Here is a 57671-nt window from a genome sequence, read left to right on the forward strand (position 1 = left end):
CCGCCGCGGTCGCGCACGACGCGATGAACAAATTTTTTCGCTTTAACGTCCCGGTTATCTATTCCGACGACATCGTGCTGCAACGCATGAGCTGTATGAATTGTAACGAAGATGACGTGGTGGTCTTGATATCGCATACTGGCCGCACCAAAAGTCTGGTTGAACTGGCGCAGCTGGCGCGTGAAAACGATGCCATGGTGATTGCGCTCACCACCACCGGTACGCCGCTGGCGCGTGAAGCGACCCTGGCAATCACCCTCGACGTGCCCGAAGACACCGATATCTATATGCCGATGGTGTCGCGTCTGGCGCAGCTTACCGTGATCGATGTGCTCGCCACCGGCTTTACCCTGCGCCGCGGGGCGAAATTCAGAGATAACTTGAAGCGCGTCAAGGAAGCGCTTAAGGAATCGCGTTTTGATAAAGAATTGTTCATTAAGGGCGATGTTCCCTGATCGTCAATAACTTAGTTGTTTCTTTTTTCGGCATTCGGTAAGTTTCCAGTTTCAATAAAGACGGACAACGTGCCGAATCATCGTTCACGCAACACCAGGTTGTTTCAGACAACGGAGTATTACATGTCCAGAAGGCTTCGCAGAACCAAGATCGTTACTACCTTAGGCCCGGCAACTGACCGCGATAATAACCTCGAGAAAATCATCGCCGCAGGCGCCAACGTAGTGCGTATGAACTTCTCTCACGGTACGCCGGAAGATCATAAATTACGTGCAGACAAGGTCCGTGAGATCGCGGCAAAACTGGGACGTCATGTTGCTATCCTCGGTGATCTGCAGGGTCCAAAGATTCGTGTTTCCACCTTTAAAGAGGGCAAAGTTTTCCTCAACATCGGTGATAAGTTCCTGCTCGACGCCAACCTGAGCAAAGGCGAAGGCGATAAAGAGAAAGTCGGGATCGACTATAAAGGACTGCCTGCTGACGTGGTGCCGGGCGATATCCTGCTGCTCGACGACGGCCGCGTTCAGCTGAAAGTGCTGGAAGTGAATGGCATGAAGGTCTTCACCGAAGTGACCGTTGGCGGCCCGCTCTCCAACAATAAAGGCATTAACAAGCTGGGCGGCGGCCTCTCTGCCGAAGCCCTGACCGAAAAAGACAAAGCTGACATCATCACCGCCGCTGAAATCGGCGTGGATTACCTGGCCGTCTCCTTCCCGCGCTGCGGCGAAGATCTGAACTATGCCCGCCGCCTGGCGCGCGATGCAGGCTGCGATGCCAAAATCGTGGCAAAAGTAGAGCGTGCTGAAGCGGTATGCAGTCAGGATGCGATGGATGACATCATCCTGGCCTCCGACGTGGTGATGGTAGCCCGTGGTGACCTGGGCGTTGAAATTGGCGACCCGGAACTGGTCGGGATCCAGAAGGCGCTGATCCGCCGCGCGCGTCAGCTTAACCGCTCCGTGATCACCGCGACCCAGATGATGGAGTCGATGATCACTAACCCAATGCCGACCCGTGCGGAAGTTATGGACGTGGCGAACGCCGTGCTCGACGGCACCGATGCCGTGATGCTGTCAGCCGAAACCGCTGCAGGTCAGTATCCGGCAGAGACCGTGGCCGCGATGGCGCGTGTCTGCCTGGGTGCAGAGAAGATCCCAAGCATCAACGTCTCCAAGCACCGTCTGGACATTCAGTTCGACAACGTGGAAGAAGCGATTGCGATGTCCGCCATGTATGCGGCAAACCACCTGAAGGGCGTTACCGCCATCATCACCATGACCGAATCCGGCCGCACCGCGCTAATGACCTCCCGTATCAGCTCCGGCCTGCCGATCTTCGCTATGTCCCGTCATGAGCGCACCCTGAACCTGACCGCCCTGTACCGTGGCGTGACGCCGGTGTTCTTCGACAGCAACAGCGACGGCGTGGCTGCGGCCAACGACGCCGTGAACCTGCTGCGCGATAAAGGCTACCTGGTCTCCGGGGATATCGTTATCGTGACTCAGGGCGATGTGATGAGCACCATCGGTTCGACCAACACCACCCGCGTGATGACCGTCGAGTAATTCGACGGTTTTGCCGGGTGGCGCTGCGCTTACCCGGCCAGGTGACTCTTCCCTCTCCCCTATGGGGAGAGGGTCAGGGTGAGGGGTATTTTTATTTCTTCATTTCTTTATTTCTTCGGATACAGCTCTTTGCGCTTGTACGGCTCTTTCTCGCCGGGCTTACGCGTCTTCAACAGCTTCAGGATCCAGGTGTACTGCTCCGCATGCGGCCCCACCAGAATCTCCACCTCTTCGTTCATCCGGCGCGCAATCGTATTGTCGTCAGCGGTGAGCAGGTCATCCATCGGCGGGCGCACTTCAATCGTCAGGCGATGGGTTTTACCATCGTAAATCGGGAATAACGGGATCACCCGCGCCTGGCATACTTTCATTAACCGGCCAATGGCGGGCAGGGTCGCCTTATAGGTGGCAAAGAAATCGACAAACTCGCTGTGTTCAGGGCCGTGATCCTGGTCCGGCAGATAATAGCCCCAGTAGCCCTGGCGAACGGACTTAATAAAGGGTTTGATGCCGTCGTTACGGGCATGCAGGCGGCCGCCAAAGCGACGGCGCACCGTGTTCCACACGTAATCGAAGACCTTGTTCCCCTGATTGTGAAACATCGCCGCCATTTTCTGCCCCTGGGAGGCCATCAGCATCGCCGGGATATCCACGCCCCAGCCGTGCGGCACCAGGAAAATCACCTTTTCGTCGTTGCGACGCATCTCCTCAATGATCTCCAGCCCTTTCCAGTCGACACGGCTGGCCACTTTTTCCGGCCCGCGAATAGCCAGCTCGCCCATCATCGCCATCGCCTGCGGTGCGGTGGTGAACATCTCATCGATGATCGCTTCACGCTCCGCTTCGCTCTTTTCCGGGAAGCAGTAAAAGAGGTTGATCTGCGCGCGACGGCGGGCGCTTTTACCCAGCCTGCCCGCCAGGCGCCCTACTTTACCGAGGAGCGGATCGCGCACGGACGCCGGGAGCATCGCAATACCCGCAAAGGCATAGACACCCAGCCAGGCGCCCCATAAGCGCGGGTGGCGAAAGGATTTCTCAAATTCCGGAATGTATTCACTGTTGTTTTTTTGGGTTTCCATGCTTTTTCCAGGGCGGGTGATGCTTAAAAGAGTAATGCGTTAGTTTAGCGAGGCCATGCGCAAGGCACAAAAGAAAAAGCCGGTGCAGTCATGCACCGGCTTTGATTGCTGCAGAATTAATCCAGCGTCAGCTGCGGAATAACCTCTTTGACCTGCGCCAGATAATCGCTGCGGTCTTTACCAGTCAGCCCTTCCGTACGCGGCAGCTTGGCCGTTAACGGGTTGACCGCCTGCTGGTTGATCCATACTTCATAATGCAGGTGCGGACCGGTTGAACGGCCGGTATTACCGGAGAGCGCAATGCGGTCGCCACGTTTAACCTTCTGGCCCGGCTTCACCAGCAGCTTACGCAGGTGCATATAGCGGGTGGTATAGGTACGCCCGTGACGGACGGCGACATAATAGCCTGCCGCGCCGCTGCGTTTTGCCATTACCACTTCGCCGTCACCGACTGCCAGAACCGGCGTGCCCTGCGGCATGGCGAAGTCCACGCCACGGTGCGGTGCAACGCGACCGGTGACCGGGTTCAGACGACGCGGGTTAAAGTTCGAAGAGACACGGAACTGTTTTGAGGTCGGGAAGCGTAAGAAGCCTTTCGCCAGACCGGTACCGTTACGATCGTAGAATTTGCCGTCTTCGGCACGGATGGCGTAATAATCTTTACCGTCCGAGCGTAAACGAACCCCCAGCAGCTGGCTCTGCTCGCGCTTGCCGTCCAGCATTTCGCGGGACATCAGCACCGAGTATGAATCGCCTTTTTTCAGCTTACGGAAGTCCATCTGCCACTGCATGGCTTTGATCACGGAACTGATTTCACCGCTGGTGAGCCCTGCGTCACGGGCGCTGGCAACAAAGCTGCCGTTGCCTAAGGTGCCTTTGATGGCGCTGTTAACCCAGTCGCCCTGCTGCATTTCGCTGCTCATCTTGAAACCGTTTTCAACGCGATCGTAGGTACGGGTTTCACGACGGGAGACTTCCCAGGTCAGGCGCTGTAAATCACCGCTGTCGGTGAGGGTCCAGGAGAGCTGCTGGCCAATTTTCAGGTTTCGCAGATCTTTATCAGAGGCAGCAAGACGGCTGATTTCGCCCATATCGATACCGTACTGATTCAGCACGCTGCTTAAGGTATCGCCCGTTGACACGACATATTCGTGCACGCCGACTTCGGCTTCGGTTTTTTCATCCAGCTCATCCTGAGGGATGGCTTCTTCTTCCTGTGGCGCCTGATCGATAGGTTCACTGGCTTCCGGCAGCAGCGAGCGGATTTCGTTCTTTTCCAGCTCGATGGTCCTGATAACCGGTGCGGAATTAGGATGATAGACAAAGGGTCGCCAGACGGCGACCGCTAAGGTGAGAACTGTAAGCGACCCCAGCATGACGCGGTGGGGCCGGGGCAGATTGTTAAATGCCAGGGCGACAGAGCGGGCTATCTGTTGCACGTAATCACTTCCTCGTTAATCTCCTTTCAGGCAGCTCGCATACTGGTTCGCCAGTTGGCTGAGGAACTGCGAATAGCTCGCTTTGCTCAACTGGATAGAGGTTCCCAGTGGGTCAAGGGTGCCCATACGCACGGACGTACCCCTTGCCACGGCTTCAACGACCGCTGGCCTGAACTGTGGCTCAGCAAAAACGCAGGTCGCTTTTTGCTCAACCAACTGTGTTCTGATTTCATGTAAACGCTGCGCACCAGGTTGAATTTCTGGATTCACGGTGAAGTGGCCAAGCGGCGTAAGACCGTAGTGTTTTTCGTAGTAGCCGTAGGCATCATGAAAAACGAAATATCCTTTACCTTTCAATGGTGCGAGCTCGGTACCCACCTGCTTGTCGGTTGCGGCAAGTTGTGCCTCAAAATCCTTCAGGTTGGCGTCTAGTTTGGCTCGACTTTGCGGCATAAGTTCCACTAATTTTTCGTGGATTGCAACCGCCGAAAGCCGCGCTATTTCTGGTGAGAGCCAGAGGTGCATATTGTACTCACCATGATGGTGATGCTCGTCACCTTTTTCCGCGCTACCATGGTCATGATCGTGGTCGTGATCGTCGTCGTCGTCCCCTTTCATGAGAAGCGGTTTCACGCCTGCCAGATTAGAAATATTAACCTGTTTAGCCTCAGGCAACTGATTCGCTGACTTCTGCATGAAGGCTTCCATGTCGGGACCAATCCAAACAACTAAGTCCGCGTTTTGTAAGCGTTTTACATCGGAAGGACGCAGGGAATAGTCGTGTTCTGAGGCGCCATCAGGCAGTAAAACCTGCGTTTCAGTGACCCCATCAGCGATAGCTGAGGCGATAAAACCGAGCGGTTTAAGCGAAGCGACGACGGCGGCGTTAACATCTTGTGCTGTTGAACCCCAAAGTGCAGCGGATAGTGCTGCGAAAAGAAGCGTATTTTTCTGTAACATAATGCGACTTATCATCGTAATGAACGTGTGGAATGTGATATTATAACATTCGATGACTTCTGCAAGCATAAATTGACATGACGAATCTGGTATCTCTCGAAAATATTTCGGTTTCATTTGGTCAGCGCCGCGTCCTCTCTGACGTTTCGCTGGATCTGAAACCCAGTAAAATTCTGACGCTTCTCGGTCCAAACGGTGCGGGTAAGTCCACGCTGGTGCGGGTTGTACTCGGCCTGGTAGCACCGGACTCAGGCCTGATCAAGCGTGACCGGCAGCTGCGTATTGGCTATGTGCCTCAGAAGCTGCAACTTGACGCCACGCTGCCGCTGACGGTCAGCCGCTTCCTGCGACTGCGCCCCGATACGCGCAAAGAGGATATTCTTCCGGCGCTTAAGCGTGTGCAGGCCGGGCATCTGATCGAAGCCCCCCTGCAAAAGCTCTCCGGCGGCGAGACCCAGCGCGTGCTGCTTGCCCGTGCGCTGTTGAACAAACCGCAGCTGCTGGTGCTCGACGAGCCGACTCAGGGTGTGGATGTTAACGGACAGGTTGCGCTGTATGACCTGATCGATCAGCTGCGTAAAGAGCTGGACTGCGCCGTGCTGATGGTATCCCACGACCTGCATCTGGTGATGGCGAAAACCGACGAAGTGCTCTGCCTGAACCACCACATCTGCTGCTCCGGCACGCCGGAAGTGGTCTCCATGCATCCTGAGTTTATCTCGATGTTTGGCCCACGCGGCGCTGAACAGCTGGGCATTTATCGCCACCATCACAACCACCGCCATGATTTGCAGGGACGCATTGTCCTTCGCCGGGGAAACGGTAACTCATGATTGAACTATTACTGCCCGGCTGGCTGGCCGGGATAATGCTCGCCTGCGCGGCGGGTCCACTGGGCTCGTTTGTCGTCTGGCGCCGGATGTCCTACTTTGGCGATACGCTGGCCCATGCTTCTCTGCTGGGGGTGGCGTTTGGTTTACTGCTGGATGTGAATCCTTTTTACGCGGTGATTGCGGTGACGCTGCTGCTGGCGGCGGGTCTGGTGTGGCTTGAAAAACGCCCGCACCTTGCGGTGGATACGCTGCTTGGGATCATGGCCCACAGCGCCCTGTCGTTGGGTCTGGTGGTGGTGAGCCTGATGTCCAACATCCGCGTGGATCTGATGGCCTATCTGTTTGGCGATCTGCTGGCGGTCACGCCGGACGACCTGATTGCCATCGCCATTGGGGTGGTGATTGTTCTGGCTATCCTGCTGTGGCAGTGGCGCAACCTGCTGGCGATGACCATCAGCCCGGATTTAGCCTTTGTTGATGGCGTGAAACTGCAGCGCGTAAAACTGCTGCTGATGCTGGTGACCGCGTTGACCATTGGCGTGGCGATGAAGTTTGTCGGGGCGCTGATCATCACCTCCCTGCTGATTATCCCTGCCGCCACCGCACGTCGTTTCGCCCGTACGCCGGAGCAGATGGCCGGTGTGGCCGTGGGTGTGGGGATGATCGCGGTGACCGGCGGATTAACCTTCTCGGCGTTTTATGACACCCCTGCCGGGCCGTCCGTGGTGCTGTGTGCGGCTACGCTGTTTATCTTCAGCATGATGAAGAAGCCTGCCAGCTGAGGTATTGCCCGGTGGCGCTACGTTTACCGGGCCTACGGAATTGCGCTTTTGTAGGCCGGGTAAGGCGCAGCCGCCACCCGGCAATGCCCAAAGTGATTAAGGCATCTGCGGCGGCGTAATGCCAAAGTGGTCCCAGGCTCTTACCGTCGCCATGCGCCCGCGCGGCGTACGCTGCAAAAAGCCCTGCTGGATCAGATACGGCTCCAGCACATCCTCGATGGTTTCCCGCTCTTCACCAATCGCCGCCGCCAGGTTATCCAGCCCCACCGGCCCGCCGAAGAACTTGTCCAGCACCGCCAGCAGCAGCTTACGGTCCATATAGTCAAACCCTTCGGCATCGACGTTCAGCATATCCAGCGCCTGGGCAGCGATATCCAGCGAGATGGTGCCGTCGTGCTTCACTTCGGCAAAATCGCGCACCCTGCGCAGCAGGCGGTTGGCGATACGCGGCGTGCCGCGGGAGCGCTTCGCCACTTCGAAAGCCCCCTCTTCGCTCATATCCAGCCCCATGTAGCGCGCGCTTCGGCTCACAATATGCTGGAGATCGGGCACCTGGTAAAACTCAAGGCGCTGCACGATGCCGAAACGATCGCGCAGCGGCGAGGTTAAGGAACCCGCGCGGGTGGTGGCGCCAATCAGGGTGAAAGGCGGGAGGTCGATTTTAATCGAACGCGCGGCCGGGCCTTCGCCAATCATGATATCCAGCTGGTAGTCTTCCATCGCCGGATAGAGCACCTCTTCCACCACCGGTGACAGGCGGTGGATCTCATCGATAAACAGCACATCGTGGGGTTCGAGGTTGGTCAGCATCGCCGCCAGATCGCCCGCCTTTTCCAGCACCGGGCCGGAGGTGGTGCGCAGATTGACGCCCATCTCGTTGGCGACGATATTGGCGAGGGTGGTTTTCCCGAGCCCTGGCGGGCCGAAAATCAGCAGGTGATCGAGGGCATCGCCGCGAAGTTTCGCCGCCTGGATGAAGATCTCCATCTGCGAGCGCACCTGCGGCTGGCCAATATACTCATCAAGCAGCTTCGGGCGGATCGCCCTGTCCACCAGATCTTCTGTCTGAACGCTGCCTGCTGAGACCAGACGGTCTGCTTCAATCATCCTTTACCTCACAATGCGGCGCGCAGCGCTTCACGAATCAGGGTTTCACTGGTAGCGTCCGGTTTAGCCACTTTACTGACCATTCGGCTCGCTTCCTGAGGTTTATAGCCCAGCGCCACCAGCGCGGCAACCGCTTCCTGTTCCGCATCATCTGTTGCCGGGCCCGCCGGCGAAGTCAGCACGAGGTCGGCAGCAGGGGTAAACAGATCGCCATGCAGACCTTTGAAGCGATCTTTCATCTCGACAATCAGGCGCTCGGCCGTTTTCTTACCGATGCCCGGAAGTTTAATCAGGGCGGCGGGATCTTCACGCTCAACGGCGTTAACGAACTGCGCAGCCGACATCCCGGAGAGGATCGCCAGCGCCAGTTTTGGCCCCACGCCGTTGGTTTTGATCAGCTCTTTAAACAGGGTGCGTTCCTGCTTGTTGTTAAAGCCAAACAGCAGCTGGGCATCTTCACGCACCACGAAGTGAGTAAAGATAATCGCCTCTTTGCCCGCGTCCGGCAACTCATAGAAGCAGGTCATCGGCATGTGCACTTCATAGCCCACGCCTGCGGCCTCAAGCAGCACTATCGGGGGTTGTTTTTCTAAGATGATGCCTCTGAGTCTGCCTATCACGTGACGCTCCTGCGTTAAGGGCTAAAAGTTACCGCTGCCATAATAAAAAAAGGCTGGATAAACATCCAGCCTGATTTCACACATTTAGCGTAATCGACCGCGCGCCAGGTTGAGCCGCGACTCGCTAATCTGCATCGCGTTCTGGCTAACGTGGCAATGGGTAATGGCAATTGCCAGCGCATCAGCGGCATCCGCCTGTGGATTGGCGGGCAGTTTTAGCAGGGTACGCACCATGTGCTGCACCTGGCTTTTATCTGCCCCACCGTTCCCCACCACGGTCTGCTTGACCTGCCGCGCGGCGTATTCAAACACCGGCAGATCCTGGTTCACCGCGGCGACAATCGCCACGCCGCGCGCCTGACCCAGCTTCAGCGCCGAGTCGGCGTTCTTCGCCATAAACACCTGTTCGATGGCGAAATAGTCCGGCTGGAACTGAGTGATAATCTCCGTCACGCCCGCGTAAATGAGCTTCAGGCGCGACGGCAGATCGTCCACTTTTGTACGGATACAGCCGCTGCCCAGGTAGGTTAACTGACGCCCGACCTGGCGGATAACGCCATAACCGGTGATGCGTGAGCCCGGGTCAATACCGAGAATAATCGCCATCACGCCGCTCCGGTTATCGGTTTACGTTGGGCCATTACAGCGTAGCCGCAACCTCGTCGGAGATTTCACCGTTGTGATAAACTTCCTGCACATCGTCGCAATCTTCAAGCATGTCGATCAGACGCAGCAGTTTAGGTGCGGTTTCCGCATCCATATCCGCTTTGGTGGATGGGATCATGGTGACTTCGGCTGCGTCGGCTTTCAGGCCAGCGGCTTCCAGCGCATCACGCACGGCACCCATCTCTTCCCATGCGGTATAGACGTCAATCGCGCCATCGTCATAGGTCACAACGTCTTCAGCACCGGCTTCCAGCGCCGCTTCCATGATCGCGTCTTCGTCGCCTTTCTCGAAGGAGATCACGCCTTTCTTGCTGAACAGGTACGCAACGGAACCGTCGGTGCCCAGGTTACCACCGGTTTTGGTGAAGGCATGACGCACTTCGGCCACGGTACGGTTACGGTTGTCGGACAGGCATTCAATCATCACCGCCGTGCCGCCAGGACCGTAACCTTCATAAATGATGGTTTCCATGTTCGCGTCTTCATCGCCGCCTACGCCACGGGCAATAGCACGGTTCAGGGTGTCACGGGTCATGTTGTTGCTCAGCGCTTTATCGATCGCTGCGCGCAGACGCGGGTTAGAGCCGGCATCGCCGCCGCCCAGACGAGCTGCGGTAACCAGCTCACGAATGATTTTGGTGAAGATCTTACCGCGTTTGGCATCCTGTGCCGCTTTGCGGTGTTTGGTGTTGGCCCACTTACTATGACCTGCCATAAAAAACTCTCCAAAAAGCGCGCCCTTTCAGGCGGCGTTAATTACAAATTCTTCAATCGCCTGCCGGTTGCTCCACGACTTGGTTAACGCTGCGGCTTCGGCTGCATTAACCCAGCGGTAGGTCAAATGTTCGGTGAACACGATCTCCCGCTCGTGGGGAAGCGCAAGGCAGAACCAGGATTCTGTATTGCGTTCGGTCCCCGGCGCATAGCGATGACGTAAATGGCTAAAGATTTCAAAATCCACCGTGCGCTGACAGTCCTTCAGGGTCAGTTGCTCGCGAGCAACATCAATGGCGACCTCTTCCTTTACTTCACGCGCGGCGGCCTGCAACGCGGTTTCACCCTCCTCCAGGCTGCCGGTAACCGACTGCCAGAAGGCGGGATCGTCGCGTCGCTGCAACATCAGCACCCGCTTCGTGTCTTCTGCATAAATGATCACTAACACGGAAACGGGAAGCTTATATGCCATATCAGTTTTTCTCTTCCTTTTTCACCACTTCGATACCCAGTTCGCTCAGGGAAGCCGGGTTAGCGAAGCTTGGCGCTTCGGTCATCAGACACGCAGCGGCGGTGGTTTTCGGGAAGGCGATAACATCACGAATGTTGTCGGTGCCGGTCAGCAGCATGGTCAGACGATCCAGACCAAACGCCAGACCTGCGTGCGGCGGTGTACCGTACTTCAGGGCATCCAGCAGGAAGCCAAACTTCTCGCGCTGTTCCTGTTCGTTAATGCCCAGAATACCAAATACGGTCTGCTGCATGTCGCCGCTGTGGATACGCACGGAACCGCCGCCCACTTCGTAGCCGTTGATCACCATGTCGTAGGCGTTAGCGACGGCCTCTTCCGGTGCCGCTTGCAGCTCTGCCGCGCTCATCTCTTTCGGGGAGGTGAACGGATGGTGCATCGCGGTCAGACCGCCTTCGCCGTCGTCTTCGAACATCGGGAAGTCGATAACCCACAGCGGCGCCCATTTGGCTTCGTCAGTGAGGTTCAGATCTTTGCCCAGCTTCAGACGCAGTGCGCCCAGCGCGTCGGCAACCACTTTCTTGTTGTCCGCGCCGAAGAAGATCATGTCGCCGTCCTGGGCTTCAGTACGCGCCAGAATGGATTCAACGATCTCAGCATTCAGGAATTTCGCCACCGGGCTGGTGATGCCTTCGATGCCTTTCGCGCGCTCGGTAACTTTGATGTAAGCCAGGCCTTTCGCGCCATAAATTTTGATGAAGTTGCCGTAGTCGTCAATCTGCTTACGGCTTAAGGCAGCACCGCCTGGTACGCGCAGCGCGGCGACGCGGCCTTTCGGATCGTTAGCCGGGCCAGAGAAGACCGCGAACTCCACGCCTTTCAGCAGGTCGGCAACGTCGACCAGCTCCATCGGGTTACGCAGGTCTGGTTTGTCAGAGCCGTAGCGACGTTCCGCTTCAGCGAAGGTCATGATTGGGAAGTCGCCCAGATCCACGCCCTTCACGTCCAGCCACAGGCTGCGTACCAGCGCTTCCATCACTTCACGCACCTGCTCAGCGGTCATGAAGGAGGTCTCGACGTCGATCTGGGTAAATTCTGGCTGACGGTCAGCACGCAGGTCTTCGTCACGGAAGCATTTCACGATCTGATAGTAGCGGTCGAAACCGGACATCATCAGCAGCTGTTTGAACAGCTGAGGGGACTGTGGCAGCGCGTAGAATTTGCCTTTATGAACGCGGGATGGCACGAGGTAGTCACGCGCGCCTTCCGGGGTCGCTTTGGTCAGCATCGGGGTTTCGATATCGAGGAAACCGTGATCGTCCATAAAGCGGCGCACCAGGCTGGTGATTTTCGCGCGGGTTTTCAGGCGATCGGCCATTTCCGGGCGACGCAGGTCAAGATAGCGGAATTTCAGACGCGCTTCTTCGGTGTTGACGTGGTTGAAATCCAGCGGCAGTGAGTCTGAACGGTTAATAATGGTCAGATCGGTCGCCAGCACTTCGATTTCGCCGGTCGCCATGTCGCTGTTGATGTTCTTTTCGTCACGCGCACGCACGGTACCGGTCACCTGGATGCAGAACTCATTACGCAGTTCAGCTGCCAGCTTTAACGCATCGGCGCGGTCTGGATCGAAAAACACCTGCACGATGCCTTCGCGGTCGCGCATATCGATAAAGATAAGGCTGCCAAGATCACGACGACGGTTGACCCAACCACACAGGGTCACCTGCTGTCCGACGTGGGACTGACGCAGCTGCCCGCAATATTCTGTACGCATGAGATATCCCTTAACTTAGCCGCAGGCTACAAGGTCGCAGCTTTCTGTATATCAAACTGGATGAAAAAAGGCGGCTATTATACTGGAAATTCCGCCAGACGATAAGAGAGAAGCGCGCCAGACGCGCGTTTGCTGCTCGCATCTTGCATATTCTCACAAAATTTAACAAAAATATCAGACCTGGAACATGCTGGCTCAGCGTAAGGTATTAGCAAGGCTAACTATTTAACAGGAATAACCATGTTCACACTCGACGCCGCCCGTACCGCCCTAGTGGTGATTGATTTACAGGAAGGGATCCTGCCCTTTGCCGGTGGTCCGCATACCGCCCAGGATGTGGTCAGCCGCAGCGCACGTCTGGCCGAAAAATGCCGCGCCAGCGGTGCGCCCGTGGTGATGGTGCGCGTGGGCTGGTCCGCCGATTTCGCCGAGGCGCTGAAACAGCCGGTGGATGCCCAGGCGCCCGCCCATGCCCTGCCGGAAAACTGGTGGCACTACCCGCTGTCTCTCGGCAAACGCGACAGCGATATCGAAGTAACTAAACGCCAGTGGGGCGCGTTCTACGGCACCGATCTGGAGTTACAGCTGCGTCGTCGCGGTATCGACACTATTATTCTGTGTGGGATCTCCACCAACATTGGCGTTGAGTCCACCGCGCGTAACGCCTGGGAGCTGGGCTTTAATCTGGTGATCGCCGAAGACGCCTGCAGCGCGGCCTCGGCCGACCAGCATCTCGGCAGCATGACCAATATCTTCCCGCGCATTGGCCGGGTACGCAGCACCGACGAGATTATCAGCGCACTATGATCTATCTGGGGTTACCCCAATGGTCGCATCCGAAATGGGTGCGGCTGGGGATTACCGGTCTTGAAGAGTATGCCCGCCACTTTAACTGTGTGGAGGGCAATACCACGCTGTACGCCCTGCCTAAACCTGAGGTAGTGGCGCGCTGGCGGGAGCAGACCGGCGATGACTTCCGCTTCTGCTTTAAATTCCCGGCCACCATCTCCCATCAGGCCGCGCTGCGTAACTGCGATGATTTAACCGCCGAGTTTTTCACCCGACTGTCGCCGCTGGCCGACCGCATCGGCCAGTACTGGGTGCAGCTGCCTGCCACCTTTGGGCCGCGCGATCTGCCCGCGCTCTGGCAGTTTCTCGACGCCCTGCCCCGGGAATTTACCTACGGCGTAGAGGTCCGTCATCCTGAGTTCTTTATGAAAGGCGAAGCGGAGCAAGCGCTAAACCGCGGCCTGCACGAGCGCGGCGTCAACCGGACGATCCTCGACAGCCGTCCCGTTCATGCCGCCGTTGCGCATAACGAAGCCATCATCGAGGCGCAGCGCAAAAAACCGAAGGTGCCGGTGCATGCGGTGATGACCGCCAGTAATCCGATGGTGCGGTTTATCGGCAGCGACAATATGCCGCAAAACCAGGCGCTGTTTGCCGTCTGGCTGCAGACCCTGGCGAAGTGGGAACAGACCGCCACCCCCTATCTTTTTTTACATACTCCCGATATCGCCCAGGCGCCGGAACTGGTCGATGCTCTCTGGCAGGCCTTGCAGGCCGTGGCGCCGTCCATTGGCGATGCCCCCACTATTCCGCAGCAATCTTCTCTTTTCTGATCTCAGCCCCTATCATATGAAATGCCATCTGCCAAAAAACAGGGAGTTTGTATGGTTTGCGCGCTGTATGCGGTGCTGGGTGCGTTACTGTTAATCAAGTTTTCGTTCGATGTTGCGCGCCTGCGGATGTTGTACCGCGTCTCTTATGGCGACGGGGGTTTCTCTGAGCTGCAAACCGCGATCCGCATTCACGGCAATGCGGTGGAGTACATTCCGGCGGCGCTGATTTTGCTGTTGTTTATGGAAATGAACGGCGCGGAGACCTGGATGGTGCATGTCTGCGGCCTGCTGCTGATCCTTGGACGCCTGATGCACTACTATGGCCTCCATCAGCGCCTGTTCCGCTGGCGTCGTTCCGGCATGAGCGCCACCTGGTGTTCGCTTGTGCTAATGGTGCTGGCTAACCTGTGGTATATGCCGTGGGAGTTGGTTTTCTCCCTGCATTAGCGCACAATACGCCCCTTTATTTTTCCCGGATTTTTACGTTATGTCAGATCGCGACACGCTTTTTTCTGCGCCTATCGCCAGTCTGGGCGACTGGACCTTCGATGAACGGGTGGCTGAAGTCTTCCCGGATATGATCCAGCGCTCGGTCCCCGGCTACTCCAATATCATCTCCATGATCGGCATGCTGGCGGAACGTTTTGTTCAGCCAGACACGCAGGTCTACGATCTGGGATGCTCGCTGGGCGCAGCCACGCTGTCGGTTCGTCGTAACATCAAGCACGACGGGTGCAACATTATCGCCGTGGACAACTCTCCGGCGATGGTCGAACGCTGCCGCCGTCATATCGACGCCTGGAAAGCGCCGACCCCGGTAGAGGTGGTCGAGGGCGATATTCGCCATATCGAAATTAAAAACGCCTCCATGGTAGTGCTGAATTTTACCCTGCAATTCCTGGTGCCCGAAGATCGTCAGCTGTTGCTGGACAAAATTTATCAGGGGCTGAACCCCGGCGGCGCGCTGGTGCTGTCGGAAAAATTCAGCTTTGAAGATGCCACCGTCGGCGAACTGCTGTTCAACATGCATCACGATTTCAAACGCGCCAACGGCTACAGCGAACTGGAGATCAGCCAGAAGCGCAGCATGCTGGAGAACGTGATGCTGACCGACTCGGTTGAGGCCCATAAGGCCCGCCTGCACAAGGCCGGCTTCGAGCACAGCGAGCTGTGGTTCCAGTGCTTCAACTTTGGCTCGCTGGTGGCGCTGAAAGGCGGTGACGCATGATTGATTTCGGTAACTTTTATCAGCTGATTGCCAAAAACCACCTCTCCCACTGGCTGGAAACCCTGCCCGCGCAGATCGCCGCCTGGCAGCGTGAGTCGCTGCACGGTCAGTTTAAGCAGTGGAAGAATGCGGTTGAATTTCTGCCGGAGATGACGCCGTATAAACTCGACCTGCTGCACAGCGTGACCGCCGAGAGCGAAGAGCCGCTGAGCGAAGGCCATAAGCTGCGTCTTGAAAATCTGATGCGTAACCTGATGCCGTGGCGCAAAGGGCCGTTTTCGCTGTACGGCATGCAGATCGACACCGAATGGCGTTCAGACTGGAAGTGGGATCGCGTCCTGCCGCACCTCTCCGATTTAACCGGGCGCACCATTCTGGATGTCGGCTGCGGCAGCGGCTATCACATGTGGCGCATGATTGGCGCGGGCGCGCATCTGGCGGTGGGCATCGACCCAACCCAGCTGTTCCTCTGCCAGTTCGAAGCCGTGCGCAAGCTACTTGGCAACGACCAGCGCGCGCACCTGCTGCCGCTGGGCATTGAGCAACTCCCTGCCCTGGCGGCGTTCGACACCGTCTTCTCAATGGGCGTGCTCTATCATCGCCGCTCCCCGCTGGAGCACCTCTGGCAGCTGAAAGATCAGCTGGTCAGCGGCGGCGAGCTGGTGCTGGAGACGCTGGTGGTTGAAGGGGATGAGAACACCGTTCTGGTGCCGGGGGATCGTTATGCCCAGATGCGTAACGTCTACTTTATTCCGTCGGCGCTGGCGCTGAAAAACTGGCTGGCGAAGTGCGGTTTTGTGGATATTCGCATCGCGGACGTTTGCGTCACCACCACCGAAGAGCAGCGCCGTACAGAGTGGATGACCACCGAATCACTGGCCGAGTTCCTCGATCCGAACGACAGCAGCAAAACGATCGAGGGTTATCCGGCCCCGGTCCGTGCGGTGTTGATTGCCACCAGGCCGTGATTTTTGCCGGGTGGCGGCTTCGCCTTACCCGGCCTACAAAATAATATCTGCCATTTTATCCAAAATATTTCGAGTTGCAGCAAGGCGGCAACGCAGCGAATCCCCGGGAGCTTACATCAGTAAGTGACCGGGGTGAGCGAGGCAGCCAACGCCGCTGCGGCTTGAAATATGAAGGATAAAGGATAAAAAAAGGCCCCTGTTGAAATTGCAGGGGCCTGGTACAAACAAGCATCACATTGGGCGACATGATGCGCGGTAAAAACTGGTTTTAGCGGCGATACTGCTCGATTATCGCCTTCATTCGGGCTACCGACTCTCCCTCTACGCCATAGCGGGAATATTCATCCGCTTCAGCATCCGTCGACATCGACAACCCTGTATTGCGATAGCGCATGGGTGATGGCCACCATTTCCCGGCCGAGCTGTGAAGCTCTTCAACCCCTGCCTGTAAAAACGTCTCCAGGTTGGCGGCGCGAACGCCAGCACCCGCCATTATTATTGGAACACCTGATTGCGCTTTTAGTTCCTTAATTAATGAAATACCTTTTTCAGCAGACGACTGCTGGCCGGATGTCAGCACACGCGCCACCCCCAGTTCCGCCAGCTTTTCAAAGCCTTGCTGCGGATTGATGCACATATCGAAGGCACGATGAAAAGTTACCGCCATCCCCTGTGCGGCGGCCATAATCTGGCGCATACGCGGCATATCGATGTCGCCGTCCTCATTCAGCAGGCCGGTCACCAGCCCCGGATAACCCAGGTCTTTCACGAGGGCGATATCCTCGAGCATGGCGTTAAACTCGCCGCTGCTGTAGCAAAAATCCCCGCCGCGGGGCCGGATAATCGGGTGAACAGGGATACGCACCGCCTGACGCACCGATTTCAGTACGCCATAAGACGGGGTCAGCCCGCCCTCTTTCGGAGCGGCACAGAGCTCAATACGATCGGCACCCTGCTCCTGCGCGGTCAGGGCACACTCCATGCTGTAACAACAGATCTCCAGCAATGCCATAAAACCTCCTTATTCTTCGCTGGCGACAATCTGCTCGATTGTCCAGGGGTGAAACTTCACCGTCACGCTGCCGTCGGTCACCGCCAGGGTGGGATTAGGCAGGCGCTCGCGCTCCCCTTTTGGCGAGCTGGTTTTCACAAAGATCCCGGGCTGGCTTAACCCCTCGTCAGAGAGCAGCGCCAGGGCGCGGGCATTCAGGGTATCCGGGTCGCCGGGCAGGACGATTTCGATATGCTCCCAGCCTTCGTGCGGGTAGCGTTTTTCACCCGGCCAGGGCAGCTCGACCACAGTAAAGCGCCAGTGGGCGACGCACACCGGCTCGTGCAGCTTAAACAGGCAGATGGGACGGCCATTGATGATGTTTTCCGAGAGAAGCTCGCTGCACTGCTCAAACCCGCGCCGCCAGCGTTCCGCAGTGGCGTTCTGATGGCAGCGCAGGGAGATGTGGTCCGCCGCGAGCGGGGCGATATCCAGACCCAGGCGAGCGGAAAGCGCCATAAAGGCGTCGGTGAAACGCGGTAAATCGGCTGCAATGTCCTGCAGCTCGTCAACAGATTGCCAGTTCGCCATCGTTAATACTCTTATCGTCATGCAAAAGCGTTAATTTACTCTGTTGCCCGCCTGCGACCAACCGCTGATTTGAGCCAGTGCTGACGGCAACGGGCAATTGCAGTATACTCCCGGCCTAATTTCTTTAACTGATGCGACAGCATGATGGTCGCGTCAAAAATGTAAGGTATCCCGGTGAATATTCAGGCTCTTCTCTCAGAAAAAGTCAGTCAGGCACTGATTGCTGCAGGCGCACCTGCAGACTGTGAACCGCAGGTTCGTCAGTCAGCGAAAGTACAGTTTGGCGACTATCAGGCCAACGGCGTGATGGCAGTGGCTAAAAAACTGGGCATGGCGCCGCGACAACTCGCAGAGCAGGTCCTGACGCATCTGGATCTCAAGGGTATCGCCAGCAAAACCGAAATCGCCGGTCCGGGCTTTATCAATATCTTCCTCGACCCGGCTTTCCTGGCGCAGAACGTGGATGCCGCGCTGCAGTCCGACCGTCTGGGCGTGGCGCAGCCGCAGGCTCAGACCATCGTTGTCGACTACTCCGCCCCGAACGTGGCGAAAGAGATGCACGTCGGCCACCTGCGCTCCACCATCATCGGTGACGCCGCGGTGCGCACCCTGGAGTTCCTCGGCCACAACGTGATCCGTGCGAACCACGTCGGCGACTGGGGCACCCAGTTCGGCATGCTGATCGCCTGGCTGGAGAAACAGCAGCAGGAAAACGCCGGTGAGATGGCGCTGGCGGACCTCGAAGGTTTCTACCGCGACGCGAAAAAGCACTACGACGAAGACGAAGCCTTCGCCGAGCGCGCGCGCAGCTACGTGGTAAAACTGCAGGGTGGCGATGCCTACTTCCTCGAGATGTGGCGCAAGCTGGTGGACATCACCATGTCTCAGAACCAGATCACCTACGATCGTCTGAACGTGACCCTGACCCGCAAAGACGTGATGGGTGAAAGCCTCTACAACCCAATGCTGGCCGGTATCGTGGCCGATCTGAAGGCCAAAGGCCTGGCGGTCGAAAGCGAAGGCGCGACGGTGGTGTTCCTTGATGAGTACAAAAACAAGGAAGGCGAACCGATGGGCGTCATCATCCAGAAAAAGGATGGCGGCTTCCTCTACACCACCACCGATATCGCCTGCGCCAAGTATCGCTACGAGACGCTGCATGCGGATCGCGTGCTCTATTACATCGACTCCCGTCAGCACCAGCACCTGATGCAGGCGTGGACTATCGTGCGCAAAGCGGGCTACGTGCCGGATTCCGTACCGCTGGAACACCACATGTTCGGCATGATGCTGGGTAAAGACGGCAAGCCGTTCAAAACCCGCGCAGGCGGCACCGTGAAGCTGGCGGATCTGCTGGATGAGGCGCTGGAGCGTGCCCGTCGTCTGGTGGCCGACAAAAACCCGGACATGCCTGCTGACGAGCTGGAAAAACTGGCCAACGCCGTCGGTATCGGTGCGGTGAAATACGCGGATCTTTCCAAGAACCGTACCACCGACTACGTTTTCGACTGGGATAACATGCTGGCGTTTGAAGGCAACACCGCGCCGTATATGCAGTATGCCTATACCCGCGTGCTGTCTGTCTTCCGTAAAGCTGACATCGATGAAAGCGCGCTGGCCCAGGCGCAGGTGACCATCACTGAAGATCGTGAAGCGCAGCTGGCCGCGCGTCTGCTGCAGTTCGAAGAGACGCTCTCCGTGGTCGCCCGCGACGGTACGCCGCATGTGATGTGTGCCTATCTGTACGATCTGGCAGGCCTGTTCTCTGGCTTCTATGAGCACTGCCCTATCCTCTCTGCCGAGAGCGAAGCGGTTCGCAACAGCCGCCTGAAGCTGGCGCAGCTGACGGCGAAGACCCTGAAGCTGGGTCTGGATACCCTGGGTATCGAAACCGTAGAACGTATGTAAAAACAAACCCGGCTTTCGCCGGGTTTATTGTTTTGTAGCCCCGGTAAGCGCAGCGCCACCGGGGAATTTCCACAAGATCAGAAGAATTTCCGCAGATATTCCGTCAGACACAATATCGCCATCGCCTGACCGTACGGCATCGAGGTCAACGGGATCTGGCGATAAAACTCCAGATCGCTACCCATCCCGGTACCAAACGAGGTTTGCAGCAGCTCACCTTCCGGGGAGATGTTTTTGACAATCCCGCGAATGGCTTTTTCGGCCACCTCAGCATACTCCGACCCCACGTAGCGCTTGCGCACCGCTTTCAGGATCCCGTAGCTGAACCCTGCCGTGGCGGACGCCTCCAGGTAGGAGTTCGGATCGTCGAGCAGCGTATGCCACAGGCCGCTCTCGTCCTGGCACTTCGCCAACGCGGCAATCTGCGCATTCAGCACCTGCACCAGATAACGGCGCACGGCGTTGTTTTCCGGCAGATCCACCAGTTCGAGGAAATCCGGGATCACGATGGTCAGCCAGCTGTTGCCGCGCGCCCAGCGGGCGTTTGCAAAGTTATGCTGACCGTCGTAACTCCAGCCGTGGAACCACAGGCCGGTCTCCCTGTCCATCAGGTTCTGCACGTGCAGCAGGAACTGATACACCGCCTCTTCCACATACTCTGGCTTGTTGAGCAGTTTGCCAATTTTCGCCAGCGGCAGGACGGTCATCATCAGGGTGTCGTCCCACATCTGCTGGTGGTTCTCTTCCGCCAGGGTGATGTGCTGCATGCCGCCATGATCGGTGCGCGGCATCTCGTTCATCGCCCACTCGGCCCAGCTCTCCAGCCACGGCAGCCAGGCCGGGTTGCGCGTCTCTTCATAGCGATACGCAAGGGTCAAAAACGGTGACATGGTGTTGACGTTTTTAGTGGTGGCCCCTTCGGTAAAGCGATCGGCAAACCAGCTGTCGATGATATCGCGCATCGCGTCATCCCCGGTCTGGCAGTAATACTGCCAGATGCCGTAGAGACCGACCCCGTGGGTCCACTCCCAGCCCGCCCAGCCTTTGGTGTCGATTACCCGCCCGTCGTCCAGCCGCAGTAAAAACTCGCCGGTTTTATCGTGAATGTTCACCAGGTTATGCGTCACTTTTTGGATCAGCGTTTTCAGCTCATCCCGGGCGATAAAACGCTCTGGCTGACGCAGTAACGGGCTATGTTTGACAGGCCAAACCTTCATAATCTTAACCTCTGTTGTATGTCGAATTCAGTGGAGCACGTTCTTTCAGGGACGGTGCAGCGGGCTTATTACGATTCAGATAACCGATGTTGTTGTTGCCCCACAGGCAGTCGTAAGGCATACCGGCCAGCATCTCAACCGTGGCGCGGGCCTGCGGTGTGGCGGTCTCCGGCATTGCCCGGCCAGACTCACGCATTTTGGCCGTCTCTTCACGCAGCGTGCTGTGCGTTTGTAAGTTCAGTTTGAAGCGCAGCGACACCAGGAAGCCGCAGATCAGCACCAGGATAGTGCCCACGCTCAGGATCATCAGAATGGTGTGGCTGACCCCTTCCGGCTGCACCTTCTGGCCGCTCACGAAGCCGGACATCTGCATCACAATCCCCACCAGCATGATGGCGCCCGCCTGAGAGGCCTTACGGGTCAGGGTCATGATCCCGGCGAAGATCCCTTCACGGCGCTGACCGGTGATGACTTCATCCACGTCAGCAATATAGGTGTAGGTGTTCCAGGGTACGTAGTTGATCCCGCCGCGGCCGAGACCCGCCAGCGCAGAAACCAGCAGCAGCAGCGCGTAGATGTCGCTCATACCTGCGTAATAGAGCCCGGCGTAAGACATGGAGGCCAGCCCAAACAGCACCACTACCATGCGGTACGACGGCGCAGGTCCAAAGCGGATGCACAGCGGGATCATGGCGATAACGGCGAGGAACTGGAAGATAGCCATGGTGCCCAGCAGGTTGGAGGCCATGGAGGCTTCCTGCATCAGGACGAAGACCACGTAATAGGTGAAGACCGCGTTGAAGACGTCCTGGGCGATATAGCCCCCGAGGTACATCCCCAGATGCTGACGGAAAATTTTGATCCGCAGTGTGGAACTCAGTTCAACGAACAGACGGTTCAGGCTCTGGCCGAGGGTCAGCTTTTTCTTCTCCTCTTCGGCGCGCAGCGCGGCTTCGCTCCACTCTTCACGAGGACGTTCCCAGGTGAAGAACCAGACGAAGGTTAGCATCAGGGCGCAGAGCACCGAGAACACCAGGCTGGCGTAGAAGAAGGAGACGGCGTTGTCTTTACCAAAGTGGGTCAGCAGAATACCCGGCAGGAAAGAGGCCAGAATCGCCGACATCTGCGCCATAGAGATACGCGCGCCGGAGAATTTGGTTTTCTGTTTGAAATCGTCGGTCATCTCCGGCACCAGCGTTTCGTACGGGACCAGAATCATGGTGTAGACGATATCGAAGATCAGATAGGTCAGCAGGTAGTACCAGAAGCCCATATCCCCGACCCACATCAGCGAGTAGCTGAAGACGCACGGGATACCCAGCAGGATAAAGAACTTACGGCGGCCAAAACGTTTGCCAAGCCAGGTGGTGCCAAAGTTATCGGTCAGAAAGCCCATCAGCGGACTGACGACGGCATCAAGCACCCTTGCCGCCGCGAAGATGAAGGTGGCCTCAATCGGCGTAAGGCCGCAGAAGGTCGTGTAGAAATACAACAGCCAGGCAGCGGTCAGCGCTGTGGTTCCCGCCCCGAGAAAATCGCCCGATCCGTAAGCAAGATAGTTCGCGAGTCCAATTTTACGTGTTTTCATTACCGTCGACCCTGTAAGTTTCAGATGACTCCCGGTTAACCCGGAGCTAACGGGAGTGACTACAGGGTTACAGTAAGAGTATCGCTATCGGGATACCTTTCTGTTTCTGCCATCACGACGGGGCAACTGGCAAAAATGCAAAGAGATTTACTACGCGCGTCACTCTTTTATAAAACAGCGTTTCTCTTGCTTCAAAAGGCGGGGTCAAAAATGAGAGCCAGTCATCAGAATGGCCTGATAACTGGCGAAAAAGCGGGCATTTAGCGGTAATTCACAATCACTTCGTTACGCTGGACCTTCAGAGCGGGGATCAGGCGACCGCCGCCGGGGACTTCCCAGATAAAGCGCAGCGGCTCTACGGCGGGCACGTTATTAAAGGCATTTGTCGTGCCGCTGGCCCCGTCCAGTTCGGTGCAGCGAGCCTGGGAGCAGAGCCGCACCCTAAGCCCGGCGGGGATCGGGCCATTAAGCTCATAGCGCCAGGCCACCAGGGTCATCAGGCCAGACACCGGCTGCTTCGCCGACAGCGGGCGTGACGACGCCGCCACGCCACGGTTGGTCAGGGTCAGGCCGATACTGCTGTCCTGCCATGCCCCCTCCCCTGCGGCCTGGGCCATCATCGGCAAAACCAGTAACCAGAGTAATTTACGCATCACTGGCCTCCAATGCTGGCGGTCATGCGGATGTGGCGATTGTCCGACAGCTCCATATTCGACAGCACCACCAGCTGCGTCAGGCTGCGGCGCAGGAAGCGCGAGAGCAGCGGACGCAGGGCGTGATTGACCAGCAGCACCGGCGGTGCGCCGAGCATCTCCTGGCGCTGTAACGCCTCCTGGGTTTGCGCCAGCAGACGATCCGCCAGCCCCGGCTCCAGACCGCCGCCGCCCTGCAGCGCCTGCAGGAGCAGACGTTCAAGCGGCGTGTCGAGGCCGATAACCTGCACTTCGCCGGTGCCCGGGAACCACTGCTGGGTGATGGCGCGGCCCAGGGCCACGCGCACCACCGCCGTCAGTTCGTGCGGATCGTTTTGCAGCGGCGCATGTTCGGCCAGGGTCTCCAGAATGGTACGCATATCGCGGATCGGCACTTTCTCGTCGAGCAGGTTCTGCAGGACCTTGTGCAGCGTGGTCAGGGTCAGGACGCCTGGCACCAGATCTTCGGTCAGCTTCGGCATCTCCTGGGTCACGCGATCGAGAAGCTGCTGCGCCTCCTGGCGGCCAAACAGCTCTGCCGAGAACTGACCGATCAGGTGGTTAAGGTGCGTTGCCACCACGGTACTGGCTTCCACCACGGTATAGCCCTGGATTTGCGCCTGCTCTTTCAGGGCGCTTTCGATCCAGATCGCCGCCAGGCCAAAGGCCGGATCAATGGTCTGTTCGCCCGGCAGCGTGCCCGCCGCGGTGCCCGGGTTAATCGCCAGCCAGCGCCCCGGATAGGCGTCACCGCTGCCGATCTCAACCCCTTTCATCAGGATACGGTAGCGCGCAGGAGGCAGATCCATATTGTCGCGGATATGCACCACCGGCGGCAGGAAGCCCATGTCCTGGGCGAATTTTTTACGGATACTGCGGATCCGCCCCAGCAATTCGCCGTCCTGCTGGAAATCAACCATCGGGATCAGGCGATAGCCCACTTCCATGCCCAGGGAGTCTTCCAGCTGAACGTCATTCCAGGTGGCTTCCACCGCCTGGGTGTTTTCCGGCATTTTAACCGGTGCAGGCTCGCTCTTCGGTTTGGTTTCGCGGCCACGTATCCACCAGGCCAGCCCCAGCAGCGCGGCGGTAAACAGCAGGAAGACGAAGTTCGGCATGCCCGGCACCAGGCCCAGCAGACCGAGAACCCCCGCCGACAGCATCAGCACGTTCGGGTTGGCGAACAGCTGAGTCACCATTTGCTCGCCGACGTCCTGATCGGTGGCGACGCGGGTCACGATCACACCGGCTGCGGTGGAGATCACCAGCGCCGGGATCTGGGCGACCAGGCCGTCACCGATGGTCAGCAGGGTGTAGCTCTCTGCCGCCTGCCCCATCGCCATCCCGTGCTGGAGAACCCCAACCAGCAGGCCGCCCACCACGTTGATCACCATGATCAGGATCCCGGCGATGGCGTCGCCGCGAACAAACTTACTCGCACCGTCCATCGAGCCGTAGAAGTCCGCTTCCTGGGTCACTTCGGCACGGCGTTTTTTCGCTTCATCTTCGCCAATCAGACCGGCGTTCAGATCGGCGTCAATCGCCATCTGTTTACCCGGCATCCCGTCCAGCACGAAACGCGCGCCAACCTCTGCGATACGCCCCGCACCTTTGGTGATAACCATAAAGTTGATGATCACGAGGATGATGAACACCACGATCCCGATGGCGAAGTTGCCGCCCACCAGGAAGTGGCCAAAGGCCTCAACCACCTTACCTGCCGCAGCGCCGCCGGTATGGCCCTCCATCAGAATGATACGGGTGGAGGCCACGTTCAGCGCCAGACGCAGCAGCGTGGTGAACAGCAGGATCGTCGGGAAGGCAGCAAACTCCAGCGTGCGCTGGGTGAACATTGCCACCAGCAGCACCATAATGGAGAGCGCGATGTTGAAGGTGAAAAGCAGGTCGAGGATAAATGCCGGCAGCGGCAATACCATCATCGACAGAATTAGCAGGATGAGGATCGGCCCGGCCATAATCTGCCATTGGGTCGATTTCAGGTTGCTCGGCAAGCGCAACATTGCCACCAGATTAGCCATCAGAGTCCTTCTCGTTCATAAAATCCAGCGCGGCAGGCACCGGGAGATTCTCAGGTTTCACAGGCCGTTGACCGCCCGCCAGACGCCAGCGTTTCAACTGCCATACCCACGCCAGTACTTCCGCTACCGCGGCGTACAGCTGGCCCGGGATTTGTTGTCCAATTTCTGCATGCCGGTAGAGCGCACGCGCCAGCGGCGGAGCTTCCAGCATCGGAATACGATTTTCATTACCAATTTCACGGATGCGCAGCGCGATAAGCCCTGCCCCTTTCGCCACCACTTTTGGCGCGCTCATTTTGTCTTCGTCATACTGCAGCGCAACGGAGTAGTGGGTCGGGTTGGTGACAATCACATCCGCTTTCGGCACATCTTCCATCATCCGGCGACGTGCGGCGGCGCGCTGCATCTGGCGAATACGCCCTTTAACGTGCGGGTCGCCTTCCATCTGCTTATGTTCGTCACGAATGTCCTGGCGGGACATGCGCAGTTTTTTAATGTGACTGTAAATCTGGAAGAAAACGTCAAAGCCAACCATCGGGATAATGGAGAGCACTACCAGCAGCGAGCAGAGCCCCACCAGATTGAGCGCGTTGCGCATGGCGGTGAACGGCGATTCGCTGATCAGGCGCATCATCTCCGGCCAGTTGTGCCAGATAAAAAATCCCGCCACGCTGCCCATTAGCGTCGCTTTCATCAACGCTTTCAGCAGTTCGGCAGCGGTCTGGGCCGAGAACATCTTCGCGATACCGGGCAGCGGGTTCAGTTTAGAAAATTTAAACTGCAGCGATTTACCGCTAAACACCAGCCCGCCCAGCATTACCGGCGACACGATAGCCACCAGCACCACGCCGGTAATGAGCGGCAGCAGCGCGACCATCGCGCCTTTGATCAGCAGGATAATCTGGCTGAGGATCAGGTTAGGGTCGTTGACCATGCTGTGATCGAAGCGCAACCCGGCCGAGAGCATACCGGCCAGCCTGCGGGCAAGGGACTCCCCGCCTATCCAGATAATGCACACGCCAACTAATAAAATCAGCAGCGAGGTGAGTTCTCGGGATCGGGGTATTTGCCCGTCCTCACGCGCTTTTTCAAGTCGGTGGGGTGTGGGGGCTTCTGTTTTGTCGTCGCTGTCTTCTGCCACGGCAAGCATCTCGCAGGTAGAGGTCTGGACGATATGATGCCAAAGCCGCGCGTGACCAATGGGTTAATTAGGGGCGATAAAAGGGCTGATTTAGCCTATTCGGTCGTATCAGCGAGGGGATTACCCCTGCAAAGCCTGTTTGCTACGGCGTGCCACCAGCGATGCGGCGAGGGAGCCAATCTCTTCAAAGTCCGTTGAGACGCTGTTTCTTAATATCAGGTTCCACTTGCTGAGCACCCGCGCGTTCACCACCAGCTCGCTCTCCTCGGTTAACCGTCCATTGCTGGCAAGCCAGTTCGCCACATCTGCCCACTCCCAAAGCGGGGACTGGCCAGCGATCCGCTGAATGGGGCAAGGGAAATCGCCGCCGCCACGCGTGCCATCTTTCAGCATGGCGATAGCCTGACGGGACATATCAGTCATCTCCGCGATGTCGCTCAGGCCGACCAGCGCAGAGTCGACAGACTGTACGATCGCCCCGACGCCAGCAGATTCAATGTTGTCGACCGCAGAGGCGATAGCGTCATTTAATGTTTCAGCCTCCCGATCAAAGGTGAGATAGACGGAGTTGCCATATGCGCAGATCAGCGCATCGCCACAGCCGCTTGCATACAGTGCGTCTTCCAGTCCTTCAGTCCCGCAGGTTACGCCTGAGAGGGTCAGAGTGAAGTTAAACAGCGCCATAATACCTCTTCATTTTGTTGTTAGCGTTTCTTTATATTCGATAAGGCATGGCCGCAACCACGCCTTACCGGGCGAAATCAAAGGCAATGATTTACGTTGCGAATGATTTGCATGGCATGGTTTTCCGCATTTTTCGGCGTCGACCATACGCTCATCTGGTGATCCCGATGTTCACCTTCTGGGTTTCCACAGCGTAGCTTGCAAAAGCAGTGCGCTGAATGTCCTGGTGGCACCCAAACCCAGCCCTTACTCAGGGCATATTCAATAGCCTCCTGAATATGCTTGTTCGGATGTTTCTTCATTTGCCTCCGTTAACAGGATCCTATTGCATGTGTTGACAACTGTCAACGGCAATATTTCATGCACGTCCGTGTCGCCACGTTCCCGCTTTTGCTGTCTACGGCCAGCAAAAGCCCTGCAAAGACTAACAGAATTAATGCATTAGAAAGGGTTGATGTCACGGCGAAATACCGGTTCTGGAAGGCGGGTCGTAAAGAGGGATGAAACGGATGTATAAAGAAAAACGCCACCTTTGCAGGTGGCATTTCTGCAAGGCTCAGAAGCCTAAGCTGTCCAGCAGGTCGTCCACCTGGTCCTGGCTTGCCACGACACCGGCTTTTGTGGTGTCGAGCTGTGGGCCATTCAACAGGCTTTCGTTTTCGCGTTGCGGACGCGCGGAAGGCTCCGGCATGTTCTCCAGCAGCACCATCAACAGCTGGCGCTCAATCTCCTGGATCACGTCCATCATGCGCTTGATCACCTGACCGGTAAGGTCCTGGAAATCCTGCGCCATCATGATCTCCAGCAATTGCGCATTGGTGAAGCTGGTATGACCCGGTACGGCACCCAGGTACTGACGAGTATCGGTGACCAGTTCGCGGGCGTCGGAGAGTTCGATTGGGTTTTCGAACCAGTCGTCCCAGCGTTTGGTCAGCGCTTTTGCGCCCTTTTCCATCTCGTCCTGATGCGGCTGTGACGCTTCAACACTGTTCAGCGCACGCTCTGCCGCCTGGGCAGTCATCTGTACAACATAATCAAGACGGTCACGGGCATCAGGAATCGCTTCCGCCGCCTCTGCAATCGCCTGATCCAGTCCCAGCTCACGCAGGCTGTCGCGCAACATACGCGTCAGGCTGCCGATCCGGGCAATTATGTCGCCGGGTGAATGCTCATCCGTAGGTTTAATCGAAGGCTGCATCATCTCCCGTACCTCACATGCCGAGTTTCTCGAAGATCTTACCGAGTTTTTCTTCCAAAGTTGCAGCGGTGAATGGCTTCACCACATACCCGCTTGCGCCAGCCTGTGCCGCAGCAATGATGTTCTCTTTCTTCGCTTCGGCGGTCACCATCAGCACAGGCAGAGAGGCCATGGCGCCATTTGCACGAATGGTTTTGAGCAGTTCCAGACCGTCCATGTTCGGCATGTTCCAGTCGGAAATGACAAAACCAAAGCCGCCGGCGTTCAGTTTGTTCAGCGCATCAACGCCGTCTTCTGCTTCTTCAACGTTGTTAAAACCCAGCTCTTTCAGCAGGTTGCGCACAATGCGACGCATGGTGGAAAAGTCATCCACAACCAAAAACTTGAGCTCTTTGTCCGCCATAAAACTACACTCCTCGTTAAATACGTATTGCCTGTCCGGCACTGATTTTCGCCAGCATTTGCTGACTAACCTGACTGAGATCGACCACTTCGCTGACGCCACCCATATTGATGGCCTCGCGCGGCATGCCGAACACCACACAACTTGCTTCATTCTGCGCGATGGTCCAGGCGCCAGCCTGGTGCATCGCCAGCATTCCGGCGGCTCCGTCGTTGCCCATCCCCGTCAGGATCACCCCAACGGCGTTGCGCCCCGCGTGTTTCGCCACCGAATGAAACAGCACATCCACCGACGGACGGTGCCGGTTAACCGGCGGCCCGTCATGAATTTTGATTTGATAGTTTGCGCCGCTGCGCGTCAGCTCCATATGCTTGTCGCCCGGGGCGATATAGGCATGCCCCGGCAGAACGCGCTCGCCATCTTCCGCCTCTTTCACGCTGATCTGGCACAGCTTGTTCAGACGTTCCGCGAACGAACGGGTAAAGCCTGGCGGCATATGCTGAGTAATCAGAATACCGGGGCTTGAGAGCGGCAATGGCTGGAGTACATGACGAATTGCCTCTGTTCCCCCGGTAGATGCACCGATAACCAGCAATTTTTCCGAGCTCAGCAGCGGGCCGGCTTTCAGCGTGGTCGGCGTTGCCAGCGGCTTGTGCGTGGCAACCCGGGCGCGGGCCGCGGTACGGATCTTCTCCGCGATCATCTCGCTGTACGCCAGCATCCCCTCACGAATGCCGAGCTGCGGTTTGGTGACAAAATCCACCGCCCCCAGCTCCAGCGCCCGCAGGGTGATTTCAGACCCTTTGCCGGTCAGCGAAGAGACCATCACCACCGGCATCGGGCGCAGACGCATTAACTTCTCCAGAAAATCGATGCCGTCCATGCGCGGCATTTCGACATCCAGCGTCAGCACGTCGGGGTTATATTTTTTGATTAAATCCCGGGCTACCAGCGGATCGGGGGCCGTCGCCACCATTTCCATGTCGCTGTGGCTGTTGATAATCTCGGTCATGATCTGGCGCATTAACGCCGAATCATCAACTGACAAGACCCTGATTTTACTCATGCTTTATCCTTACTCAGCGCATATACCGTCTGGCCACGCAGGCTAAACTCGCGCACAAGATTGCTGAAGTTCTCCGAGTGCCCGGCAAACAGTAAACCGTCAGGTTTGAGCAACGGAACAAAGCGGCGCAGGATCTCCTGCTGCGTCGTTTTGTCAAAATAAATCATCACGTTACGACAGAAAATGGCGTCAAACGGCCCCGCCACGTTGTACTGCTTCTCCAGCAGGTTGAGCATGGAGAACTCCACCGCATTCGCCAGCTCACTGCGCACCCGCACCAGCCCTTCGTGCGGACCGGTACCGCGCATGAAGTAGCGCTGAAGCTGCTGGGGTGACAGCGTCTTCAGCTCTTCCTGGCGGTAGATCCCGCTCTGCGCTTTTTGCAGCACTTCGGTATCGATATCGCTGGCGATCACCTTCCAGCGGCCCGGCGCGGTGCCAAGGGTGTCGGCCAGGGTGATGGCGAGCGAGTAAGGCTCCTCCCCGGTCGACGCCGCCGCGCTCCAGACGCGGTACTCACCGCTGCGGCGGCGCGCATGCTCCGCCAGCACCGGGAAGTGATGCGCCTCGCGGAAAAAGGCGGTCAGGTTGGTGGTCAGGGAGTTGATAAACGCCTGCCACTCCGCGCTGTTCGGGTTGGCTTCCAGCATCCCCAGATAGCGGCCAAAATCATCCAGTTCGAGCGTTCGCAGGCGACGCACAAGACGGTTGTAGACCATGTCCCGCTTGTGATCGGCAAGCACAATCCCCGCACGCTGGTAGATTAACTGACATATCCGACGGAAATGCGCATCGGACAGCGCAAGGCGCTGTGTCATCTGTAACAATAATGACGATTGCCCTGAGGGCAGTGGTGATGTCATAGCGCCTTCTTAATCACTTTCAGGATCCGACTGGCACGGTCTGCGACCGTCCGACTTCTGTTACTGCTTCAACACGTTCATTCACATTAAAAACAGCCACCAGCGAGGTGAGATGATCCGCCTGGCCGGCTAACTGGTCGGTGGCCGCCGCGGCCTCTTCTACCAGCGCGGCGTTCTGCTGGGTCACCTGATCCATCTGGCTTACCGCCAGCGCCACCTGCTCAATGCCGCGGCGCTGTTCATCGGATGCTGAGGCGATTTCGCCCATGATGTCGTTCACCTGGGTGACCGAACTGACGATCTCGGTCATGGTTTTCGCCGCGGTATCCACCAGTTCAGAGCCCTGCTGGACGCGCGACACCGACTCTTCAATCAGCACCTTAATCTCTTTTGCTGCATTGGCGCTGCGGCTCGCCAGGTTACGTACCTCACCGGCTACCACCGCAAAGCCACGCCCCTGTTCGCCCGCACGGGCGGCTTCGACGGCGGCGTTCAGCGCCAGGATATTGGTCTGGAACGCGATGCCGTCGATAACGCTAATAATGTCGCCAATTTTTTGCGAACTGGTGGCGATCTCATTCATGGTGTTCGCCACCCGGGAAGCCTGTTCGCCCCCCTTCTTCGCCGTCTGCGCCGCGCTCTTCGCCAGGCCGGACGCCTGACGGGCGTTGTCGGCGTTCTGGCCGACGGTGGCGGTCAACTGCTCCATGCTGGCCGCCGTTTGCGCCAGGGACGCCGCCTGCTGCTCGGTGCGCGAAGAGAGATCGTTATTGCCTTCGGCAATTTCGGAGATCCCGGTGTGCATGGCGTAGCTGCCCTGACGCACCTCGGTTACCGTCTCACGCAGCGAGCCCTGCATGGTTTTCAGGCTGGCGAAAATGGCCGAAATTTCGTTTTTGCCGTACACCGCCACCGGCCGCGCCAGATCGCCTTTCGCAATGCTGTCGAAATGGCTGCTGATGATCGCCAGCGGCTGGACAATCATCTTGCGCGACCAGAGCAGCGCGGCGCTGGTCAGTAACGCCGCCAGCACAATCATGATGGCGAAAATCACCCCGGACATGTGGTAGCTGTTGCGGCTGTCGTTGCTCGCCATCTGCACAAAGCCGTTCATCTCCTGCTGCCAGGCGTCAGTGCTGGCGTCAAACGCCGCCTGCGACTCCTGCACCGGCGCGGTCAGGAAATCGGACAGCTGGTTGTTCTCAAGCCAGGTGGCCTGGTGCTCCAGATCGCCATACCACTGGCTGAAGGCGCCCTGCATGGCCTTTTTCAGCTCGGCGTCTTTAGCACTTATCGCCGCCTGTTGGTTAAACGTCTTATAGAGCTCGCCCGCCTGCTTCAGGCTGCTGCGCGCGGTGGTCATCAGCCCCTTGATGTCATCGGGCGGATAGCTCAGCGCGGTTAAGGTGCCCGCTTTATTCAGTGCCGTACTGGCCTGCAGCAATACTGCCCGGCTCTGGGTAAGCAGCGCGCGCTGTTGATTGCTGCTCTCCATCTCCTGCAAATTCTGATAACCATCGCGAAAAGCCCAGAACGACAAGCCATTACTGCCAACCTGCAACACCCCGCACAGAATCAAAATCAAAAACAGGGTGGTCGAGATACGAATACGATTTAACATCCACGCTCCCATTTAGCGGCCAGCAGCCGCGATTTAACGTACGATCAAAATGTTTCCCAGTTCTCATCTTTTCCGGTTGCCACTGCGCGTGCGTAAGCCGGTGCATTAACCGGCGCGGCCGGTTGCTGGCTGACGCGCGAGGAAACCGTTTTTGTTGGTTCAGAGGTAAGACGAAACGCCGAGACGGCCATCTTCAGACGGCTCGCCTGCTCTTCCAGCTGTGCCGCCGCGGCGGCGGACTCCTGAACCAGCGAGGCGTTTTGTTGTGTGACGCGATCCATTTCCGATACTGCCAGGGCGACCTGGTCGATACCCCGACTCTGCTCATCCGACGCAGAGGCGATTTCACCCATGATGTCCGTTACGCGGGTAACGGCATTCACGATGTCATTCATGGTCTCGCCCGCGCTCTCCACCAGCACCGAGCCGGTGTCGACGCGTGCGACAGAGTCTTCAATCAGGGCTTTGATCTCTTTCGCCGCGTTGGCGCTGCGGCTGGCGAGGTTACGCACTTCACCGGCCACTACCGCAAAGCCACGGCCCTGTTCACCGGCGCGCGCCGCTTCGACCGCCGCGTTCAGCGCCAGGATATTGGTCTGGAAGGCGATGCCGTCGATGACGCTGATGATGTCGGCGATCTTCTTCGAGCTGCCGGCGATGTCGTGCATGGTTTTCACCACGCCGTCCACCACCTTGCCGCCGCGCTGGGCGGTTTCCGAGGCGCTGTTCGCCAGCTGTGACGCCTGACGGGCGTTGTCCGCATTCTGCTTCACGGTAGCGGTTAACTGCTCCATGCTGGCCGCGGTCTCTTCCAGCGCCGACGCCTGCTGCTCGGTGCGGGAGGAGAGATCGTTGTTGCCCATGGCGATTTCGCTGGTGCCGGTATAGATAGCATCGGAACCCTGGCGCACGTTGGCCACCGTCTCGCTGAGCGAGCGCTGCATATGGTCAACGCTGACCGCCAGCTGGGTGATTTCGCTGCGCCCGGCGATGGTCAGGGTATGGGTCAGATCGCCGCTGGCAATGTGACGGATATGGTCGATGACGCGGTTTAACGGGTTCAGCAGGGTATGACGAATGCCGTACCAGACGCCCACCAGCACGACGACCAGCGCCAGAGCAAGGATCCCCATTTGCCATTTGGCGAAGGTGTAATCCTTCACGCTGGCATTGAACGCCTCCTGGTTACGCGCGTCGGACGCGGCGACGTATTCACGCAGGGCGGTACCCAGCGCGTTCTGTTTTGACTGCGTTGCCTGGGCGAAGTAGGCGTCCATATTGCCGCTATCAAGGAACTGGATCAGCTCCGTCAGCGCCGCGGCATAGTCCCGGTATTTGTCATTGATGGTCTGGCTCACCTGCGCCATCGAAGGCTGTGGCGCGATGGCGCTATAAGCTTTGAAGTGTTTGTCCGCTTCCGCAAGCGTCGTGCGGGCGCTGTTCATCAGCTCCGTTTGCTGATGCGAAGGGTCGGAAACCATGCGCGCGGAGGCGCGGCTCAGGTTGATGCGCGTTTGTAGCAGGTAATCCCAGGTAGAGGTGATTTCACTTTGTTGAACCCGGAACTCGTTAGAGACCGCAAAACTGTCCTGGTTGGCCTTAATAGAAGAGAAAAACAGACTGCCGGAAACGAGCTGCAGCAAAGCGAACACAGCCAGCACTAACATCAGCATGGTGACAACGCGCATACGGTTCAACATACAACACCTTCTCATAGATTTGTTCTCGGTGTTATCGGCACAACTGACAGGAACTTTACATTTGCGAAAGGGAAAAGCGCGGGTCAGAACGCGACGTCGACCACGAGGGTATCGCTGTAGTTGCCAGCGGGAGGGGTTGTCTGGTTGGGGAGGACACGGGCGGTGTAGTTATAGCTGCGTAACAGGCCGTCGGCGCTGACCTGCGAGGAGGCACCGCTGGACCAGCGTTCGCTGCCGCTGCTGCCCCAGCGGTTGGCGGTGGCTTCTTTGTAGATCTCATAGCTCATGCGGTTGTTGCCGCTGGCCATCCGGCGCACGTTGTTACTGGCGTTGGCGCCGTTATTGATCCCGATGGTGTAGACGCTGCCCTTGGTGCAGGTGACGGAGATCGCCTGCGAGACGGTGGGAAAGTTCTGCACCAGCGGCGCGCTGTTGAAGTTGACGTTCGGGGTGGTCATCGCGCTGCAGTCGTTGGTGACGGTCATATTGAGGGTGAGGCTGGTCAGGGCGGTACCGGTTTGCGGGGTGGTACAGAGCCCCAGCACCCCAACGGAGCAGACGTTATAGCTGACGCTGAAGTTGAGGGTCACCTGATAGGGCCCGGCGCTGACGTTTTGTCCGGCGACGGTGCGGAAATAGAGCGGAATATTGTACTGCGCTGAACCGAGCAGGTTTAACAGCGTCGAGCCGCTCCAGGTGTAGGCCTTGCCAATCTGCACTTCGCTGCTGGTAGCACACCCGGCCAGGCCGCACAGCCGGGTGGGGATCACGTCGGTAATGGCGGCGTTATCGGTGCGCTTCATCGTCGCCCGGTTATTGGCCGAGATGGTGGCCCCGGTGAAGTTCAGGGTCACCGAATCACTGGTCAGCAAATTGAGCACCCGGTCGCAGTTCACCACCAGCGTGCCGGTGGTAGCTACTTCATTACTGCCGCTGAGGGCAAACGACGTCACGCTGCCAAAGCTGGCGTTGACGGTGCTGACCCGGCACGCCCCCCAGCTGGCGGCAGAGAACATCAGCAGGAGCAGCACCAGCAGCAGGCGTTTCATGGCTCCACCCGGCAGGTCAGCGGTCCGTAGGTTTGCAGCTTATGCTCCGGGTTGGCGGTCAGTGTCAGGGTCACGTGGCAGCGTTTGCCTTCCGGGGTAGTGACTTCCAGGGCGTTAACATCCGCCAGATCTTCCAGCCAGGCGAGCCCGTCGTAGCCCACCACCACCGGCTCCCTCCCCTGACGCCGCACCTGGCTGCCCAGGGGGATCGCCTCCCCTGCGCCATCGTGGAGGATCACGCTGGCGACCCGCTCCTGCTCCATCGGGAAGTCGACCAGATAGCCGCTATTGCGCCGCAGGGCGATGCGCCGTTCGGTCTCTTTCAGGCGGGTGTCGGCGGGTAAGTTGAGGGTGTTGATGCTGTAGCTCGCCGGGTAGTAGGCCGATACGCCGCTGATCAGCAGATAGCCGTTGCGGTTGGTTTTGCCCACCGGCTGGTTTTCATAGCTGACCGGCACGTCCGGCTGCCCGTCGGTGCTGACCACCACAAAGGCGTCGTTGATTTTATTGGCGGCAAAGAGTTCCCCGTCCATCAGCACCAGCGAGCCCATCGCCTCGCCCCACCATGTCATCATGTCGCGCTCGCCGTAGCCACCGCCCTGGAGTTCAATATTGTTGTTACGCCAGCCCAGCGTCGCCTGCTGATAGTTGCTGGTCTGCGACTGGCGCGCCCACGCCATATTCCAGCTAAAACCGCCGTCGGTGGGCATCGAGTGGTTGTAGTTAAGGCGCTGGGTGCTGCCGGCATCTGGCGTGTTTTCAAAGGTGACGGCGGCGCTGTCGCGCTCGCCAAGGGGGATCTGCAGCGACAGGGCTACGGTCCAGTCGCCCTGCTGCCGATCCCGGCTGGCGGCAAGATAAATACTGCTGCTACCCCACAGGTTCCGGCTCCAGGAGAGGTTCAGCAGCTCGGTTTTCTGATCGTCAAAACTCTGCACCCCGATCCAAGCCGCCCCGATATTGCCGTAATCGCCCATATTCAGGGTGAGCGAATACTGATCGGTATTACGGCTCAGGCTGGCGATGGGCTGGTCGTGTTCATCGTAGACGGTGGGCTGATCGTAAAGCGCCAGGTTGCCGAAGCCGCGATCCCGGCGGCTGTGCTGGGTGGCAATGCTGAAGGCGTTGGTGCTGTACTGGTAGCCCCAGTTGATCTGCCCCCCGGTATCACCGCGCATTTTGCTCTGGGTCCAGGCGCTGTTCACCACCCCGAAGCGTCCGAGCTTAACGATGGTTCCGGCCCCGCCGAGGGCCAGCTCCTCTGCCCCTTCGGCGTGGCCTTCCAGGGTCAGCCAGTCGGTCAGGCCGTAGCGATAGGAGCCGCTGCCCGCCGCCGGGCCGTAGTCAAAATTTTTAATGCCGTAATTACGCCGCAGGCTGCCCAGGGTCACGGCCCCGTCGCTGAGCCCCTGGCGCAGCAGATCGCTGGTGACGTAGAACGGCAGCGTGGTGCTCACCTGGCGACCCAGCGCATCGGTGGTGACCAGCACCGCATCCCCGGCACCGTTGATGTAAGGCAGATTGGTGAGGGTGAACGGCCCCGGCTGCAGGCGGGTGGAGCCCGCCCGATAGCCGTTGACGAACAGATCCACCGAGGTCGGCACCGCCGCTTCGCCGGAAAACTCCGGCAGCGGCCAGGTGACCAGATCCGGGCGCAGGGAGAAGTCCCGCCCGTAGCTGATCCCGCCCATGCGTACGCTGCTGCTCCAGCTCAGGGCGTCGCTGATCACATCCCCGGCGGTCCAGGTCGTGGCATCCTCTTCGTCGGTGAACATCAGGGTGGTGTCGTAGCGGACATACCCCTCCTGCTGCCCGCTGTCGCCGGAGAGATTTTCCCGTACGTAACCGGTGGAGGATAACGATCCCCGGTTGTCAAAATAGCGAAACTCATGCCACAGGGAGGCCTGGCCGCCGCTGTGTTCGGTGTGGTTAGTGTAGAAGTCGTAGTTAAGCAGCGCCCCTTTGCCAAAGTGGGGCGTGCTGCGGGCCATCTGGCCGCTGAAGGGGGTAACGCGCGCGGCGATCCACTCCCGGGGCACGCTGAGCAGCAGCCGTTGCCCGGTGCTGTCGTACTCTGTGCGCACCCCCTCAAGACGGCTGACGTTCACCTCCCCCGGCGGGACGTGCTCGGGGGGCAGTCCGGCGCGGCGCAAATCGGCGCTGGAGACCAGATACTCATCCTGACGCCGGGTAACGGGCACCACCAGCCCGGTGTCGTAGTGGTTGAGGATCAGCGCCAGCTGGAAGACCGCCTCGTCATTCACCGACTGCGGCACAGGCGGCGGAGGCAACATGTCGTCACCGGGATCGGCCCAGCTTGCTGAACTGACGCAGAGCAGGATAAGCATCGACGGCTTCAGTTGACGGGGGCCGACTGCCATTCGGTATCCCTGGCATTAATCTGCGCCCGCATCTGGCCCGGCTGGTCGATCCCTGACGGTAGCGGCCAGCTGCGGGTGCTGCCCGGGAGCACATACCCCAGCAGGCCGTCGGCAAGCGTGCGCTTCTGGCTCCCTTGTTGTAGCGTGACCTGGCTCAGCCGGACGTGCACATTGCCCTGATTGCGTACCTGCAGGGCCGGTTTGCCGTCGTTGCGGACCACCCGCCAGTTCAGATCCCGCGTCTCGACCAGGGCGTGGTGCGCCCCGTCCTTGATGGTGGCTATGCCCTGGCCGTAGACAAACAGCGGAATGGAGTAGCGCATCTGCAGCTTCAGCCCCATCTGCGGGGTCTGGTTATCCTGCGGCTGGGGGATCTCGTCCACGATGATGCGGTAGGCCTGCTCCACCCCGGCCGGGACGTTGCTCTGTTTGATAAGACGGATTAACTGTTTGCTGCCCTTCGCGATGGTCACGATCGGCGGGCTGGCGACCACCTCCTGCTGGGCGGTATAGCGTTCAAGACCGTTTTCCTGCCGCCAGCGCACGATCCTCACCTGCATGGTGGTGGCGCTGTTGCCCTGGTTCTGCACCCACAGCTCCGTCGCTTTGGTATCGGCGGAGAGCCAGGGGTCGATAGGCCACAGCAGAATGGTTGCCGCCCCGTGGGCGGTGTTGAGCGTGGCACCCAGCGCCATCAGCAGGCACAGCGTGCGGTATCCTGGAATTGCCTTCATCGTCCTTCTCCCTATCACCATGACAAGGTCACGGTGAGTTGATCGGAATAATTTCCGGCCGGGCTGAAGCCGGTCAGAAGCGCCACACCAAAAAGCGGTAGCGCAATGTTGTTGCTGTTGGTGTAGGCCACAGACACCGCCTGATTCACGCCGATCTCACTGTTGGCCGCCAGTGAACTGCTGCTGTACAGGCGATACGGCACCTGGTTTGTCGCCCCGGCCCGCTGCATGTTGCGCACCGAGGTGTAGTGCTGCCCGCCGTCAATGCTCATGCTCAGCGCGACCCCGGGGGTACAGGCGATGGTCAGCGATCCGTTCGGCACAAAGCTGGTGTTGACCTGCCCCCGCTCCACCCCGCTATGGGTACCAAAATCGAGGGTGCCCAGCAGGCCACCGCTGCCTGCTGCGACTGAACAGCCGGGGGTGATAGTGGCGCTCACCTGAAAGGATTGCGTCGTCACCGCATGGCCGTTTCCCGCTGCAAGCAGCATCATGCTCAGGATAAAAAAAGCGCGCACGTTGCCCTCTCCCACATAGCGGAGCGTTAGTCAGTTCACGCTCGTTAAAACGTGCTGACGCTAATAAGTGACGCTGACGTTGATGGTGTCGGTGTAGGTGCCGGGCACTACGGTGACGCTGTTGCCCCCGCCGGTGATGCGCCCGTACAGGGTGTAGCTGTCGACGCCCCCGGCGGTGGAGGTTACCGGTAGCGGCGCGTTGTTGGCGATGACGTTGTTAAACCCACCGTCGCTGAACAGGCTATAGGCCACGCCCTGCCCGGTATTCGCCGTATTCACCAGATAGCGCGCGGGGGTGCCAGGCGTGCCGACCACGGTGCCGGGCGCCGTGGAGTTGGTGTTGCCGGTGATGGCGACGGTGTAGCTGGCGGTGGTGCACTGGATCGTGAAGGTGTTCCCGCCGCTGGCCCCGGTGAGCTGGGTGGTCAGCGTGGAAAAGGTGGCCGGATGGGTACCAAAATCAAGGGTACCGAAGTTAATGCCATCCTGAGTCGGCGAGCCGTTAATCAGGCAGCCGTTGGTCAACGTTAAGGTTGCGCCAATGGTGCCGCTGCTGGTGACGGCCTGGGTATTGCCGGACGCCACTGCCAGAAGACCGCCGCCTAACAGCATCAGGAGTTGTTTATTCATTTGTTGCCCTCCGGAACATGTCACATGGGGTTATCACCGTTTTCTGATAACGCTCAGACTGTTAGCACCCATCATGCTGCTGTCCGGGTGGTTATTGTGAAATTTAGTTTATGGTTCGTTGCTCAACCACTTTTCACGGCCCCTCTCATACTTTTACCGTATTGACATAAATTTACTAATTAAAACAATTGAGTAAGAAATTACTTCTCCGTATATCTAAGCAAAACGGGAAGATATATTGCTTAAAATGTGACCTTCATCACAATATATCGCCGTCAAAGTTAGCAACAAAACTTATAAATATTAAAAAATTATTGAAATAGCCCGGAAATTACTTCAATTTAGCTAACGGATATATTCACGCGCTGAATAATAAAAAAGAGAGACATCAGCAAATTTATTTTAACTTATTAAAATCGGGGTAATTTTGGTGGCAAGTGCAAACAGACTCACGGTCTTTATCGTGATCTTTATGCTGGCGGGCATTTTGTCCGGCGCAATGATTCATGAGTATGCATCAGCGGATGCAATCGCGGCCTGGTCAGACAACATTACGTTACTGACTGACATCTTTTTACGACTGATCAAAATGGTGATCGCCCCGCTGGTGTTCAGCACCCTGACGGTGGGGATTATGCGTCTGGGCGAGACCGCCACCATTGGCCGCGTGGGCGGTAAAGCGATGGTCTGGTTTATCAGCTCGTCAGTGCTCTCCATCCTGGTCGGTCTGTTTATTGTCACTCTGCTCCATCCGGGCAGCGGCCTGAACCTGGCGATCCCAGCCGGTACCGTAGAGACCGGGCTTGCCACCGGCGGCATGACCCTGAAAGGTTTTCTTTCCCATACCATCCCCACCAGCATTGCCGGAGCGATGGCCAATAACGAGATCCTGCAGATTGTGGTGTTCTCGATGTTCTTTGGCATTGCTGGCGCTTCGCTCGGCGAGAAATTCAACGCCCCGCTGGTGGCCGCGCTGGACGTGGTTTCTCACATCATGCTCAAAGTGACCGGCTACGTGATGTACGTTGCGCCGCTGGCGATCTTTGCCGCCATCTCCTCGGTGATTGCCACCCAGGGGCTGGGGATTTTGCTGAACTACGCCTCGTTTATCGGCGGTTATTATCTGGCGATCGTTCTCACCTGCCTGGTGCTGCTGGCAGTGGGTTATATGGTGCTGAAAAACGAGATTTTCCGTCTGGTGAGCATGCTGAAAGATCCGGTGCTGGTGGCCTTCACCACCAGCAGTTCAGAAGCGGCCTACCCGAAAACGCTTGAACAGCTGACCCGCTTTGGCTGCTCGCGCAATATCGTTTCGTTTGTGCTGCCGATTGGCTATTCGTTTAACCTCGTCGGGTCGATGGTTTACTGCTCGTTTGCTTCGATGTTTATCGCCCAGGCCTACAATATTCACCTGACTTTCTCAGAAATCACCGTGCTGATGTTAACCCTGATGCTGGCGTCAAAAGGGATTGCCGGGGTACCGCGCTCGGCGCTGGTGGTGCTGGCGGCGACGATCCCGAGCTTCCATATTCCGGTGGCGGGGATCCTGCTGTTGATGGGGATCGATCACTTCCTGGATATGGGGCGTTCAGCGATTAACGTGCTGGGGAACGGCGTGGCGACGGCGATGCTGGCGCAGAATGAGGGGTTGCTGGAGGAAGAGGTTGGGCTCGTTGAGCAGGAAGTTTGATGGTTCGGTGGAAAGGTTACGTTCACCTTATCTTTAACAGAATATGACGTTCCGGAACCTGTGAACGTGATAAGGGGGCCACCGCGGCCCCCTTATCAATCCCCGCGGCCCCGCGACGAAATCGGTGCTTCGCACTACGCTCACCTCCCGACCTGACGCCTGCGGTCGGCTCAACTCGACATCCTGTCTCGATTCGCCTCTGGCCGCCATCCCTGGCGTCCAGCCCTTGGCATCCGGTCTCCGGTTCGCCGATTTCAGCGGGGACTCTACACCCGTGCCATATTCAGGCAGCGCTGGAACCGTAGGCCCGGCAAGCGTCGCGCCGCCGGCCGTTGCTGCAGAAGGCTACGCCGTGCAATAAAAAAGCCGGGTGGCGGCTACGCCTTACCCGGCCTACAGACTACTTTGCCGTTTTGCGTTTACCTAGGCAACGTGACTCGCCGCCACATCCAGCAGCGCCATCTCATCGCTGTTCAGCAGCTTCTCAATATTCACCAGAATCAGCATACGGTCCTCGAGCGCTCCCAGACCGGTCAGGTATTCTGTGGACAGGGTAACGGCAAACTCCGGCGCCGGGCGGATCTGCTCGGCGGTGAGGGAGAGCACGTCGGACACGCCGTCAACTACGATCCCGACCACACGCTGGCCGAGGTTGAGCACGATCACCACCGTGTTGTCATCATACTCGACGTCGCCCTGGCTGAACTTCACGCGCAGGTCGACGATGGGCACGATAACGCCACGCAGGTTGGTCACGCCTTTAATGAAATCGGGCGTGTTGGCGATGCGGGTCACCTGATCATAGCCGCGGATCTCCTGCACCTTCAGAATATCGATACCGTATTCTTCGTCACCTAAGGTGAAAACCAGGAATTCCTGCCCTGATGGCTCGCCGGCCAGCTTGGTTACATTACTCATACCGGTCATTTTTTTACCTTCTTAACTGAATCAGGCGGCTGTGTGCGCCATACGTTGTTCACGATTTAATCCCTGAAGCGCCGAAACATCGACGATCAGCGCCACACTACCATCGCCGAGGATGGTGGCGGCTGAAATGCCAGGTACTTTGCGGTAGTTGCTCTCAAGGTTCTTCACCACCACCTGATGCTGGCCAATCAGCTGATCGACCAGCAGCGCATAGCGGCGGCCTGCGCTTTGCAGAATGACCACAATTCCCTGCGTGGCTTCGGTTTTGGCGCCGTCCACGTCAAACACTTTCCACAGTTCGACCAGCGGCAGGTATTCGCCACGCACTTCCAGCACGCGCTCACCGCCTGCCAGCGGATGCAGATCTTCTTCACGCGGCTGGAGTGATTCCATCACCGCATTCAGCGGCAGGATAAACACTTCGTCCGCCACTTTTACCGACATCCCGTCGAGGATCGCCAGCGTCAGCGGAAGCAGAATGCGAATGGTAGTACCTGAACCCTGCTTCGATTTGATCTCTACGTGGCCGCCCATCTCCTGGATGTTACGTTTCACCACGTCCATACCCACGCCGCGCCCGGAGACGTCCGTCACCTGCTCAGCGGTGGAGAAACCCGGGGCAAAGATCAGCATACCCACTTCTTCATCGGTCATGTTTTCGCTGACCGCCATCCCCTGGGAGATCGCCTTCGCCAGGATGCGCTCGCGGTTAAGGCCCGCGCCGTCATCGGTCACTTCGATGCAGATGTTACCGCCCTGGTGTTCAGCAGAGAGGATCAGGTTGCCGACCGGGGATTTCCCTGCCGCTACACGGTTCTCCGGCAGTTCGATCCCATGGTCAAGGCTGTTACGCACCAGGTGCGTTAACGGGTCGATAATGCGCTCGATCAGGCTCTTATCCAGCTCGGTGGAGCTGCCCATCAGGGTCAGTTCAATCTGCTTGTTGAGCTTACCGGCGAGGTCGCGCACCAGACGCGGGAAGCGGCTGAAGACGTACTCCATCGGCATCATACGGATGGACATCACCGATTCCTGCAGGTCGCGGGCGTTGCGCTGCAGCTGGCCCATGCTGGTGATCAGATCCCCATGGTTGACCGGGTCCAGCTCGTTAGAGCGCTGGGCCAGCATCGACTGGGTGATCACCAGTTCGCCCACCAGGTTGATCAGCTGATCCACCTTTTCAACGGCCACGCGGATACTGGTCGATTCGCTGGAACGTGCGGCCGGCTTTTCGCGCTCGCTACGGTTTGGCGCGGCGGATTCGCCCGGCACGGCTTTCAGCGCCGGCGCGGCAGGTGCAACAGCCGGTACCGCAGGAGCAGCCACCACTTCAGCCTCTTCCACCGCCTCGGCCACCGGGGCATCGGTCACGGTTTCAAAGTCGATCTGCTCAGGTTCAATGACAAAACAGAGCACCGCGACCACGTCATCTTTGCTGATGCTGCCGTCGAGGTTAGCCGCCAGCGTGTCTTTGCCTTTCACCACGTTGCTCAGGGTGGCGAGATTGCTCAGCTCTTCTTCCAGAAGGTTAACTTCGCTCTCTTTCAGACCGGACAGCACCACCCGCAGGCGGTCGTCAGCGGCAGGTGCGGCCACCGGGGCAGCATCCACAACGCTCAGTTTTGCCGGGCTGACGGCAACGGCTGCCGTTTCGCCTTTGGCTTCCAGCGCTAACTGACGCAGCGCGTTGCAGATGTATTCAAAGCTGGCAGCGTCCGGCTCTTCCGAGCTTTTATAGGCATCGAGCTGTTCCTGCATAATGTCTTTCGTTTCCAAAAACAGGTTAATAATGTCGGTATTGAGCTGCATCTCACCGCGTCGGGCTTCATCAAGCAGGTTCTCCATCAGATGGGTGGTCTCCTGCAAAATGGTAAAGCCAAACGTACCGGCGCCCCCTTTAATGGAGTGAGCTGCACGAAATATGGCGTTAAGCTGCTCTGAATCCGGCGCCTCAGGCACCAGATCCAGCAGATGTTGCTCCATATCCGCCAACAGTTCGTCGGCTTCATCAAAAAACGTCTGGTAAAAATCGCTAATATCCATGCTCACGCTATCACCTCGGATTGGCTGGTGGCGATGTTGGAACGGCAGCCGAAGGCTCAGGGCCTGGCTGTTTTAAATCATCCAGTGACTCATTCTGGCTTTCGGCGTTTTCATGCAGGATGGCCTGCTCCGCCTGCTGGTTGAGCACTAAGAGACTAATACGACGGTTGATGGCATCTTCCGGCCCGCGGTCGGTCATGCGCATGGTTGCCGCCATGCCGACGACCCGCAGCACTTTGCCATCGTCCAGCCCGCCGATCACCAGCTCACGACGGGATGCGTTGGCACGATCCGCGGAGAGCTCCCAGTTGCTGTACCCTTTTTCGCCACTGGCGTAAGGGAAGTCATCGGTGTGACCGGAAAGGCTGATTCGGTTCGGGATCCCGTTCAGCACCGGCGCAATCGCACGCAGGATGTCGCGCATGTAAGGCTCCACCTCGGCGCTGCCGGTTTTAAACATCGGACGGTTCTGGCTGTCGATAATCTGAATGCGCAGACCCTCCTGGACTAAATCGATCTTCAGGTGTGGACGCAGGGCGCGCAGTTTCGGATCTGCCTCGATCAGCTGATCCAGGTCGCCACGCACTTTTTTCAGGCGGCTCTGCTCCATGCGTCTTTTCAGCTCGTCGATGTTCGGCTCGCGCTTCACTTCGCCCTGCTTCTGCGTGTAATCATCTCCACCGCCCGGGATCGGACTGTCGCTGTTGGAGATGCGCGGACCACCCGACACCGCCGTGGCCAGCGGGGTACGGAAATATTCTGCGATCTGAATCAGCTCTTTCGGGCTGGAGATAGAGATCAGCCACATCACCAGGAAGAACGCCATCATCGCGGTCATAAAGTCCGCGTAGGCGATTTTCCAGGAGCCACCGTGATGGCCCCCGTGCCCTTTATGCTTGCGCTTTTTGACTATGACGATGGGATGGGACTGGTTTTTCATGCGTCCTCAGTGCTCGTCTGCTGGTTTGGGTTCTTCACCGCGCGCACGTGTTCTTCGAGTTCAATGAACGACGGACGCTCGCTGGAATAGAGGGTTTTACGACCAAACTCGACCGCGATCGGCGGGGCATAACCGTTGAGGTTAGAGAGCAACGTGATCTTCACGCACTGCATCATTTTGGTGGTTTCGGCGCTCTTCTGGCGTAATACGCTGGCCAGCGGAGAGATAAAACCGTACGCCAGCAGGATCCCGAGGAAGGTTCCCACCATCGCGTGGGCGATAAGCGCCCCCAGCTCAGCCGCCGGACGATCCGCCGAGGCCAGGGCGTGTACTACCCCCATGACCGCCGCCACGATACCGAATGCCGGCAGGGAGTCGCCCACCATCGCCAGGCTGTTGGCCGGGACTTCGGCTTCGCTCTCGTGGGTCTCGATCTCTTCATCCATCAACGCTTCGATTTCGAAGGTGTTCATGTTGCCGCTGATGATCAGACGCAGATAGTCGACGATAAACTCGAGCATCATCTTATCGGCGATAATGCGCGGGTAGCTGGCGAAGATCTCGCTCTCTTTCGGATTTTCAATATCGCGTTCAAGGGAGAACATCCCCTGTTGACGCGACTTGGCCATCAGGCGATAGAGCAGCGCCAGCAGGTCCATATACATACTTTTGGTGTATTTCGAACGACGGAACAGTAACGGCAACGCTTTTAACGTTCCCTTGATCGCCTTGCCGTTGTTGCCAACGATAAACGCCCCCACCCCTGCACCACCGATAATAATCAGTTCGGCCGGTTGATAGAGTGCCCCAAGGTGCCCGCCGGTCATCATGTAACCGCCGAAAACTGTACCGAGAACTACCAGGTAACCTAATACGATAAGCACGACATCATCCTTCCGCTAGTGACTTTAGCCAGGAGACAGAGTTCGGGGGTTTACCCACCCGCGGGGCAAAAAAAAGCAGCGGTAATCTCTTACCGCTGCTGGAATCTTGCCCACAGGTTCGGGTTAAACAGCCTGTTCGATCTGTTCATCCAGCAGTTGTGGATTACTATCGGCAACATCCCGGGAAAGTTTACGTCTTTTTACCGCTCGGGACGGTGGTTGGCACAAACTGCAGGCAAAGCTGCCGGCAGGCTGATGCGCGTGGGTGATAAAGTTACCGCTGCAGCAGTTGCAGCGAGACAGCTCAAGCAGTCCGCTCTCTACAAAACGCACCAGCGTCCATGCGCGGGTCAGGGCCAGCAGAGGACCTTCTTCAGGCTGCGGGCACTGCTCGAGGTAAAGCTTGTAGGCTTTAATCACCGCATCAACGCCGCTGCACAAGCCGGTTTTGAGTAGGTACTGCCAGGCATTACAGAACATGGAAGCATGGATATTTTGCTCCCAGGTCATAAACCAGTCGGTAGAAAATGGCAGCATGCCTTTTGGCGGCGGGCTGCCACGTAACTCTTTATAGAGTTTGATAAGACGACCACGGCTCAGCTGGGTTTCGCTTTCAAGCATCTGCAAACGAGCACCAAGCGTAATCAGTTCCATGGCCAGTTGAATGTCACGCGCTTCCTGAACAATGCTCTTCTCACTCATTTTTATGCTCTTTTCTTACGGGCTACGTCATCAGGCTGGCTGATTTCGTTAAGCAAACGGGTAGAAAGCAGAATGCCGGTGTGAACCTGTTGCAGGTCATCCACGCGGGATTCCTGGGTCAGCTGCGTAATAGTCTGGTGATTGTCAAAACGGAACTGGCAAACCAGCTGGTTAGTTTCAGCGAGTTTCACCATCTGCGGCAGCGTTAAACCGCCAAGCGTTGTGGCCATTTCTTCCTGAATGCCCAGCCGGAACATCGCGGAGGCTTTATCCTGGCTAATCAAACGTTGTGCAAGCAATAAATATGACAGGTTGATGTCATAAATGTGTTTTAGCAATTCGGATGTGTTCATTTATCCCTTCCCGAATAACACTTTAATTTCTTGTGCGGTCGACCCGCACCCCGTGATGTCGCCGGGAAAACCCCGGTAAAAAAAAAGAAAAGGCTAAAACGCATAGTTGAATTAAGTTTTGTATCGATGAATCACGTCAAGAAAAACAAAGTTTGTCTCTTACACATTTATCACTTCTTACAATTAACTAAGATTTTTCCTAATTCGCGGCAACTTTACCCGTCCGGTGTAGGACATACAATGTGGCCCTGCCTGAAATTTAAAAAAAATGTGACGCAGATCACATAATTTGAGTGAATTCGAACCAAAAATCCATCAGCACTCCTTCTAATTTGGCTGTTTTATGAGCGATTAAGCGAAGAATATATTCTTCGGCCCCGAATATTCATGCAGAAGTATGAACTAAGACGGCATGTTACTTGCTGGTTATTGACATAACACAAATTTGTAACAATCGAGGATATATCTATCACAGAAACACTTTGTTTATTTCCATAAAAAACATAGCTTTACGAAGATAAATGATTGAAGTAATTGCTTTACGTTACCATTCAACAGCTGAAGGGTTCGCGGGAATTTTGTTTAGAATTTGCAGACTTAAATTGTATGATTTACGTTAAGTGAGCGCATTTTGGACGTTTATGCAAGCCTTGCCCTATTCATTGCATAAGAATAATTAATGAATAATTATGATAAGCATCACACTAATGTCACCTTTGGCTCTTGCGCAAAAAAAGCAATCGCGCTAATGCTGAAGTATGTGCCTTAACCACACACTGAAGGTGGGTAAAATGAGCTATTCCCATATCCTTGTTTCTGTTTCGGTTTCTCACGAAAGTCATCAATTGGTTGCCAAAGCGGTCGCCATCGCCAGGCCAACGCAGGCGCGTATCACGGTGGTCACGCTGATGGCCGAACCGGAGATGTATAATCAACTGGCAGCACCGATGCTGGAAGATATTCGTGGCGTATTACAGGAAGAAACCAGACAATTTCTCGAGGACCTTATTACTCGTGCAGAATATCCCATCGCGCAAACAGTATGCGCAACGGGAGAATTAAGCGAGCAGATAAGTGATATATGTCAAAAGCAGAATATAGATTTAGTGATATGCGGAAATCATAACCACAGTTTTTTCTCGCGCGCAGCCTGTTCCGCGAAAACAATAATCAAAAATGCTCAAGTTGACGTGCTTTTAATTCCACTCAGCGCAGAATAAAACGCTGAGTGGAATATATTCAGGCCAGTTTAGGGAAGGTTGCGACCTTTTTTTGCAGATTGCTCTCCACGCTGCGGGGAGTGATCTGGTTCAAATCCTCAATGAAGCGGGCCTGCCAGCGGTCGATGTCATTTTCACGGATCACTTTCATCATCTCCGCGTGACGCGATATACGCTCGGTGAGCGGCATATTCAGCGCGCGATGCAGCGCGTTGGCCACGTCGTCCCGGTCGTACGGATTGACGATCAGCGCCGAGGTCAGCTCATTGGCCGCACCGGCAAACTGCGACAGCACCAGCACGCCCGGGTCGGCCGGATCCTGCGCCGCCACGTACTCTTTCGCCACCAGGTTCATGCCGTCACGCAGCGGCGTCACCAGCCCGACATCGGCATAGCGGAACACTTTCATCAGGATTTTGCGCTCAAAGTGCTGGTTCAGGTAGAAGAGCGGCGTCCAGCCCAGCTGGCCATAACGGCCATTGATGCGGCCGGCTTCGGTTTCAAGCTGATGACGGATGTCCTGATAGGCCTGCACCTCGCCACGGGAGGTTGGCGCGATTTGGGTATAGCGGATCTTACCGTGGTGCTCGGGGTATTTTTCCAGCAGCGTCTCATAGGCATGAAAACGTTCCGGGAGCCCTTTTGAATAGTCCAGACGCTCAACGGAAAAGATGTTTTTTACGTTCTTGAGCTCTTCTTTAAGTTGAGCCAGTTTAGGTGGTAACGGCCCGGATGCCTGGTGAGCGATGTCGTCCGGTTCGATGCCGATGGGATAGACCTCGGTGCGAAAACGCTTACCCCATGCGGAGTGTGAATCGTCGTCATGAGCGGTCAGCCGCGTTTTACTGGCGACGCAGTCGAGGAAGGCCAGACGGTCGTTTTCGGTCTGGAAGCCCAGCAGATCGTAATCGCAAAGCTGCTCGAGCAGTTCATCGCCCGGCGGCAGCGCGTTGAAGATCTCAGGCGTCGGGAACGGAATATGCAGGAAGAAGCCAATCCGGTTGTTGACGCCGCGCTGGCGCAGCTCTGCGGCAAACGGCAGCAGATGGTAGTCGTGTACCCACACCACGTCATCCTGTTTGACTAACGGCTGCAGCTTATCGGCCAGCAGGCCGTTGACCCGCTGATACCCTTCCCAGGCTTCACGCTTAAACTTCACCAGGTCCAGGCGATAGTGAAACGCTGGCCACAGTACGGCATTGGAGAACTGGCTGTAATACTCGTCGTAATTCTGTTCACTCAGATTAAACGAGGCCCAGGTGATGTTCCCGCGTGTCACCTTTTTTAGCGGTTTATCCTCATCACCGATATCCCCACTCCAGCCAAACCAGAGCCCACCCGTACTTTTTAACGCCCCCAGCACCCCAACGGCCAGGCCACCTGCGCTGGCTTTTTTATCATCCGGGGGAGCGATGCGGTTAGAAACTACGATCAAGCGACCCATAAGGTTTTCTCCTGTTAATTTGCGCTAATTGTTGTTCTTGTTGATGGTTAGCGGCTTTTATTACCCATTGCCAGACGTCAGGTACCGTTGCCAGCCGCCAGCTGGCTTTGGTCTCACCTGCGCCGACCTTTACAGATACCCCTTTAAGCTGATTCACAACGTCAAAGCCATGCTCATCGGTGAGGTCATCACCAAAGAAAATCGGCGTTCTGCCGAGGAAAGGTGCTTCATGCATAAAGGTCGAGATAGCCTCGCCTTTGTGGATCCCCCTCGGTTTAATTTCGACCACGCATTTACCCGGCTGGAGCGACAGCTGCGGGTTGTCGTGCACAATCTGTTCCGCCAGCGCGAAAATATTCTGCTCATATTGCTGGGCCTGACGGTAGTGGATTGCAAATGCCATCCCTTTGGCTTCAAGTTCGGTGCCAGGCATATACAAAAGCGCCGTCGTCAGCTGCGCATGCAGCGTCTGGATCAGATCCGGAGGGAGTGAAACGGATTGCGAATGACCATGGATGTCGCGGCGCTCCGCCCCGTGTACACCGGCAAGGGGGAAACGGTAAGGTCCGGCGAGCTTGTCCAGCTCGTCCATTGAACGCCCTGATATCAATGCCAGTGCCCCTTCATTCAGCTGTGCCAGCTGATTCAATGCCTGGAGTACTTCTGCGGGAACCACTACCTCATCGGGATGCGGCTTGATGGTGGCAAGGGTCCCGTCGAGGTCAAAAAAGTACGCAACGTTTTCTGATAATACAGGCGGTGAAGTTAACGTATCGGCCACCCTGATCCTCCTTACAGTTGGCGAGATGAAAAACTGTTAACATCTCAGTAGCCATGTAAGTATAGACAGTGTGACGGGGCTCGCCATTTGACACCCCCTTCCCGCTACGGCTGGAAAGGGGGGCTACACTTAAAAGTTAGGTCTGGAAAGGAAGAAAAAAACGGTTAAACGGTACGTTTCGCTTTTTGTTTGTAACGGTCGAAGATCACCGCCGCCAGCAGGATGAGGCCACGTACCACGTACTGGGAGAACGGGGAGATGTTCAGCAGATTCATCGCGTTCTCAACGGTCCCCAGGATCAGGATCCCCGCTACCACATATGAGATTTTTCCGATGCCGCCTTTGAGCGATACACCACCCAATACGCAGGCAGAGATAACGATCAGCTCATAACCGATGGAGGTCATCGGCTGTCCGCTGGTCATACGCGAGGCCAGAATAATCCCTGCCGCCGCCGACACCAGACCGGACAGTACGAAGATGATGATCTTGGTACGTACCACCGGAACACCCGCCAGACGCGCCGCCTCTTCATTACCGCCAATCGCCAGGGTATTACGGCCAAAGGTGGTTCTGTTCAGCAGGAAACCAAAGATAATCAGGCAGCCGACGGTCAGCCAGATGGGTGCTGGCAGCCCGAACCAGTTAGCATAGCCGAGGGTGAAGAAGCGCTCGTCTTCGATCCCCACCGCTTTACCGTCAGAGATGATGTAGGCCAGGCCGCGCACAATCTGCATGGTGGCAAGGGTGGTAATCAGGGCGTTGATTTTCAGACGCGCAATCACGAAGCCGTTCACCAGTCCGCTGAGCACGCCGAGCAGCAGCCCCGCCGCCACGCCAATCCACAGGCTTTCGGTCATGTTAATGACCACGGCAGTGGTGACACCGGCGCAGGCGATAACCGAAGCGACCGACAGGTCGAAGTCGCCGGAAGCCAGACAGAACAGCATCCCACAGGCGACCATCCCGGACATGGAGATTGCCAGGCCCAGCCCCTTCATATTAATAAAGGTGGCGAAGTTAGGGACAAAGATAGCGCAGCCGAGGAACAGCACGGCAAACACCACCAGCATGCCGTATTGATCCCAGATCCGCCCAAAGCTGAAGGCCGACTTCGGCGCTCCGGATGTAGTGACAGAGGACATCTTATTCTCCTTACTCAGGCGACAGCCTGGCTGACTTTAGGCATGGCGAGGCTTAACGCCTGCTGTTCATTCGCCTGTTCATGTAGCAGTTCACCGGCAATGGCCCCTTCACGCATCACCACGATACGGTCGGCCACGCCCAGCACTTCCGGCAGATCGCTGGAGGCGAAGAGCACCGCCACGCCGCGTTTTGCCAGGGCATAAATTACGTTATAGATTTCGTGCTTGGCCCCCACGTCGATACCGCGGGTGGGTTCATCAAGCAGGATCACCTTCATCTCTTCCGACAGCCAGCGGCCAAGTATGGCTTTCTGCTGGTTACCGCCGGAGAGGTTCATGATCAGCTGTTCCGCCCCCGGCGTTTTGATATTGAGGGAACGGATGTGGTGATCGGCATTGCTGACCTCCCAGGTGTCGTTAATCAGACATCCGGCGCGAATGGTCTTGCGGCGGGCCGAAATATTGATGTTGTCCCGCACCGAGTGCACCGGAATGATCCCTTCGGCTTTACGGTCTTCCGGGCAGAGCATCATCCCGGCGCGAATGGCGTGGGCCGGTTTCTGAATGTCGACAGGCTCGCCGTCGATAAACACCCGTCCTCCGGTGATGCGGGTGCCGCCAAACAGCCCTTTCATCAGCTCGCTGCGCCCTGCCCCCACCAGCCCGAACAGGCCGACGATTTCACCGCTGCGCACGGTGAGGCTGATCGGCGTGCGCACGCCCGGGGCTTTCACCTCGTCGAGGCGCAGCAACTCGCCGCCGTACTGGCGCGGCTCCCAGTGATAGATATCACCCAGCTCGCGCCCCACCATCGCCTGCACCAGCTGGTCGTGGTTGACCTGCTGCATATCGGTGAAGGTGCGAACATAACGGCCATCTTTAAAGACGGTGATCGCGTCGCTAAGGGCGAAGATCTCTTCCATACGGTGCGACACGTACAGAATGATGCGCCCCTCTTTACGCAGCTCGCGGATCACGCGGAACAGGTTCTCGATTTCACGCGCCGACAGCGAACTGGTCGGTTCATCAAAGGCAATGACTTTGGCATTGCGCGCCAGTGCCTTGGCAATTTCCACCATCTGCCACTGGCCGATGGAGAGGTATTTGAGCGGGGTCTGCGGGTCAATATCGAGCCCCAGGTGCTTGAGCTGCAGACCGGCCTCATAGTTGAGCAGCGACCGGTTAACGAACCCGCCTTTATGGGGAAGCTGCCCAAGATAGATGTTTTCCGCCACGGTCATCTCCGGCACCAGATGCAGCTCCTGGTAGATGATGGCGACACCGGCGTTCAGCGCGGCGGTGGTATCCGCGAAGGCCACCTCTTTGCCCTGCAACGCCAGGGTGCCCGTGGTGGGGGCGTAGTTGCCGCTGAGGATCTTCAGCAGCGTGGATTTTCCGGCGCCGTTCTCCCCCATCAGGGCGTGAACCTGACCGGCGTAGCAGTCAAAGCTGATGTCGGTCAGCGCGTTGACACCGGGAAAGGTTTTGCCGATGCCGCGAAAAGAGAGATAGGGTGCAGACTGTTGCATAACGTCTCCGAGGATCGAGTAGTGAACGTCTGGCCCCCCACGGCTGCGGGGGGCACAATCACAGTAGATTACTTACCGCCCAGTCCTTTTTTCTCCAGCTCTGCTTTGAAGTTGTCACGGGTGATCAGCACCACGTCGGTAACTTCAGTGAATTTCGCAGGCTCGGCACCTTTGGTGACCCAGTTGTAGAGCATTTCGCTGGATTTATAGCCGTGTACGTCCGGGCTTGGCAGCAGGGAACCGTAGAAGCCGGTGGCCTGGGCTTTAGACAGTTCGCTCACCGCATCCACGCCGTTGATGCCGATACCGATGACGTCAGCCGCTTTGAAGCCCTGGCCTTCGGTGGCGCGCACGCCGCCCAGCACGGTGTTGTCGTTCATCCCGACCACCAGCCAGTGTTTCACTTCAGAGTGCTGCACCAGCATGGAGTTAGCTGCGTCGAAGGCGCCCGGGATGTCGTTAGATTTGGTTGGCACTTTGTAGATCTGTTTTTCCGGGAAGCCGGCCGCTTTCAGGGCATCCATCGAGCCAGTGGTACGACGACGCGCGGTATCCAGTTCGTCGGCGGTGATCGCCATCACCGCGGTGTCTTTCACGTCCCAGCCGCGTTTTTGCATCTCTTTATACAGTTCCTGGCCCTGACGCTCGCCGATTTTGGTCGCCGCCATCATCACCAGCGGGACGGTATCCATCGGCGCGCCTTTGGCGTTGACGAACTGATCGTCCACCGCGATAACTTTCATGTCATAGCCGCGCGCTTTCGCCACGATGGCGGAGCCCAGTTTTGGGTCCGGAGTACAGATGACAAACCCTTTCGCGCCGCTGGCTGCCAGGCTGTCGATGGCATTCAGCGTTTTTTCACCGTCCGGCACGGCAATTTTTATCACTTCAAAGCCCAAATCCTTCCCGGCTTTGTCGGCAAATTTCCACTCCGTCTGGAACCACGGCTCTTCCGGTTGCTTCACCAGAAAACCGAGCTTTAAGTTCTCCGCCATAGCGGATTGTGACATAACGGCAGCCAGACCGATGGCCGCCAGCGCTTTAGTAAATTTGTGCATGGTTAACTCCAGCTTTAGCGTTCTAATTTGTAGGGGAAAAACAACTCAAATTGGTTTAATCGGACTTAAAACAAGGCATTAGCGCCAGACATGCAGGAAGCGCGTTTGCTTGAGATAGTTTTAGCGGGAAATTAATCATCCATAAGAGAGCGCCATCACACCGCAGAATTACAGTAATTGCGTACATACATTCAGCGAAAAATGACATAACTATGCGGGTATTTGTCGGACAATTAGAAAGGGTGAAAGCAGATTAGTCCATAAGATTAGCTAAGATATCCTTGTGATCCGGGCGCGCTGGCGCCCGGCGTTCTGTTACCAGGGATAATAGATGTGTTCGGCGTGATCGCGCACCGGGGTTTCATCGCCCAGCAGGCGTGCAGAGAGGGTCAGCGCGAAGTCGAAGGCATGGCCCAGGCCTTTGCCGCTGATGAGGTTGCCATCTTCCACCACCGGAGCATCAACGTACTCGCCGTCATGGATATCCTGCCAGAGGTCGCCCGAGCAGACGTAGCGACGGCCTTTCAGCAGGCCATTTCCGCCCAGCACGCGTGCAGCTGCGGAGCAGATGGGGGCGATGAGTTTGCCCGCTTCGTCATGGGCCGCGACAAAACGCACCACGTCGGCACTGGCGGCCAGATTCACACTACCCTGCGGCCCGCCCGGTAACACGACGGCGTCATAGTAGCTGTCTATTTTTTCACTGAGGGTGCTGTCCGCGACCATCGGGATATCATGGTAGCTCACTACCGCGCGCGACTCGGCGCAGGCCAGGGTTTCTACCTCAATGTGGAGACGGCGCAGGATATCAATGGTGATAATCGCTTCCGCCTCTTCAAATCCGGGTGCCAGCAGCACCGCAACTTTGCCATGATGAACTCCGTTTGATAAAAACATAAAACAACGTTTCATTTTCACAGAGAGCAGAGCGTTAAACTCCTTGCTGGATCACATTACGCACTATTTCCTGCGAAAATGATCTCGCGCAATTTTCAGTAGGTGTAAAAAGAAATTAATCATCAGAATTATCCCATCTTACGCATGTTAATTAGGTGTCTTGTGGCTGCTAAGCACAATTCTGCGATTAATCAAATAAATCCCCCAATAATGTGAATACTCACTTAGGGGTAATTAAAAATAATATCAAAAATTTCATGTGCTTAACTATTCTCACCATCCGGTTTATCATGTCAATTTCTTAAACTATTTTAATTTCCTGATGGAAAGTAAGGTTTGGTAAGGATATATTTATAAGGATTTTCTTATAAGCGAGCGGCTGATATTATGAATTCAGCCGGTGCCAGAAATGAATATCGGATCACATACACGGAGAACAGAATAACTTTATTCTGTGGTGAACTATCATTAACGCTGATGATTTACCAAGTTACATAAACGAAGATAAGGGAATGGTTATGGCAGTCTCGGATATGATTAACAAGCTCAACACACAGATGAACCTTGAGTTTCACGCATCAAACCTCTACTTGCATCTCAGCGACTGGTGTTCAGAACATAAGCTAAATGGTTCCGCAACCTTCCTGCGGACCCAGGCGCAGAGCAACGTCACGCAGATGATGCGCGTTTTTGATTTTCTGAAACAATCTGGCGCGATGCCGGTTCTGAAGCCAGTGGATATGTCGGATGAATATTGCACCTGCCTGGAAGCCGTTTTCCAGCGCACCCTGGAAGAGTACGAGCAACGCTGCCAGACGCTTCATCAGTTAACCGATGAAGCGCGGAAAATGCAGGACATCTCCACGCTCAACTTCCTGAATGACATTGAAAAAGATCAGCTGCAGGATGGCGTATTACTGAAAACCATCCTCGAAGAAGTTCGCCAGGCTCGCCGCACCGGCATGGGCCTTGAGCAGACCGATCGTCACCTGCTTAACGTTGTAAACTACCAGCATCACTAATCCTGCATATCCTGCTTAATACCCGGCCCTGCGCCGGGTATTTTCGTTAAAATAACGTTGCCAACTCTTTGCTTTTTCTGAATTTTAACAAATCAGATCTGGCTCCCATCGAATAACCCCTCTTCGTGTAATGATTTGCAAAATTTTGCATTCTTACACGAGGGATACACATGATTACCGTTGAGTTTCTGGTCATTATTTTGTGCCTGCTAATCGGCACCCGGTTTGGTGGCATGGGGCTGGGCCTGATAAGCGGCATTGGCCTTTTTATTCTCACTTTTGTCTTTGGTCTGCAGCCCGGTAAACCGCCGGTGGATGTGATGCTGACGATCCTTGCGGTTATCGGCTGTGCGGCCACGCTACAAACCGCCGGCGGGCTGAACGTGATGATGCAGTGCGCCGAACGCCTGCTGCGGCGGCATCCACAACACATCACCCTGCTCGCCCCGTTCACCACCTGGATGCTGACCTTCCTGTGCGGCACCGGCCATGTGGTCTATACCATGTTCCCGATTATTGCCGATATCGCGCTGAAAAAAGGTATCCGCCCGGAGCGGCCTATGGCGGTGGCATCTATTGCCTCACAGATGGCCATCACCGCCTCGCCGGTCTCGGTCGCCGTGGTGTCGCTGGTATCTATCCTGGCCGCGCAGCACGGGATTGGTCACGCGTTTGGCATTCTGGAAATCCTTGCCATCTCCGTTCCGGCCTCGCTGTTCGGCGTGGCGATTGCCGCTCTCTGGAGTTTGCGCCGCGGCAAAGATCTGGCCGACGACGAGGAGTTTCAGGCCCGGTTGCGGGACCCCGAGCAGCGTAAATTCATCTACGGCAGCACCGAGACGTTAATGAATGAGCGTTTCCCGAAGCAGGCGTACTGGTCAACCTGGATCTTCTTTGCCGGTATCGCCGTGGTGGTGTTGCTGGGTGCTCTGCCGGAGCTGCGTCCGGCCTTTGAAGTCAAAGGCAAAATGACGGCGCTGTCGATGAACCTGGTGATCCAGATGATGATGCTGATTGCCGGGGCCGTGATGCTGATGGTCTGCAAGGTCAATGCCGCGTCCATCTCAAACGGGGCGGTATTTAAGGCCGGGATGGTGGCGATCTTCTCGGTATTTGGCGTGGCGTGGATGAGCGACACCTTTTTCCAGGCGCATCTGGAGGAGCTGAAGATTGCCCTGGAAGGGGTGGTGAAAAGTCACCCCTGGACCTATGCGATAGTGCTGTTCCTGGTGTCGAAACTGGTCAACAGCCAGGCGGCCGCATTGACGGCGGTGGCACCGATGGGATTAATGCTGGGGATTGAGCCGAAAATGCTGATCGCTTTCTTCCCGGCGTCATACGGCTATTTTGTGCTGCCCACCTACCCCAGCGATCTTGCCTGCATTGGCTTTGACCGCTCGGGCACCACGCGCATCGGTAAGTTCATCATCAACCACAGCTTTATTTTGCCGGGGCTTATCGGGGTCAGCTGTGCCTGTGCGATGAGCTATCTGCTGGTACAAACCTTTATGTAACTGTCATGCCGGGCGACGCTCGTCGCCCGTTCTCATTATTTTCACAAAACCATTTCTAAATTCAAAACGTCGGTTTATTTTAGTGAGATTCGCCCTGCGGCGTGAACTTCAGCTCAATCAGCGCGATGGCTTTCTGTACGGCGCGCAGGGTGACAGGGTCGGCCGATGCAGGATTGCTGGCGAAATCGATGTTTTTCAGCTGGCTCGACATCTTTTCGCGCAC

Annotated in this window: 56 protein-coding genes (2 of these 56 running past the window's edge); 14 read left to right on the forward strand and 42 right to left on the reverse strand. The window is 57.1% G+C overall.

Annotated features, from left to right (window positions below):
* Together FFB58_RS06055 and pyk are read left to right on the forward strand one after the other, a co-directional pair.
* Positions 1-455, forward strand: partial view of a MurR/RpiR family transcriptional regulator gene (locus tag FFB58_RS06055; RefSeq protein WP_138369348.1) — the 3' portion only. The gene continues 451 nt to the left of window position 1, outside the view; 455 of the gene's 906 nt are visible here — the last part of the coding sequence; its start codon lies beyond the left edge, outside the window; the stop codon is at positions 453-455.
* A 123-nt stretch (positions 456-578) separates the two neighbouring features.
* Complete coding sequence (gene pyk, locus FFB58_RS06060; RefSeq protein WP_039030820.1) at positions 579-2021, forward strand: pyruvate kinase; 1443 nt, start codon at positions 579-581, stop codon at positions 2019-2021.
* Positions 2022-2128: 107 nt separating this feature from the next.
* Here the strand turns inward: pyk and lpxM are convergent, their stop codons facing one another.
* The 3 genes from lpxM to znuA all read right to left on the reverse strand — a co-directional run bounded on the left by lpxM (position 2129) and on the right by znuA (position 5499).
* On the reverse strand, positions 2129-3100 hold the full coding sequence (gene lpxM / locus FFB58_RS06065) for a lauroyl-Kdo(2)-lipid IV(A) myristoyltransferase (protein ID WP_138369349.1): 972 nt from the start codon (positions 3098-3100) through the stop codon (positions 2129-2131).
* 116 nt (positions 3101-3216) lie between these two features.
* Entirely contained in the window at positions 3217-4539 is a 1323-nt protein-coding gene (mepM, locus tag FFB58_RS06070) for a murein DD-endopeptidase MepM (protein ID WP_039030822.1), read from the reverse strand.
* Positions 4540-4554: 15 nt separating this feature from the next.
* On the reverse strand, positions 4555-5499 hold the full coding sequence (znuA, locus tag FFB58_RS06075) for a zinc ABC transporter substrate-binding protein ZnuA (RefSeq protein WP_138369406.1): 945 nt from the start codon (positions 5497-5499) through the stop codon (positions 4555-4557).
* 77 nt (positions 5500-5576) lie between these two features.
* Between znuA and znuC the strand changes: the two genes are divergently transcribed.
* Both znuC and znuB read left to right on the forward strand, forming a co-directional pair.
* Complete coding sequence (gene znuC, locus FFB58_RS06080) at positions 5577-6332, forward strand: zinc ABC transporter ATP-binding protein ZnuC (RefSeq protein ID WP_138369350.1); 756 nt, start codon at positions 5577-5579, stop codon at positions 6330-6332.
* The gene (gene znuB, locus FFB58_RS06085; RefSeq protein ID WP_138369351.1) at positions 6329-7114 is read left to right on the forward strand and encodes a zinc ABC transporter permease subunit ZnuB; all 786 of its coding nucleotides are present in this window, start codon (positions 6329-6331) and stop codon (positions 7112-7114) included. Before znuC ends, znuB begins: the two co-directional genes overlap by 4 nt.
* A 96-nt stretch (positions 7115-7210) precedes the next feature.
* On the opposite strand, the gene ruvB is transcribed toward znuB, so the two are convergent.
* The 6 genes from ruvB to aspS all read right to left on the reverse strand — a co-directional run bounded on the left by ruvB (position 7211) and on the right by aspS (position 12467).
* The gene (gene ruvB, locus FFB58_RS06090) at positions 7211-8221 is read right to left on the reverse strand and encodes a Holliday junction branch migration DNA helicase RuvB (RefSeq protein WP_039030825.1); all 1011 of its coding nucleotides are present in this window, start codon (positions 8219-8221) and stop codon (positions 7211-7213) included.
* An 8-nt stretch (positions 8222-8229) separates the two neighbouring features.
* The gene (ruvA, locus tag FFB58_RS06095) at positions 8230-8841 is read right to left on the reverse strand and encodes a Holliday junction branch migration protein RuvA (protein ID WP_039030826.1); all 612 of its coding nucleotides are present in this window, start codon (positions 8839-8841) and stop codon (positions 8230-8232) included.
* Positions 8842-8925: 84 nt separating this feature from the next.
* The gene (gene ruvC / locus FFB58_RS06100) at positions 8926-9447 is read right to left on the reverse strand and encodes a crossover junction endodeoxyribonuclease RuvC (RefSeq protein WP_039030827.1); all 522 of its coding nucleotides are present in this window, start codon (positions 9445-9447) and stop codon (positions 8926-8928) included.
* A gap of 34 nt (positions 9448-9481) precedes the next feature.
* A complete protein-coding gene (locus tag FFB58_RS06105; RefSeq protein ID WP_039030828.1) occupies positions 9482-10222 on the reverse strand; it encodes a YebC/PmpR family DNA-binding transcriptional regulator in 741 nt (246 codons plus the stop codon).
* Positions 10223-10249: 27 nt separating this feature from the next.
* Entirely contained in the window at positions 10250-10693 is a 444-nt protein-coding gene (gene nudB, locus FFB58_RS06110; RefSeq protein ID WP_039030829.1) for a dihydroneopterin triphosphate diphosphatase, read from the reverse strand.
* A 1-nt stretch (position 10694) separates the two neighbouring features.
* Complete coding sequence (gene aspS, locus FFB58_RS06115) at positions 10695-12467, reverse strand: aspartate--tRNA ligase (protein WP_039030830.1); 1773 nt, start codon at positions 12465-12467, stop codon at positions 10695-10697.
* Positions 12468-12707: 240 nt separating this feature from the next.
* Between aspS and FFB58_RS06120 the strand changes: the two genes are divergently transcribed.
* The 5 genes from FFB58_RS06120 to cmoB are packed head-to-tail and all read left to right on the forward strand — an operon-like array spanning position 12708 to position 16285.
* Entirely contained in the window at positions 12708-13274 is a 567-nt protein-coding gene (locus FFB58_RS06120) for a hydrolase (RefSeq protein ID WP_138369352.1), read from the forward strand.
* Entirely contained in the window at positions 13271-14089 is an 819-nt protein-coding gene (locus tag FFB58_RS06125; protein ID WP_138369353.1) for a DUF72 domain-containing protein, read from the forward strand. The genes FFB58_RS06120 and FFB58_RS06125 overlap by 4 nt, the downstream gene beginning before the upstream one ends.
* A 51-nt stretch (positions 14090-14140) precedes the next feature.
* On the forward strand, positions 14141-14536 hold the full coding sequence (locus tag FFB58_RS06130) for an MAPEG family protein (RefSeq protein WP_138369354.1): 396 nt from the start codon (positions 14141-14143) through the stop codon (positions 14534-14536).
* Between the two features lie 40 nt (positions 14537-14576).
* A complete protein-coding gene (gene cmoA, locus FFB58_RS06135) occupies positions 14577-15317 on the forward strand; it encodes a carboxy-S-adenosyl-L-methionine synthase CmoA (protein WP_039030834.1) in 741 nt (246 codons plus the stop codon).
* Positions 15314-16285, forward strand: coding sequence for a tRNA 5-methoxyuridine(34)/uridine 5-oxyacetic acid(34) synthase CmoB (cmoB, locus tag FFB58_RS06140; RefSeq protein WP_039030835.1), 972 nt, complete (start codon positions 15314-15316; stop codon positions 16283-16285). Before cmoA ends, cmoB begins: the two co-directional genes overlap by 4 nt.
* A 268-nt stretch (positions 16286-16553) precedes the next feature.
* Here the strand turns inward: cmoB and cutC are convergent, their stop codons facing one another.
* Together cutC and FFB58_RS06150 are read right to left on the reverse strand one after the other, a co-directional pair.
* Positions 16554-17297, reverse strand: a complete 744-nt coding sequence (gene cutC, locus FFB58_RS06145; protein WP_039030836.1) for a copper homeostasis protein CutC — start codon at positions 17295-17297, stop codon at positions 16554-16556.
* Between the two features lie 9 nt (positions 17298-17306).
* Complete coding sequence (locus FFB58_RS06150; protein ID WP_039030837.1) at positions 17307-17867, reverse strand: VOC family protein; 561 nt, start codon at positions 17865-17867, stop codon at positions 17307-17309.
* 174 nt (positions 17868-18041) lie between these two features.
* Between FFB58_RS06150 and argS the strand changes: the two genes are divergently transcribed.
* On the forward strand, positions 18042-19775 hold the full coding sequence (argS, locus tag FFB58_RS06155) for an arginine--tRNA ligase (RefSeq protein WP_039030838.1): 1734 nt from the start codon (positions 18042-18044) through the stop codon (positions 19773-19775).
* A gap of 77 nt (positions 19776-19852) precedes the next feature.
* Here the strand turns inward: argS and FFB58_RS06160 are convergent, their stop codons facing one another.
* From FFB58_RS06160 to FFB58_RS06245, 18 genes are all read right to left on the reverse strand, one after another.
* On the reverse strand, positions 19853-20992 hold the full coding sequence (locus FFB58_RS06160; RefSeq protein WP_138369355.1) for a glycoside hydrolase family 105 protein: 1140 nt from the start codon (positions 20990-20992) through the stop codon (positions 19853-19855).
* A gap of 4 nt (positions 20993-20996) precedes the next feature.
* Positions 20997-22580, reverse strand: a complete 1584-nt coding sequence (locus FFB58_RS06165; protein ID WP_039030840.1) for an MFS transporter — start codon at positions 22578-22580, stop codon at positions 20997-20999.
* Positions 22581-22840: 260 nt separating this feature from the next.
* On the reverse strand, positions 22841-23233 hold the full coding sequence (locus tag FFB58_RS06170) for a flagellar protein FlhE (RefSeq protein ID WP_138369356.1): 393 nt from the start codon (positions 23231-23233) through the stop codon (positions 22841-22843).
* Positions 23233-25311: a flagellar biosynthesis protein FlhA gene (gene flhA, locus FFB58_RS06175; RefSeq protein WP_138369357.1), complete on the reverse strand. Its 2079-nt coding sequence runs from the start codon at positions 25309-25311 to the stop codon at positions 23233-23235. Before flhA ends, FFB58_RS06170 begins: the two co-directional genes overlap by 1 nt.
* Positions 25304-26452 (reverse strand): flagellar biosynthesis protein FlhB, encoded by a 1149-nt coding sequence (gene flhB, locus FFB58_RS06180; protein WP_039030923.1) that lies wholly within the window; start codon positions 26450-26452, stop codon positions 25304-25306. Before flhB ends, flhA begins: the two co-directional genes overlap by 8 nt.
* Before the next feature lie 120 nt (positions 26453-26572).
* Positions 26573-27136, reverse strand: coding sequence for a DNA-binding protein (locus FFB58_RS06185; RefSeq protein WP_138369358.1), 564 nt, complete (start codon positions 27134-27136; stop codon positions 26573-26575).
* Between the two features lie 77 nt (positions 27137-27213).
* A complete protein-coding gene (locus FFB58_RS23040; protein WP_138369359.1) occupies positions 27214-27438 on the reverse strand; it encodes a hypothetical protein in 225 nt (74 codons plus the stop codon).
* Positions 27439-27692: 254 nt separating this feature from the next.
* Positions 27693-28337: a protein phosphatase CheZ gene (cheZ, locus tag FFB58_RS06195; protein ID WP_039030843.1), complete on the reverse strand. Its 645-nt coding sequence runs from the start codon at positions 28335-28337 to the stop codon at positions 27693-27695.
* A gap of 10 nt (positions 28338-28347) precedes the next feature.
* On the reverse strand, positions 28348-28737 hold the full coding sequence (cheY, locus tag FFB58_RS06200; RefSeq protein ID WP_039030844.1) for a chemotaxis response regulator CheY: 390 nt from the start codon (positions 28735-28737) through the stop codon (positions 28348-28350).
* Between the two features lie 16 nt (positions 28738-28753).
* The gene (locus FFB58_RS06205; protein WP_039030845.1) at positions 28754-29803 is read right to left on the reverse strand and encodes a chemotaxis response regulator protein-glutamate methylesterase; all 1050 of its coding nucleotides are present in this window, start codon (positions 29801-29803) and stop codon (positions 28754-28756) included.
* Entirely contained in the window at positions 29800-30666 is an 867-nt protein-coding gene (gene cheR / locus FFB58_RS06210) for a protein-glutamate O-methyltransferase CheR (RefSeq protein WP_039030846.1), read from the reverse strand. Before cheR ends, FFB58_RS06205 begins: the two co-directional genes overlap by 4 nt.
* 19 nt (positions 30667-30685) lie before the next feature.
* The gene (tap, locus tag FFB58_RS06215; RefSeq protein ID WP_138369360.1) at positions 30686-32287 is read right to left on the reverse strand and encodes a methyl-accepting chemotaxis protein IV; all 1602 of its coding nucleotides are present in this window, start codon (positions 32285-32287) and stop codon (positions 30686-30688) included.
* 44 nt (positions 32288-32331) lie between these two features.
* A complete protein-coding gene (gene tar, locus FFB58_RS06220) occupies positions 32332-33987 on the reverse strand; it encodes a methyl-accepting chemotaxis protein II (protein WP_138369361.1) in 1656 nt (551 codons plus the stop codon).
* Between the two features lie 83 nt (positions 33988-34070).
* Positions 34071-35036, reverse strand: coding sequence for a spore coat U domain-containing protein (locus FFB58_RS06225; RefSeq protein WP_039030849.1), 966 nt, complete (start codon positions 35034-35036; stop codon positions 34071-34073).
* The gene (locus FFB58_RS06230) at positions 35033-37417 is read right to left on the reverse strand and encodes a fimbria/pilus outer membrane usher protein (RefSeq protein WP_138369362.1); all 2385 of its coding nucleotides are present in this window, start codon (positions 37415-37417) and stop codon (positions 35033-35035) included. The genes FFB58_RS06225 and FFB58_RS06230 overlap by 4 nt, the downstream gene beginning before the upstream one ends.
* Positions 37393-38151: a molecular chaperone gene (locus tag FFB58_RS06235; protein WP_138369363.1), complete on the reverse strand. Its 759-nt coding sequence runs from the start codon at positions 38149-38151 to the stop codon at positions 37393-37395. The genes FFB58_RS06230 and FFB58_RS06235 overlap by 25 nt, the downstream gene beginning before the upstream one ends.
* Before the next feature lie 14 nt (positions 38152-38165).
* A complete protein-coding gene (locus FFB58_RS06240) occupies positions 38166-38645 on the reverse strand; it encodes a spore coat U domain-containing protein (RefSeq protein WP_138369407.1) in 480 nt (159 codons plus the stop codon).
* A gap of 84 nt (positions 38646-38729) precedes the next feature.
* On the reverse strand, positions 38730-39281 hold the full coding sequence (locus tag FFB58_RS06245; protein ID WP_231568148.1) for a spore coat protein U domain-containing protein: 552 nt from the start codon (positions 39279-39281) through the stop codon (positions 38730-38732).
* A 448-nt stretch (positions 39282-39729) separates the two neighbouring features.
* Here FFB58_RS06245 and FFB58_RS06250 point away from each other — a divergent pair, with 448 nt between their 5' ends.
* On the forward strand, positions 39730-40989 hold the full coding sequence (locus FFB58_RS06250; RefSeq protein WP_039030924.1) for a dicarboxylate/amino acid:cation symporter: 1260 nt from the start codon (positions 39730-39732) through the stop codon (positions 40987-40989).
* A 423-nt stretch (positions 40990-41412) separates the two neighbouring features.
* On the opposite strand, the gene cheW is transcribed toward FFB58_RS06250, so the two are convergent.
* The 6 genes from cheW to flhD all read right to left on the reverse strand — a co-directional run bounded on the left by cheW (position 41413) and on the right by flhD (position 46838).
* Complete coding sequence (gene cheW / locus FFB58_RS06255; protein WP_138369364.1) at positions 41413-41916, reverse strand: chemotaxis protein CheW; 504 nt, start codon at positions 41914-41916, stop codon at positions 41413-41415.
* Between the two features lie 21 nt (positions 41917-41937).
* Positions 41938-43965: a chemotaxis protein CheA gene (gene cheA, locus FFB58_RS06260; protein ID WP_138369365.1), complete on the reverse strand. Its 2028-nt coding sequence runs from the start codon at positions 43963-43965 to the stop codon at positions 41938-41940.
* 4 nt (positions 43966-43969) lie between these two features.
* On the reverse strand, positions 43970-44899 hold the full coding sequence (gene motB / locus FFB58_RS06265; protein ID WP_039030855.1) for a flagellar motor protein MotB: 930 nt from the start codon (positions 44897-44899) through the stop codon (positions 43970-43972).
* Entirely contained in the window at positions 44896-45783 is an 888-nt protein-coding gene (gene motA, locus FFB58_RS06270) for a flagellar motor stator protein MotA (RefSeq protein WP_039030856.1), read from the reverse strand. Before motA ends, motB begins: the two co-directional genes overlap by 4 nt.
* A gap of 123 nt (positions 45784-45906) precedes the next feature.
* A complete protein-coding gene (gene flhC, locus FFB58_RS06275) occupies positions 45907-46485 on the reverse strand; it encodes a flagellar transcriptional regulator FlhC (RefSeq protein ID WP_039030857.1) in 579 nt (192 codons plus the stop codon).
* 2 nt (positions 46486-46487) lie between these two features.
* Positions 46488-46838, reverse strand: a complete 351-nt coding sequence (gene flhD, locus FFB58_RS06280; protein ID WP_039030858.1) for a flagellar transcriptional regulator FlhD — start codon at positions 46836-46838, stop codon at positions 46488-46490.
* Positions 46839-47629: 791 nt separating this feature from the next.
* On the opposite strand from flhD, the gene uspC reads away from it, so the two are divergent.
* On the forward strand, positions 47630-48058 hold the full coding sequence (gene uspC / locus FFB58_RS06285; RefSeq protein WP_138369367.1) for a universal stress protein UspC: 429 nt from the start codon (positions 47630-47632) through the stop codon (positions 48056-48058).
* Positions 48059-48077: 19 nt separating this feature from the next.
* Here uspC and otsA read toward each other — a convergent pair whose 3' ends face one another.
* The 6 genes from otsA to FFB58_RS06315 form a co-directional block, all read right to left on the reverse strand.
* A complete protein-coding gene (otsA, locus tag FFB58_RS06290) occupies positions 48078-49502 on the reverse strand; it encodes an alpha,alpha-trehalose-phosphate synthase (protein WP_138369368.1) in 1425 nt (474 codons plus the stop codon).
* Positions 49477-50283: a trehalose-phosphatase gene (otsB, locus tag FFB58_RS06295; RefSeq protein ID WP_138369369.1), complete on the reverse strand. Its 807-nt coding sequence runs from the start codon at positions 50281-50283 to the stop codon at positions 49477-49479. Before otsB ends, otsA begins: the two co-directional genes overlap by 26 nt.
* 164 nt (positions 50284-50447) lie before the next feature.
* On the reverse strand, positions 50448-51428 hold the full coding sequence (gene araH / locus FFB58_RS06300; RefSeq protein ID WP_039030862.1) for an arabinose ABC transporter permease AraH: 981 nt from the start codon (positions 51426-51428) through the stop codon (positions 50448-50450).
* Positions 51429-51442: 14 nt separating this feature from the next.
* Entirely contained in the window at positions 51443-52957 is a 1515-nt protein-coding gene (gene araG, locus FFB58_RS06305) for an L-arabinose ABC transporter ATP-binding protein AraG (RefSeq protein WP_138369370.1), read from the reverse strand.
* Between the two features lie 68 nt (positions 52958-53025).
* Positions 53026-54015, reverse strand: a complete 990-nt coding sequence (gene araF / locus FFB58_RS06310; RefSeq protein WP_039030864.1) for an arabinose ABC transporter substrate-binding protein AraF — start codon at positions 54013-54015, stop codon at positions 53026-53028.
* A 315-nt stretch (positions 54016-54330) separates the two neighbouring features.
* Entirely contained in the window at positions 54331-54912 is a 582-nt protein-coding gene (locus FFB58_RS06315; protein WP_138369371.1) for a DJ-1 family glyoxalase III, read from the reverse strand.
* A 518-nt stretch (positions 54913-55430) separates the two neighbouring features.
* Here FFB58_RS06315 and FFB58_RS06320 point away from each other — a divergent pair.
* Together FFB58_RS06320 and FFB58_RS06325 are read left to right on the forward strand one after the other, a co-directional pair.
* The gene (locus tag FFB58_RS06320; RefSeq protein ID WP_138369372.1) at positions 55431-55934 is read left to right on the forward strand and encodes a non-heme ferritin-like protein; all 504 of its coding nucleotides are present in this window, start codon (positions 55431-55433) and stop codon (positions 55932-55934) included.
* A gap of 170 nt (positions 55935-56104) precedes the next feature.
* Positions 56105-57448, forward strand: coding sequence for an anaerobic C4-dicarboxylate transporter (locus FFB58_RS06325; protein ID WP_138369373.1), 1344 nt, complete (start codon positions 56105-56107; stop codon positions 57446-57448).
* A 79-nt stretch (positions 57449-57527) separates the two neighbouring features.
* Here FFB58_RS06325 and FFB58_RS06330 read toward each other — a convergent pair whose 3' ends face one another.
* A protein-coding gene (locus tag FFB58_RS06330; protein ID WP_039030868.1) for a DUF2766 family protein crosses the window boundary here: on the reverse strand, positions 57528-57671 show its 3' portion. The gene runs 108 nt beyond the window's last position; only the last 144 of its 252 coding nucleotides appear in the window; its start codon lies beyond the right edge, outside the window — the gene reads right to left on this strand; its stop codon occupies positions 57528-57530.

The sequence above is a fragment of the Enterobacter sp. MF024 genome, assembly GCF_005843915.1.
GTDB classification, from domain to species: Bacteria; Pseudomonadota; Gammaproteobacteria; order Enterobacterales; family Enterobacteriaceae; genus Enterobacter; species Enterobacter barmai.

Coding starts and splice junctions, on each gene's coding strand:
- flhC (WP_039030857.1), bottom strand. CDS start 46,485: ATGAGTGAGAAGAGCATTGTTCAGGAAGCGCGTGACATTCAACTGGCC.
- tar (WP_138369361.1), bottom strand. CDS start 33,987: ATGTTGAACCGTATGCGCGTTGTCACCATGCTGATGTTAGTGCTGGCT.
- motB (WP_039030855.1), bottom strand. CDS start 44,899: ATGAAAAACCAGTCCCATCCCATCGTCATAGTCAAAAAGCGCAAGCAT.
- FFB58_RS06150 (WP_039030837.1), bottom strand. CDS start 17,867: ATGGCGAACTGGCAATCTGTTGACGAGCTGCAGGACATTGCAGCCGAT.
- cheR (WP_039030846.1), bottom strand. CDS start 30,666: ATGACATCACCACTGCCCTCAGGGCAATCGTCATTATTGTTACAGATG.
- cmoA (WP_039030834.1), top strand. CDS start 14,577: ATGTCAGATCGCGACACGCTTTTTTCTGCGCCTATCGCCAGTCTGGGC.
- FFB58_RS06160 (WP_138369355.1), bottom strand. CDS start 20,992: ATGAAGGTTTGGCCTGTCAAACATAGCCCGTTACTGCGTCAGCCAGAG.
- FFB58_RS06245 (WP_231568148.1), bottom strand. CDS start 39,281: ATGCTGTTAGGCGGCGGTCTTCTGGCAGTGGCGTCCGGCAATACCCAG.
- FFB58_RS06205 (WP_039030845.1), bottom strand. CDS start 29,803: ATGAGTAAAATCAGGGTCTTGTCAGTTGATGATTCGGCGTTAATGCGC.
- ruvC (WP_039030827.1), bottom strand. CDS start 9,447: ATGGCGATTATTCTCGGTATTGACCCGGGCTCACGCATCACCGGTTAT.
- araH (WP_039030862.1), bottom strand. CDS start 51,428: ATGTCCTCTGTCACTACATCCGGAGCGCCGAAGTCGGCCTTCAGCTTT.
- otsA (WP_138369368.1), bottom strand. CDS start 49,502: ATGGGTCGCTTGATCGTAGTTTCTAACCGCATCGCTCCCCCGGATGAT.
- aspS (WP_039030830.1), bottom strand. CDS start 12,467: ATGCGTACAGAATATTGCGGGCAGCTGCGTCAGTCCCACGTCGGACAG.
- FFB58_RS06185 (WP_138369358.1), bottom strand. CDS start 27,136: ATGGCGCTGTTTAACTTCACTCTGACCCTCTCAGGCGTAACCTGCGGG.
- nudB (WP_039030829.1), bottom strand. CDS start 10,693: ATGGCATATAAGCTTCCCGTTTCCGTGTTAGTGATCATTTATGCAGAA.
- pyk (WP_039030820.1), top strand. CDS start 579: ATGTCCAGAAGGCTTCGCAGAACCAAGATCGTTACTACCTTAGGCCCG.
- lpxM (WP_138369349.1), bottom strand. CDS start 3,100: ATGGAAACCCAAAAAAACAACAGTGAATACATTCCGGAATTTGAGAAA.
- cheW (WP_138369364.1), bottom strand. CDS start 41,916: ATGACCGGTATGAGTAATGTAACCAAGCTGGCCGGCGAGCCATCAGGG.
- araF (WP_039030864.1), bottom strand. CDS start 54,015: ATGCACAAATTTACTAAAGCGCTGGCGGCCATCGGTCTGGCTGCCGTT.
- FFB58_RS06240 (WP_138369407.1), bottom strand. CDS start 38,645: ATGATGCTGCTTGCAGCGGGAAACGGCCATGCGGTGACGACGCAATCC.
- ruvB (WP_039030825.1), bottom strand. CDS start 8,221: ATGATTGAAGCAGACCGTCTGGTCTCAGCAGGCAGCGTTCAGACAGAA.
- FFB58_RS06230 (WP_138369362.1), bottom strand. CDS start 37,417: ATGGCAGTCGGCCCCCGTCAACTGAAGCCGTCGATGCTTATCCTGCTC.
- FFB58_RS06325 (WP_138369373.1), top strand. CDS start 56,105: ATGATTACCGTTGAGTTTCTGGTCATTATTTTGTGCCTGCTAATCGGC.
- FFB58_RS06235 (WP_138369363.1), bottom strand. CDS start 38,151: ATGAAGGCAATTCCAGGATACCGCACGCTGTGCCTGCTGATGGCGCTG.
- FFB58_RS06170 (WP_138369356.1), bottom strand. CDS start 23,233: ATGCGTAAATTACTCTGGTTACTGGTTTTGCCGATGATGGCCCAGGCC.
- FFB58_RS06320 (WP_138369372.1), top strand. CDS start 55,431: ATGGCAGTCTCGGATATGATTAACAAGCTCAACACACAGATGAACCTT.
- znuC (WP_138369350.1), top strand. CDS start 5,577: ATGACGAATCTGGTATCTCTCGAAAATATTTCGGTTTCATTTGGTCAG.
- FFB58_RS06105 (WP_039030828.1), bottom strand. CDS start 10,222: ATGGCAGGTCATAGTAAGTGGGCCAACACCAAACACCGCAAAGCGGCA.
- cheZ (WP_039030843.1), bottom strand. CDS start 28,337: ATGATGCAGCCTTCGATTAAACCTACGGATGAGCATTCACCCGGCGAC.
- uspC (WP_138369367.1), top strand. CDS start 47,630: ATGAGCTATTCCCATATCCTTGTTTCTGTTTCGGTTTCTCACGAAAGT.
- FFB58_RS06120 (WP_138369352.1), top strand. CDS start 12,708: ATGTTCACACTCGACGCCGCCCGTACCGCCCTAGTGGTGATTGATTTA.
- araG (WP_138369370.1), bottom strand. CDS start 52,957: ATGCAACAGTCTGCACCCTATCTCTCTTTTCGCGGCATCGGCAAAACC.
- FFB58_RS23040 (WP_138369359.1), bottom strand. CDS start 27,438: ATGAAGAAACATCCGAACAAGCATATTCAGGAGGCTATTGAATATGCC.
- flhA (WP_138369357.1), bottom strand. CDS start 25,311: ATGGCTAATCTGGTGGCAATGTTGCGCTTGCCGAGCAACCTGAAATCG.
- flhD (WP_039030858.1), bottom strand. CDS start 46,838: ATGAACACATCCGAATTGCTAAAACACATTTATGACATCAACCTGTCA.
- FFB58_RS06130 (WP_138369354.1), top strand. CDS start 14,141: ATGGTTTGCGCGCTGTATGCGGTGCTGGGTGCGTTACTGTTAATCAAG.
- znuB (WP_138369351.1), top strand. CDS start 6,329: ATGATTGAACTATTACTGCCCGGCTGGCTGGCCGGGATAATGCTCGCC.
- cutC (WP_039030836.1), bottom strand. CDS start 17,297: ATGGCATTGCTGGAGATCTGTTGTTACAGCATGGAGTGTGCCCTGACC.
- FFB58_RS06315 (WP_138369371.1), bottom strand. CDS start 54,912: ATGTTTTTATCAAACGGAGTTCATCATGGCAAAGTTGCGGTGCTGCTG.
- FFB58_RS06225 (WP_039030849.1), bottom strand. CDS start 35,036: ATGAAACGCCTGCTGCTGGTGCTGCTCCTGCTGATGTTCTCTGCCGCC.
- FFB58_RS06165 (WP_039030840.1), bottom strand. CDS start 22,580: ATGAAAACACGTAAAATTGGACTCGCGAACTATCTTGCTTACGGATCG.
- tap (WP_138369360.1), bottom strand. CDS start 32,287: ATGTTAAATCGTATTCGTATCTCGACCACCCTGTTTTTGATTTTGATT.
- FFB58_RS06125 (WP_138369353.1), top strand. CDS start 13,271: ATGATCTATCTGGGGTTACCCCAATGGTCGCATCCGAAATGGGTGCGG.
- cheY (WP_039030844.1), bottom strand. CDS start 28,737: ATGGCGGACAAAGAGCTCAAGTTTTTGGTTGTGGATGACTTTTCCACC.
- znuA (WP_138369406.1), bottom strand. CDS start 5,499: ATGTTACAGAAAAATACGCTTCTTTTCGCAGCACTATCCGCTGCACTT.
- cmoB (WP_039030835.1), top strand. CDS start 15,314: ATGATTGATTTCGGTAACTTTTATCAGCTGATTGCCAAAAACCACCTC.